Raw genomic sequence first — 57,011 nt, 5'->3', positions numbered from 1 at the left:
CGACCCAGAAGATGTTGCCGGCGTATTCGCCGGCCGTCGAGCGCGCGAAGCCGACCGGCAGGAACCCGGCGATCGTCACGACTGTTCCGGACAGCATCGGTGCCGCCGTGTGGCTCCACGCATAGGCTGCCGCCTTGATGCGGTCCATGCCCTCTTCCATTTTCACCACCATCACCTCGATGGCGATGATGGCGTCGTCCACGAGAAGACCAAGCGCCAGGATGAGGGCGCCGAGCGTGATGCGGTCGAAGAACCGGCCGGTTTCCAGCATGATGAGGAACACGACGGCAAGGGTCAGAGGGACGGCAGCCGCCACGACGATGCCGACGCGCCAGCCGAGGCTGAGCAGGCTCACCAGCAGCACCACGCCGAGCGCCATCGCAAACTTCATCATGAATTCGTCAACCGCCGAGGTGATGTTGACGGCCTGGTCGCTGACTTTAGCCAGAGTCATCCCGAGTGGCAGAATCCGAGCGATAGCTGCGGACCTCTCCTCCAGCGCCTTGCCAAGCGCGAGGCCATCCCAGCCCTCTTGCATAACCGCCGCCAGCATAATGGAGGGCTCACCCTGGTGTCGGATGAGGTAGGTGGGAGGATCCTCGTAGCCGCGGCGGACATTGGCGATGTCGGCGAGCTTCAGCGTCCGCCCCGCAGCGACGATCGGCGTGTCGGCGATCGCCTGGACGCTGTCATAAGCGCCGTCGACCCGGATGAAGACCTGCGGCCCCTTGGTGTCGATCGAGCCTGCCGGTGTGAGGGTGTTCTGCCGCTGCAAGGCGGCAACAATATCCTGTGCCGACACGCCGAGGGTTGCCAGTTTGGCATAGGAAAACTCGATGAATATCTGTTCGGGACGTTCACCGAGGATGTTGATCTTCTTGACGCCGGGCACGTGCAGGAGGTCCTGGCGAATGGTCTCGGCTTGCCTCGCAAGTTCGCGCATCGGCATGCCCTTTGCCTTGAGGGCATAAAGGGCGAAGCTCACGTCCGAATATTCGTCGTTGACGAAGGGGCCGAGCACACCAGAGGGCAGCTTGCGCGCTTCATCCCCAAGCTTCTTGCGGGCCTGGTAGAACTCCTCCTGCACGCTAGATGGCGGTGTGCTGTCCTTCAGCGTAACCGTCATGTACGCATAACCTGGCCGTGTGGTCGTCTCCACCCGGTCGTACCAGGTCAGCTCCTGAATCCGCTTCTCCAAGGGTTCGGCGACCTGGTCCTGCATCTCGCGCGCCGTCGCGCCCGGCCATACCGTCGTGACCGTCAGGGTCTTGATGGTGAAGGAGGGGTCCTCTGCCCGCCCGAGCCTTAGGAAGCCGTAGACACCTGCGAACGCCAGCAGGAGGATAAAGAACAGGGTTACGGCCCGTTCGCGGACGGCGATCGCGGAAAGATTGAAATTCATCATTGGCCAGTCCTATTCCTCGACGTTCGTCCTGACGCTCGCGCCGTCCTGCAGCAGGTGGCGCCGAGTGGACCGCGCTTGCCCGAAAAAACGCGGGCCTCCGACTGCGCTTCTGCTAGGTTACAATTGGTTCGGCGACAGCTTCTTTGAGGCCAGCTGCCGCCTGGGCAGCAAGCCCACGGGCCGCTTCCTGTGAATCTTGAAATTCCTCGAGTGCATAGACTTTACCCCACCGCAGGGTGAACACGTGGAGGCCACGGTTGACGTAGGACGCGTCGCCGTGGAGCAGCGTTGCGGTGGCGTCCCACTGGGCAAACACGGTGGTGTGCCAAGGCCACCCCTTCACCCAGATGTTGTTGACCGTGATGTGTAGAGTGGGCTGAACGCGGCCGAGACGCTCAAACCAGCGGCGCAGCGCTTCTTTGTCGTGGCGCTCACCAGCAAGCGCGTGGGCGCCGGAAACGCGGTGATGAACATGCGGCGCGACCGCTTTCGCCGCTTCATCCCAGCGATGGTTGTTGACGTGGTCGAAGGTCTTTCGGATTTCTTTCTTGACGATGTAACTGTATAGCATTTGACTTCTCCAACGGCGGTCGCGGAAATATTGAGGCTCATCTGCTTTCAGAGGCAGTCCTGACGCGAGCGCCCTCCTGCAGGAGATGAGCGCCGAGGGAAACAATCGGATCACCAGAGCTCAATCCAGAGATCACGGCAGTTTCGCTGCTCACCCGAACAAGTTTGACGGGCCGAAAGCGTACGGTCGAGGTGACGCTATCCAGGACCCAAACACCGGTCTTCCGGCCGTCATCGAGCACGGCTCCCAGCGGCACCTGGACTTCCGGCTGACTCGCTTGGCTTGCGAGCCGAATGGTTACCGTCGCGCCAAGCGGTGCTGCCGCGGCCTCACCGTCGAGCACATAACGTGCCTCATAGGTACGGGTCTGAGCATCGGCGGCATCCGACAACTGCCGCAGATGCGCCGTGTAGCGCCGCCCATCGGCCGCCCCATACACGCTGGCCTCGGCCGCGGAGCCGATGGCTGGCCGGATCGTTTCGGGAAGCGCGACCACAGCTTCGCGGGGGCCGGCCTTTGCGATCCGAACGACTGTCTGGCCGGCCGAGACGACCTGCCCGGGCTCGCCAAGCGTTTCGACTACCGTTCCGTCCGCATCCGCTACCAGGACCGAGTAGGTCGCCTCATTCTCGGCGACCCGCGCATCCGCTTCAGCGGTGGCGAGTTGCGCCTCGGCCGTATCCAACGCGGCCTTCGCTTGCTCATAGCGCTGTCGGGAAGCCCATCCGTTGCTCACCAACTTGGCGTATCGCTGTTCATCCGCTTCGGTCTGAACGAAAGATGCACGCGCGGCGGCAACGGCGTTGCGCTTTGCCGTGACCGCAAGGCGAAGGTCGGTTTCGTCGATCCGCATCAGCGGCTGACCGGCTTTGACCTGCTGACCGGCATTCACAAGCCGTTCCACGATCTTGCCGGCGACGCGAAAACCGAGGCTGCTCTGCACCCTCGCTCCTATGATGCCCGTGAAGCCGCGTTCGGATCCGGCCACCTGCGCCGCGGTCACTACTCTGACGATCGGTGGTTCCTGCCTCGGGTCGCTCACGGCGGAGGCTGCCTGCGTGCGGATAGAAAGCGCGGTGAATGCGGCCACGCCGGATACGGCGATCAGGATGCTGCCCAGCACAATAACGGGTCTCTTTTTCATGCTATCGCCTCATTCGAAATAGATTGCGTTTGAACTCTATATTTGATATAGATTACGAATGCAATCTAAAAAATGGAGGTCGACATGCGAGTGAGTCGCATTCAGGCCGCGGAAAACCGCGAAGCTGTAATCAATGTGGCAAGTCGCCTTTTTCGGGAGTGCGGCTTTGACGGCATCGGCCTTAAGGATCTGATGAAGGGTGCCGGCCTGACCCAAGGCGGCTTTTACAAGCAGTTCGCCTCGAAGGAGGATTTGGCGGCGCAGGCTTCCAGGCGGGCATTGGAGAGCGCCACCCTCCGATGGTCGGCCGCGACCGCGGCGAAGCCTGAGGATCCGCTTGGCGCGGTGATCGCGTTCTACCTCAGCACGGAACACCGCGAAGAAAAGATGGACGGCTGCCCAGTCGTGGCGCTCGGCTCTGACGCCGCCAGACAGGGCAGCGACGTGAAAGCGTCATTCGAAGCCGGCATCAAATCGTATCTCGAACTCCTCGGTCGTTTGATTGCCGAGACTAACGGCGAGGAGCCTGATGGCAAAGCCATGGTCATTCTCGCGACGATGGTCGGTGCGCTCACGCTATCGCGCGTCGTCAACGACCCCGATCTGGCTCAGGCCTTTCTGGATAGGGCAGTCGAACACATTCGCGAAACGGTCGCCGCTTGAAAGAGCGTCGACTTAACAATGGCCTTCAAGAGTTTCAAAATAGAACTAGTTTTCCTGCCATATGACCCGGGCTCGGCGACGAACCCGCGTTATTGATTGCCCCAAGGCCACTTAAAGATCGGTCTCGCGAGCATTTACTCATGTCGCCCAATGTCCCCAACGGTCGCTTGAATCCGAATAGCCATCATTCGATAGAATCGTGCCGCTGAGCGGAGAAAATGCTCACGTCACTTCCTGGCAGGATTCAGCGCATGAGCGCGCCGCGGCTCCGCAGCTACTGGCTTGAAACAGTGGCTACCGTTGAACTCGTAACTTTGCGAGTGCTTCAGCAAGCTCGCCGCTCGCTCGTCGGCGAAACGATCATCTAAGCGCTTGACTAGTTCTAAAAAAGAACTGTAGGCTGCAGGGAGAAGATGGCCGATCGCAACGGCCGCGATGGCCGGTTGCAGCGCTGAACGGATAGGCGCTGGGACCGATCGGCTCGCACGGACGAAGGGCGGGTAGGCGGCGGCACAAAAACAAGAACCACGTGCCCGCAAGGGCGCATCGCGTTTGGGAGGAGAGAATGTTGATGAAATGGAAAACCGTAGCGGCTCTGACTTTACTTTTGAGCGGGCCTGCATTCGCGGCTGAAGAGCCTGGAATTACAGCGACGGAGATCAAGATCGGCGGCGTTTTTCCCTTCAGCGGACCGGCCTCATCGATCGGTCTCGTGGGCAAGGGAGTTATGGCCTACATTCAGTCGGTCAACGATCGCGGCGGCATTAACGGTCGCAAGATCAACTACGTCGCATATGACGACGCATACAGCCCTCCGAAAGCCGTGGAGCACGTCCGCAAACTGGTTGAGAGCGACGAAGTGTCGTTCATGTTCGGCCAGCTTGGCACTCCCGGCATCTCGGCGACGGCAAAATACCTGCGCTCGAAGGGAGTGCCCAGCATCGCAATTATCAGCGGGTCATCCAAGTTCACGGACGTCGCCAATTACCCGCTCACCACGACGGGTCTTGTCAGCTACGACACCGAAGGAAAGATCTACGCCAAATATCTGACGAAGGCGCTGCCAAACGCCAAGTATGCCATCCTCTATCAGAACGACGACCTCGGCAAAGACTACGTCAACGCCTTCAAGGCGTTTCTCGGCAAAGATTTCGACCGAAGGGTCGTGACGGCTTCCTACGAGGTCACCGAACCGACGGTCGATTCACAGGTCGTCAACCTGAGGAGCTCCGGTGCGGACGCTCTCGTGATCGCCGGCACACCGAAGTTCGCCGCGCAGGCGATCCGGCAAGCATCGGTGATCGGCTGGAAGGCAACCGTGATCATCAATTTTCCATCCGGCTCGGTCGGAGGCACGCTCGCGCCCGCCGGTCTCGACAAATCCGTCGGCGTGATCGTCGGCACGACCAACAAGGATGTTCTGGATCCGGCCTGGAATAACGACCCGGGTATGCAGGCCTTCAGGGTGTTTTTTGAAAAGTATTTGCCGGGCGCCGATATCACCAACGGCAGCTATCTGACCGGCTATCAGCAAGGCATCCTGCTCGAGCAGATTCTAAAGCAGTGCGGCAATGACCTGTCTCGCAAGAATATTCTTGCGCAGGCCAAGAACCTGAAGGACTTCGTCGTTCCGACGGCGCTGCCCGGCATCAAGGTCAACACGACCGATACCGAGAACATGATCTGGACACAGATGCGATTGCAGCGATGGACAGGCACGGGTTGGCAAGCCTTCGGGGAAGTGCTGGACGCCAGGTCCGAGTGACCTTGCATCGGCGAAGCGACAGGTGCGGCGGTTGGCGGGTTGAGGGCCGACTGCCGACCGGTCTGGCCCGACAGACCAACTGACAGCGCATTATCCAGACAGGCGGCCCAGCAGCGATGGGCATAAGGCTAAGCGCGTGTAGCGTGCTCGATCGGCCCATCCCGATAATTCAGGAGATCATCTTCGATGTCGACGAAGGCACTGACGTTTGCGCCGAGGGAGCTTTCCATAGAGCGTCGAACCGACGGCACGCTCATCTTGAGCTCGCCCCTTAAGTTGGGGGAGTGCGACTGGCGCATCACTGATTTTCTTCCGACTTGGGCAAATTCCGTTCCCGATAGAATTTTTCTTGCGCAACGCGATGCCAACGGGGGATGGGACGAGATCACCTATGGCGAAGCATGGTTGCAGGTTCAGGCGGTCGGCCAAAGCCTGATCGATATGGGCGCAAAGCCGGCTGACAAGCTGGCGATACTTTCAGGAAACTCCATCGAGAACGCGGTGATCTCGTTTGCCGCGATGTCGATAGGAGTAATCCTGGCGCCGATCTCGCCTAACTACACGCTGATGCCCGGCGGCCTGGCTCGTCTCGAGGATATAGCGGAAGCGCTCCGCCCGAATTTCGTTTTCGTCCAGAGCGGGCGCGACTTTTCCGCCGGGCGCTCGATTCCCGAACTGGCAGCCGCAACCTGGATCAGTGTCGATGGGGCGCCGGACACCGTGCCTCTTGGCGTACTGACATCGCGAACGGCGAGTGAAGGATTCGCGGATGCTTCACGTGCGGTTTCTTGCGACGCTGTCGCAAAGATTCTCTTCACATCCGGTTCGACGGGTTTCCCCAAAGGCGTGCTCAATACCCACCGCATGATGGCGAGCTCCCTGCAAATGGGGAGTCTGCTGGTGTCTCCTCCGGACGCGCCGGTGCAGGTTGAGTGGCTGCCCTGGCACCATACGATGGGCAGCAACGTGATCCTTCACGGCATTCTCAAAAATGGCGGGACGCTCTACATTGATGATGGCCGGCCGCTGCCTCAGCTCTTCCACAAGACGATCGCGAATCTCACGGAGATTTCGCCCACCGCCATGTTCAACGTGCCTGCCGGCTATAATCTGTTATGTGACGCGATCGAGAACGACCTCGAACTTGGCGCCAGCGTGTTCAAGCGGATTGACAGATTGAGCTATGCCGGGGCTGCAATCTCGCAGGGAACGCTTGAAAAGCTCTATCGGCTGACATCGTCGATCACCGGCCGGCGAATTCCGGTCATGTCAGGCTACGGCACCACCGAAACCGCCCCAACAATCAGTACGACCCACTGGGCGACGGACCAGCCGGGAGAGATTGGTCTTCCCGCGCCGGGCCTGCAGCTAAAGCTGATCCCTGTTTCCGATACTTACGAGGCGAGGGTGAAGGGACCCAACGTCACGCCAGGTTATCTCGGAAGGCCGGATCTGACGGAAAAGGCCTTCGATGAGGAAGGGTTCTATCGCATCGGCGATACCGTCTCGTTTCTAAATCCTCAGAAGCCGGAGCTTGGGCTGCGTTTTACAGGCAGAATTTCCGAGAACTTCAAGCTCGCGAACGGCACATGGGTCTCGATCGGGAATATGCGCGCGGCAATCCTGGCTGCAACGCGCGGCGTATTGCTGGACATTGTCGTTGCGGGAGAAAATCGTGAATCGTGCGCGCTGCTCTGCTGGTTGAATCCGACCGAGGCAGCGCGGATTTCGAAGACTCCAGCCGCGGATTTGACCTGCGACCCTCTCGTGATTCAATTCCTGAAGGATCGTTTTCAGGAATACAACGAAGCGGTCGGAAGTAGCGAAAGAATCTGTTCGTTCTCGCTGCTGAAGGATCCGCCGTCATTGGCGGCAGGAGAAATCACCGACAAGGCCTACGTCAATCAACGTGCTGTGCTGAAACATCGCTCTGAACAAGTCGAACGTCTCTACTGCAATGGAGCAAGTCGAGAGGTGATCCAGGTCTGAGGACGAGTTCAGCCGGCCGCGACCGTCGGCGGACATCTCGTGTCCGCGATTTGGCGCTTACCGGCTTGCGCTGACGCCTGCTTAGCATTGCGGTGGCCCGCGTGAGCAGCCACCTCAAGCGGCGCTGCGGCGCGCCTTTGCCTTCGGTTTCTCCGGCGCCTTTATTGCCGGGGTGCTTCGGGCGCCTGGGCCGGGATGGGTATGAACCTCCTTGGCCGACAGCGGCTCACCGCATTCGGAGCACACCATGACCGGATCGAAGTTCTTGCCGCATTTGCGGTGCTGGTGCAGCAACGGCCGCCCGCGTTCGTCGACCATATGCGTGTCGCCCCAATGCACGATCGCCATCATGATCGGATAGAGATCGAGTCCCTTTTGGGTAAGGATGTATTCGTGCCGCTTGGGCGACTCCTGATAGGGAATCCGGCGCAGCACGCCTTGCCGGACCAGTTTCTTCAGCCGCTCCGCGAGCAAATGGCGTGTTATTCCGAGCGCGGACTGAAATCCTTCGAAGCGGCGCGTGCGCAGGAAGCATTCGCGCAGGATAAGAAGGGTCCAACGGTCGCCGATCACGCCGATCGTACGGGCCATAGAACACGGCTCTTCTTCAAGGGCATCCCATCGCATTTCCTGCTCTCCAGTCCATCAGGCACCCTGTTTTCGCTCGAATCGTCCAGGGAACCGCCGCTTCCCTACCATTCTAGATAGGTACTCAGCTCCAAACAATCCCTATGGATCGGGGCGAAACCAGCAGAAATTTGCAACGGTTTGACAGTTCGTTTTTAGAACTGTAAACGAATGGTAGCCGGATTTCGGCTATTGAGTACCAAACCTGATCATTCAATACGCTCGCGGGAGGAGCCGACATGCCCCTGAAGGTGGAATTCCAGTTCGATTTCGGCAGTCCGAACGCTTATCTGGCGGAAGTAGCCATTCCGGGGATCGAGCGGCGTACCGGCGTCAAATTCGAGTATGTCCCGGTTCTGCTTGGGGGCATCTACAAGGCGACCGGCAACATGTCGCCGTTCGACTCGCTTCGCGGAATCAAGAACAAGCCGGAATACCAGGCACTCGAGACCCAACGATTTATCCGCCGCCACAACATCACGAAATTCCGTCAGAATCCCTTCTTTCCCGTCAATACGCTGATGTTGATGCGCGGCGCCGTCGCCGCCCAATTCGAAGGCGTGTTCGAGCCCTATTTCCGTGCCGCCTACCATCATATGTGGGAAGAGCCGAAGAAGATGGATGACCCCGAAATCTTCCGGAACGCATTCATCTCCTCGGGGATCGATATCGACCGGTTGATCGCGCGCGCACAACAGGATGACGTCAAGAAGAGGCTGATCGACCTGACCAACGACGCCGTCAGCCGGGGAGCATTCGGCTCGCCGACTTTCTTCGTTGGACAAGAAATGTTCTTTGGCAAGGATCAGCTCCGCGACGTCGAGGAGTCGATCGTCGAACAGACCAGACAACCTGTTCCCAAGACGGCCTGACTGCGGCGACTGTCCGGGATGAGTGGCGAAGCCAAACTCCCGGACCTGAAGCAAAAGTTAACTCGGGAGAATGCCCATGCCTGGCCCGCTTAGCGGTGTTCGTGTTCTCGATCTGACCGGCGTTGTGTCGGGCCCGTTCGCGACCATGTTTCTGGCGGATCAGGGCGCCGACGTCCTGAAGATTGAGCCGATCGGCGGCGACATCACGCGCCGCAGCCGTGCCACCATCGACAAGGACGGAGAATTCTCCGCCCTGTTCATCTCTTCAAACCGCGGCAAGCGTTCGCTGTCGATCGACGTCAAGAGCCCGGCTGGCCGCGAGGTGCTCGCCAGGCTAGTCGCGCAGGCTGATGTGCTGGTGCAGAATTTTCGGCCCGGCACCATGGAGCGCCTCGGTCTCGGCGTCGATGAGTTGCGCCAGCGCCATCCGCGCCTGATCTACGTCTCGATCAGCGGCGTCGGCGATACCGGCCCGTACGTAAAGAAGCGCGTCTACGATCCAATCATTCAGGGCCTGTCCGGCTTCGCCGATATCCAGTCGCAGCCGGTCACGAACCGTCCGCAAATGATCCGCACCATCGTATGCGACAAGACCACCGCTGTCTTCACCGCACAGGCGGTCGCGGCGGCGCTCTATGCCCGCGAGAAAACCGGGCAGGGCGATCATATCCAGGTCGCGATGCTGGATGCGATGATTTCCTACCTGTGGCCGGAAGGCATGATGCAGTACACAGTGGTAGGCGCCGAGGCTACCGCCGCCGATCCCAATGATCGGCCGGATCTCGTGTTCAAGACCAGCGACGGCTACATCACGGCCGGGACTATCTCCGATTCCGAATGGCAGGGTTTCTGCCGGGCCTCCGGCGATCCGGAGCTTGCCAAGGATCCTCGCTTTGCGACGCCGGCGGCGCGCTCGGTCAACGCTACGGCCCGCATCAACAAGATGGCGGAATACATCGCTGAACACACCACCACCGAATGGCTGGAGCGACTCGACGCTGCCGACGTGCCGTGCGCGCCGATCCTGCGCCGAGGCGAAATCATCCACAATGAACAGGTGGTCGCGCGTGGCATCATCGCGGAATTCGATCAGCCGAAGGTCGGACGGGTGCGGCAGCCCAAGCCCGCGGCCCGCTTTGAGATCAATGAGGCCGCGATCGGCGGGCCTGCTCCCCGGGTAGGAGAGCATTCGCGCGACGTGTTGCGGGAACTGGGTTACGACGATAGCGCCATCGACAGGATGGTTGCCGAGCGCAGCGTGCGCGTGGCGGTCTGAGCCGAAGCCCTCCCGCGATCGGCGAACGGTTCTCAGACCTTCGCCGTCGCCGGCGTAATCGGTGCCACCGGAACATTCGCCGCGGCGGCTCGCTGATAGGCCGCTCGGTTTTGAATGCGTTCAAGGTAGGGGCGCGCGTTGTCGCAAATACCGACGCCGTAAGCGATGGCCCAATCCAGGCACGTCGTAAGCAGGATGTCAGCGCTGGTAAACTGGTCACCCATCAAGAACGTCCGGCCGTCTGCCAGCGCGACCTCCACATGTCGCAACTGTTGCCGGAAATATTCGCCGGCTTGTGCGACGACTTCGGGCGCAACTCCATAGATGTGTCCCAGTGCATCCGCGCGATGGCGGCGCATCACGTAAAGGCTCGTCGAATCGAGTTCGGCCACGATAAAGAAGCACCACTCGAGCCAGGCGGCGAACTCGCGCTGGGTTTCGGGAATCAGCGAACGGTCTGGTGTCGAATAGGTTCGCGACAGATAGGCAACGATTGCAGCGCTTTCTCCAATGCGGAAGTCGCCGTCCTGCAGCAACGGGATCTTCTGGCGGGGATTGAGCCTGGTGTATTCGGCCGTCTTGGTCTCGCCTGTCCGCGGCCCGATCGGCTTGATCTTGTAGGACAAGCCAAGTTCGTGCATGGCCCAATGCGCACGAATGGTGCGGCTTGTCCCAACGCCCCACAGGGTGAGTTCGGGTGTTGCGCTCATCACCATTTCTCCACGGACGGACGAAGATCGAGTTCATGGGTCCAGCCGTCTCGGCTCTGCTGATGGGCGAACCAATACGCCTCGGCGATGGAAGACGTTCGCGTCAGGCTGTCCGGAGGAATCTCGCTCGCCTCGATTCCCTTCGCCGCTTTCATGCGCTGATGAATGGCTTCGCTATCGACGCCGGCGTCGATGATGAGATGGACGACGTGGATGTTCTTCGGCCCAAGCTCGCGCGCCATCGCCTGGGCTACCGCGCGAAGGCCGAACTTCGCCGATGAAAACGCCGCAAACCCCTGGCCGCCACGCACGCTGGCGGTCGCACCGGTAAACAAGATGGTGCCGTGTCCGCGCGGCAGCATGACGCGCGCAGCCTCACGTCCGACCAGGAATCCGGCATAGCAGGCCAGTTCCCAGGCCTTGAAGAACAGCTTTTCTGTGGTCTCCACCAAGGGCTTGTTGACGTTCGAGCCCGCGTTGAAGAGGCAGACCTGGATGGGTCCGAACTCCTTCTCGATTCGCGCGAATATGCCTTGAACCTCTGCTTCCTGGCGGGCATCGACACTGAACGCGTGAATGTTATGTCCCGCGGTCCTCAGCTCGCCCACAAGCCCCTGCGACTTGGACGCATCACGCCTGCAGATGCAAACCGTATAGCCGCCCTTCGCAAAACGCCGGGCGACGGCCGCTCCGATGGCGTCGCCTGCGCCCACAAGTATCGCCACGCCGCGGCTCTCCGCCATTCCGTCTCTCCTCGACAAGTTCCTTTTTGATACTATCATCGTAGCGGCGGGCCGATACATTGTAAACGAGGCTTTCAGCAATGCGGGGGGGCAATAATAGGGCAGCGAAGTTGCCCCTTCGGACCTCATGAAACAGGATGATTGAATTAGTGATTGACGAGTTCTAAAAAAGAACGTTAGGTACGCGGTGAATGTGTCGCGTTGCAAAAGTCGGCATGTTTTGGTCGGGAGGTCAGTCGTGGCGGCGCTTTCAGAGACGATCAATCTCGACGAGATTGCCGCTGGCTTGCCTAGCCGCATACATGAAGTAACGGCAAGACAGGTCGCCGAAGCCCCCGACCGGATCGCGCTAGTCGAGAACGGGGCGTCCTGCAGCTACCGCGATCTGGAGCAGCGCGTTAGAGAGATCGCTACCGTTCTCTCCTCGCTTGGAATCAGAGCGGGCGACCGGATGATCATTGTCAGCGAAAACTGCATTGCGCTGGCCGCCTTGCTGCTGGCGGCGAGCCGGCTCGACGCCTGGGCGATCGTCGCCAACCCGCGACTGTCGGCGCGCGAACTGGACCAGATCCGCGATCATAGCGGTGCCCGCCGGATGTTTTTCACGTCAGGTGTTTCGAAAGAGGCTGCGGCGCACGCATCACGCTATGGCGCGGAGAACCGGCAAATAGGCACGCTGCGGGAGATTGGCATTGGCACGCTGAACGAAAGCGCGACTGTCGAGCCGGTGGAGGTCGATCCGGCAGAACAAGTCGCGGTGCTGATCTATACTTCGGGAGCGACGGGGACACCGAAGGGTGTGATGCTCTCCCATGAAAACCTGCTGATCAGCGCCAGGACCACGGCGCATCTCCGCAAGATGGATCGGGACGACAAGATCTATCTCGTGTTACCGATTTCGCATGTCGTCGGCATCTCGCTCCTGATCATGACGCTGATGGTCGGCGGCACGGTGCGGATGGTGAGCAAATACGATCCGGCGGCTACCGCCAAGGCGATCGCGGAGGAGGGCGTTACCATCCTCAACGGCGTGCCCGCCACCTATCAAGGCCTGATGGAGTACAAGAGTGTATCGGGTCTGAAGCGGCTAGACCGGGGCTCGTTGCGCTTGATTGCCGTTGCCGGCGCGCCGCTCGACCTGAATCTGAAGATGCGCGTCGAGAAAGTGTTTGGTTTGCCGATGCTCAACGACTATGGCATCACCGAATGCTCGCCGGGAATATCAGGCGTGCGCTTCGATATGCCGCGTTCCGATCACGCGGTTGGCACGTTGCTGCCGGGAGTAGAGGGACGCATCAGAACAATCGACGGCATACCACTGTCAAAGGAAGAAGTCGGAGAACTCCACGTGCGCGGGCGCAACGTGATGCGCGGCTATTACCGCGCTCCCGAACTGACAGCCAAAGTGATCGACAGCGAAGGCTGGTTCAATACCGGCGATCTTGCCCGCTTTGACGGCGATTGCCTGTACATTGTCGGCCGCACCAAGGAAGTGATTAGCGCCTTCCCAGCCAGGATCGAGGCAATTCTCAATTCACACAAGGATGTGCAATCCGCCGTCGTCGGCCGTGCCCTCAACGGTGATGGGGAGCTGGTCGCATTCGTGCAGCTGCTCCCGGGAGCGCGCGTCAAGCCCACCGATCTGATGGATTCCATCAAACCTCGGCTCCCCTCCTACATTCGGCCACCGAAAATCATTATCGTTGATGTCTTACCGGGAAGCTCAACCGGAAAGATCCGCAAGCATGAACTCGCGGACCGTTTGCATGTCGACCGAGCTGCTGCCACGCAGGTGGCGAAATTCCAACGACGAACTCACTTAAGTTGACCGGGAGAACACCCTTGCAAAAGAGAAACGCAACTGTGGCCGTTATCGGTGCCGGTGACTATATCGGCGGCGAGATCGCAAAGAAGTTCGCCGCTGAAGGCTTCACGGTGTTTGCCGGGCGCCGTAACGGCGCCAAGCTCGAACCACTCGTGAAGGAGATCGAGAAGGCCGGCGGCGAAATTCACGCGCGCTCGCTCGACGCACGCAAGGAGGAGGAGATCATCTCTTTCCTTGGCGACGCCGACAAGCACGCGCCGCTCGAGGTTTGCATCTTCAACATCGGCGCCAACGTCAACTTTCCGATTCTGGAAACCACCGAGCGCGTGTTCCGCAAGGTCTGGGAAATGGCCTGCTATTCCGGCTTCCTCGCCGGGCGCGAAGCGGCGCGGCTGATGCTGCCGCGCGGCAAAGGCAATATCTTCTTCACTGGGGCGACGGCGAGTCTCCGCGGTGGAGCGGGTTATGCGGCCTTCGCCAGCGCCAAGTTCGGCCTGCGGGCCGTTGCACAGGCGGCGGCGCGTGAGCTGGGTCCCAGGAATATTCACGTGGCGCATCTCATCATCGATTCCGGCGTCGACACCGAATGGGTGCGCCAGCGGCGGATCGAGGCCCTTGGACCGACAGCGCTGGACAACCCCGATGCATTGATGCCGCCGTCCTCGGTCGCGGAATCCTATTGGTTGCTTTATCAGCAGCCGAAAAGCGCCTGGACCTTCGAGCTGGAAATCCGTCCGTTCGGCGAGAAATGGTAACGGGAGCCTCGCGCGATGGAGCTCAACCTTTCCAGCGAGGACGCTGCGTTTCGTGACGAGGTGCGCGCCTTTATTGCGGAGAACTATCCGCAGGAAATGCGCGTTCCAAACCCCGAGACCGATTTGACCAAGGAGCAGTCGCTGCTCTGGCACAGGATCCTCTACAAGAAGGGTTGGATTGCTCCGCTCTGGCCCAAGGAATATGGCGGCCCGGGCTGGTCGGTCACACAGCGCTTCATCTTTGAACAGGAGACCTCGCGCGCCGGGACGCTGCCGCCGCTCGCGTTCAGCGTCACCATGGTCGGTCCGGTCATCTACACATTTGGCGATGACGCGCAGAAAAGGAAGTTTTTGCCGCGGATTCTCTCCGGCGACGATTGGTGGTGCCAGGGTTATTCGGAGCCGGGCTCCGGCTCCGATCTTGCTTCCGTCCGGACCAAGGCGGTGCGCGACGGCGACCACTACATCGTCAACGGCCACAAGACCTGGACAACCCTGGCCCAACATGCCGACTGGATCTTCTGCCTGGTGCGGACTGACCCGTCGGCAAAGCCTCAGGCCGGAATCTCCTTTCTGTTGATCGACATGAAGTCGCCCGGTGTCACCGTGCGGCCGATCATCACCATCGACGGATCGCACGAGGTGAACGATGTGTTCCTCGAGGACGTGCGGGTCCCCGTGGAGAACCTGATCGGCGAGGAAAACAAGGGCTGGACCTACGCGAAATTCCTGCTCGGCAACGAGCGCACCAGCATGGCCGGGATCGGACGCTCGACACGTTACCTCGGGCGTCTCAAGCAGATCGTAAGAGCTGAGGTCGACGAAGACGATCCGGGGTTCGGAGAGTTCATCAGGGAGATCGCGCGCGTCGAGCTCGATGTGCTCGCGCTGGAGGCGACTGAACTGCGCATCGTTGCGCAGATGTCGCGCGGCATCGACCCGGGACCGGCCGCGTCGCTGTTCAAGATCAGGGGCACCGAGATATTCCAGCGCATCACCGATCTGACGCACCAGGCGATCGGCAATTACGGTTTGGCCATCCGTGAGCACCCGGTGAGCGCCAACCGCTTCATGCCGGGGCCGGACTATGGGCACACGGCGACTGAAAAATATCTGAACTCCCGAAAGCTCAGCATTTACGGGGGATCGAATGAAATTCAGCGCAACATTATCGCGAAAGCGGTTTTGGGTCTCTGACTACATCACGAGGCATCCGATGGATATTCAGTTGACGGAAGAACAGGAATTGCTCCGTTCCAGCATTCAACGATTCCTGCGCGAGCAGTACGATTTCGACGAGCGCCGCAAGATCGTTGCGACCGATGAAGGCTGGAGCCGCAGGCATTGGAAATCGTTCGCCGAACTCGGTCTCTGCGCCGCGCCGTTCCATGAAAGCTCCGGCGGCCTTGGTGGCGGCTCGCTTGCGACGATGATCGTGATGCAGGAATTCGGCCGCAACCTCGTCGTCGAGCCGTACTTTGAGACGGTAGTCCTCGCCGGTGGCCTGATCGAAGCCGTCGGCTCGCCCGAGCAGCGTCAGGCATTCCTGCCGAAGATCATGGAGGGCGAGGCGATATGGGCGCTGGCCTGGGCGGAAGGACGGTCGCGTTATGATTTCAACAACGTGACCACCACTGCACGCCGCCAAGGAGACAATTTTGTCCTGAGCGGGACCAAGGCCGCGGTGATTGGCGCGCCGTGGGCCGACAAGCTGATCGTCTCGGCGCGCACGTCGGGCGGGCCACGCGATCGCGAGGGCGTGAGTCTGTTTGTTGTAGATCGCCATGCAGCCAATCTTCACCTGCAGAGCTTCAAGACCATGGATGGCCGGCGCGCCGCTGAACTCACGCTGATGAACATCGAGGTGCCTGCCGGCCAGATGCTGGGCAGCGAAGGCGAGGGTGTGGCTACCCTGGAGGTGACCCGCGATCGCGCTATCGCAGCCCTTTGCGCAGAAGCTGTCGGCGCCATGGCGGAGCTGAACTCGGCGACGCTTGAATACAGCAAGACGCGCAAGCAGTTCGGGGTTGCGCTGGGAACGTTTCAGGTGCTGCAACACCGCATGGTTGACATGTTCATCGCGCTTGAGGAGTCCATCTCGCTCACTCAGCATCTGAACCTAAGCCTGGCATCGAAGGAACCGAACGGATCGAAACTGGCGTCCGGCGCCAAGACGAAAGTGGGCTATGCCGCGCGTTTCGTCGCAGAGCAGGCCGTGCAACTGCATGGCGGCATGGGCATGAGCGACGAGTTGAACGTCGGCCACTACTTCAAGCGCATAAGCTCCATCAACGTTCAGTTCGGCGATCCTGCCTATCATCTGATGCGGTACGCACAGCAGAGCTGAATCTCCTTCTAGCAAATCGACTGCCGCCCCCCGACCAGAGGTAAACAATGACCGAAGCCGTAATCGTCTCGACTGCTCGTACTCCGATTGGCAAGGCTTACAAGGGCGCCCTCAATAATACCGAAGGTGCAACGTTGCTGGGTCATGCCATTTCCGCTGCGTTGTCACGCGCTAACGTGGAGGGGGCCGAAGTCGAGGACGTTGTGATGGGCTGCGCCATGCAACAGGGCACCACGGGCACCAACATCGCACGCAAGGCGCTGCTGCGCGCCGGGCTTCCGGTGAGTGTGGCCGGAACGACCATCGATCGCCAATGTGCGTCCGGGCTCCAGGCAATTGCGCTGGCAGCGCGCTCGGTCATTTTCGATGGCGTGGAGGTTGCCATCGGCGGCGGCGGCGAATCCATCAGCCTGGTTCAGAACAACCAGTTCAACAGCTTTCATGCCGTCGATCCCGAATTGCTCGCGATGAAAGGGGACGCCTACATCGCGATGCTGGATACTGCCGAAGTCGTTGCGAAGCGCTACGACATCTCGCGCGAACGTCAGGACGAATACAGCCTCGAGAGCCAGCGCCGGACGGCGGCCGCTCAGCAGGGGGGCCGCTTTAACGACGAACTCGCACCGATCAAGACCACGATGGCAGTCACCGACAAGGCGAGCGGCGCCGTCTCGTACCAGCAGGTGACGCTGTCGGCTGACGAGGGGCCGCGTCCCGATACCACGGCCGAAGGTCTTGCTGGCGTCAAGCCGGCAAAGGGGCCAGGTTTCACGATCACCGGCGGCAATGCCAGTCAGCTTTCGGATGGCGCCAGTGCAGCTGTCATCATGAGCGACAAGCTCGCGGCGCAAAACGGTCTGAAGCCGCTGGGCATCTTCCGTGGCTTCGTCGCCGCAGGCTGCGAACCGGACGAGATGGGCGTCGGTCCGGTCTATGCCGTGCCCCGGCTGCTCAAGCGACACGGACTGAAGATCGACGATATCGATCTCTGGGAATTGAACGAGGCATTCGCGGTGCAGGTGATCTATTGCCGCGATAAGCTCGGGATCGACCCGGAAAAGCTCAACGTCAATGGCGGATCGATCGCAGTCGGCCATCCCTACGGCATGACCGGCGCGCGGCTGACTGGCCACGCCTTGATCGAGGGCCGCCGGCGCAAGGCGAAATACGCCGTTGTTACGATGTGCGTCGGCGGCGGCATGGGCGCCGCAGGCCTTCTCGAAATTGTCCACTGACGAACAACAACCTGGCTACGCTAGAAATCTGGAAAACCACATCGGAGGCACGCGTGAAGACTGCAATTACCGAGATGTTCGGCATCGAACATCCGATCATCCAGGGCGGAATGCACTATGTCGGGTTTGCCGAGCTGGCGGCCGCCGTGTCGAACGCCGGCGGACTGGGGATCATCACCGGCCTGACGCAACGGACGCCGGAACTATTGGCCAAAGAGATCGCGCGCTGTCGTGACATGACGGACAAGCCCTTTGGTGTGAACCTTACTTTCCTGCCGAGCTTCACCGCGCCGCCATATCCGGAGTATATCGCTGCTATCAAGGAAGGCGGTGTCAAGGCGGTGGAGACCGCCGGCCGCAGCCCCGAGCAGTATATGCCGGCGCTGAAAGCCGCTGGCATCAAGGTGATCCACAAATGCACCTCGGTGCGGCACTCGCTCAAGGCCGAGAAGATCGGCTGCGACGCTGTCAGCGTTGATGGCTTCGAATGCGGCGGCCATCCCGGCGAGGACGACATCCCGAACATGATCCTGCTGCCCCGTGCGGCGGACGAGCTGAAGATTCCGTTTGTAGCGTCGGGCGGCATGGCCGACGCGCGGAGCCTTGTCGCGGCGCTGTCGATGGGGGCCGCCGGCATGAACATGGGTACCCGCTTCATCGCCACGAAGGAAGCGCCAGTCCACGACAATGTAAAGCAGGCATTGGTCAAGGCGACCGAACTCGACACCGTGCTGGTCATGCGCGCGCTGCGCAATACCGAGCGCGTCTTGAAGAACAAGGGCGTCGACCAGTTGCTGGAGGTTGAGCGCGAGAAGGGCGCAAGCCTGAAGATTGGCGACATCCACGAGCAGGTCGCTGGAGTCTATCCCAAGGTGATGATCGACGGCGACATGGACGCCGGCGCATGGAGCTGCGGGATGGTCGCGGGTCTCATTCACGATATCCCGACCGTGAAGGAACTGATCGACCGCATCATGGCGGATGCCGAGCGGCTTATCAGGGGACGGCTTACGGGATTCCTGGACGCCGATAGCGAGGAAGCCTTGAAGGTCGCGTGAAAGCGCGACGGGAACAGTGCTCATGGCAGAAGATCGGATCGAGGTCGACACCGGCACAGGTGAGTTGCTGTGCGAAATTCGGGATCGCGTGGCGCTGATTACGCTGAACCGGCCCGAGGCTCGCAACGCCTTGTCCGATCAACTGACCCCAGCGCTGCGGCACATGATCAGGCAGTGCGGCGATGATTCCAGCGTCGGCGCATTGCTCATCACGGGTGCCGGGGCCGCCTTTTGTGCCGGCGGCGACGTCAAGGGTATGGGGAGCAATGCGGCCAAAGCCGAAACGCCCATCGATGAGCGGATCGCCGATTTGCGCATCAAGCAGCGCACCCTCACGGGTGCGCTGGTGGGATTACGAAAGCCGACGCTGGCGGCGCTTCCCGGGCCTGCGGCGGGCGCAGGGCTTGCGCTTGCGCTCGCCTGCGACATTCGAATCGCCGCTGAATCGGCCGTGATGACCACGGGATATGCCCGCATCGCCTTGACGGGAGACTATGGCATCGCCTGGCTGCTGACGCGGCTGGTGGGAACGTCCCGGGCACGCGAGATGATGTTTCTGTCGGAGCGGATCGACGCACGCCGCTGCGAGACCCTGGGGCTCGTCAACCGGGTGGTGGCCGACGCCGAGCTTCGCGATGTTGCATTTGCGCTTGCAAGGTCCTTGGCCGAGGGCCCCTCGCAAGCTTTCGCCGGCATGAAAGACAACCTTGACCATGCCTTGGCCACGGACCTTCTGGATTCGATGGACCAGGAAGCGGCATACATGGTCCGCTCCGCGCGGACGACGGATCACAAGGAAGCGGTGCGCGCCTTTGTCGAAAAGCGCAACCCCGTATTCGTCGGGCACTAGCGCGCGGTCAATCTGGAGGTCTGCGTCGCTGACCGGCTTTTCCTGACGCGAATCAAGAAGCCTTTGCGGAATTTGGTCGTTATATGATAATGATCATCTAATGTGGCTCTGTTTCTTAGGTCATCCCGGAGCAGGCGATGCGTTACCCGAAAGGCCATGGGCAGCAGACCCGCAGGCGGATCGTCGAAAACGCTTCCTATGGCCTGCGTCAGAACGGTGCCGATGGCTTGAGTGTGGTCGACCTGATGAAGCTCGCTGACCTGACGCATGGCAGCTTCTATGCCTACTTCAAGTCACGGGACGCCTTGATTGTTGAAGCGCTCGCTTTGGCCATGGATCGAACCGTCGTCCATTGGCTCGATCTCACGCAGGGATTGCCTGCCGAGATAGGATTCGACGCGGTCGTCGAATCCTATCTGAGTCCCCGCCATCGCAACAATCCGGCCCGCGGGTGTGCGCTTCCGGCTTTAGCCGCGGATATCGGACGTTCGGCCCCGGAGGCCCGGCGTACCCTTGCAGGCGGGCTCGAGAAAATGATCGATATCATCGCCGGGTTGATCCCGAAGAGATCGCCATCAGATGCGCGACAGGCCGCAGCCGGCGCAATTGCAACCATGGTCGGTTCGATCTTGCTGGCGCGGGCATCCGGCGACAAGCAACTGTCTGACGCTATTCTGGAGGCCGGTCGGCAGGCCTTGCGCAATCAGACCGCGAGCACCAGCGCGGAGCGTCTCCAGTGTACAGAATCCGAGTTCGAGAGGAGAAAATCGTGACCGAACACGTGAAAGCCGAAGTGGCCGCGGGTATCATGGTATTTCGGTGCGCCTACTTTCATTCCGAACGGCGACATGTTCTTCGGCAATGATCGCGGGAATCGCCGAAGAACTGGACGCAGGTAACGGCGGAAACATTGCTGACCACCAAACGCATCCGAGCAAACAACATGAATCAATCCAAACACGATACCGCCCGGGACGTTGCCCTCATTGTCGGCGGCGGCCCGGGCATTAGCTCAAGTTGCGCCAGGCTGTTCGCGGAAAGCGGCATGCGAGTCTGCGTCGCAGCCAGAAATCCCGAGAAAGCCGTCCTTGAGACTCTCGAGAAGATGCATGGCGTGCGCCGATATGCCTGCGATGCAAGCGAACCGGTGGCCGTGGAGAAGCTGTTCGAGAATGTCGTTCAGGACGTTGGGACGCCGAGGCTTGTCGTGCATAACATCGATGGCCGTGTTCCCGGCATTTTCCGCAAGAGCGTTATCGAAGCCGACCCGGTCATGGCGCTCGAAACACTTCGGAATGCGGCGTTCAGCGCGTTCCTGGTAGGCCAACAGGCGGCTCGACTCATGCTCGGAAACAAACTCGACACCAATGGTGCGAAAGGAACGATCATCTTCACGAACGCCAGCGCGGCGCTCAAAGGCTTTCCATCGAGCGGTGCCTTTGCAATGGCATGTCATGCCAAGTCCGGACTTGCGCAGAGCATGGCAAGAGAACTGATGCCGCAGGGCATCCACGTCGCGAATGTGCCGATCGACGCCGCGATCGGCTGGACTCAGGAGGACGGGACCCGCGCGCACCGGCTGGCAGGAACAACTGTCGACGACAACATGGCCGATCCCGACCATATCGCCGAAACGTATCTGCAACTGCATCGCCAACATCGGTCGACCTGGGCGTTCGAAGTCGTGCTCCGACCGTGGGTTGAGAAATGGTGACTAGCATTCACGTCGGTGCGGATCTAGGTGGCGCGCGAGCAGTGCCTCCGGGATAGCTCCTGGTGCCGAAGCTGATCGTGATCCTCCGCCACCTAAGGTCGTCTGCAGGTTGCGAGATGCGCCGATATGTCGAACGCAAGTCCATCGGCAGTGAGATAGCGAGCGAGGGTTGTTTCCGCCTCTGCCAGGATGCGATCGATCTGCGGCTCCGGCAGCACAACTCCCATGACGGGTAGCCATCCCCTGAGTTCCGCTTCTACAAACTCGCGCATGTTCTCGCCGTCGACGGCGACCATCGCTTCGTCACCTTCTCGATCAGCTGCTGCTTCTGGGCGGGTGTGAAGACGTCACGGATGACGTGAATATCGACGAGTGATCTATTCCTCCTGTTCCGGGTCAAGTTCGATCGCCGCGAACCTCTCGGCACGGCTCATTCAGCGGATGCATTGGCTGCCGGTCCGCGGAATCTCGCGTCCACCGCGACGTCGCTGCGCAAGGTCTGAAGAACGACACAGCACCGCTCGGCGCGAACAATTGGCTTCATTCCGTCTTTGGTGACCTTCCCGGTCACCGGAATAAGTGGACGAGCCCGATGCTTAGGCCCAGCAGGAGGAGCAGCGACAGCGTGACGGCGGCGGTGACCCGTCCGCCCACGGTGGAGAGCACGCGCACGTCGACGCCAAGGCCAAGCGCAGCCATCGAGAGGACGGTCAGGATAGCCGCCGTCTTCGTCACCGGTGCGACCACAAGATCCGGCACGAGCTGGAAGGAGCGCAGGGCTGCGAGCATCAGAAAGCCGATGATAAACCAGGGCACCAGCTTGAATGGGCTGATGGCGGCGACCTTCGTTTGATCGGCATGGAGCTTGCGGCGGCGCGCCGCGACCAGCGAGAGGGCGACCACGATCGGCCCCAGCATCAGCACGCGCACAAGCTTGACCAGCGTGCCAATTTGCGTGCTGACGATGCCCGCGGGCACGGTCGCCGCCAAAACCTGCGGAACGGCATAGACGGTGAGGCCCGCCAGAATGCCGTATTGTGTCGCCGACAGGTCCAGCAAGGGGATCAGGAGCGGCAGGCCCAGCACCATCAACACGCCGAGGATGGCGGTGAAGGAGATCGACGAGGCGACATCATCGCTATTGGCTCCGATCACCGGCGCGACGGCGGCGATTGCCGAGTTGCCGCAGATCGAATTTCCGCAGGCGATCAGGATCGACATTTTCGTAGGAAGCCCGAGCATGCGGCTGAGGCCGTAGCTCACCGCGAGCATCACTGCGACGGTGGCGACGATTGCGCTGATCAAGAGATAGCCGGAGGCCGCGATCGCGCCAAAGCTGACGGACGCACCGAGCAGCATGACGGCCACCTCGAGTAGTTGCTTGGCGCTAAAGGCTATGCCGGAACGCCAGCGTTGGGATGGTTGCCAGACGGTACGAATCGCCATTCCGAGCAGGATCGCGATGACCAGCGCCTCGACGTAAGGATGGATGAAGACGTGCTCTTCGAGGCGTTGCGCGGCCAGCGAAACGGCGGTGATGATGCCGCAGAGTGCGACCCCTGGAATGAGGGCCATGCCGCGGCCGAGCATGCCCGGTCGCGGCCGTGCGTCGTCAGAACTGCTTTGGGGTGGCGGCACTTATCCTCCTTGGAGAATAATTTATGCGCCGGACCACGCGGGCTCGCTAGTACATTTTCGGATTGTGCCCATACAGAGAGGTTATATCCCTCAACCTGGATTTGCAGGCGTCGGCATGGCCATCGTCCCGGTTGGCGGCCAACGAGGATCAGATCGACTTGGGCGGTTCAAGGTAGCCCTGCCGCGGTCGCGTTCGAACGGATCATTGGATAGGAACGTCCGGGCAGCTCAGCCCGCACGGCACATGCCGGCAAGATATTAAAGCGAGGCGAGCAAGTCCTGCGCCCACGCGACGGCGCGCTCGAAGCTGAGATCGCTCGGCTCGAAATAGACCGCGCGCGCCAGCACGATGACGCCGACAAGCCCCCAGAACAGGCCTATGCCGGCCGGCTTCAGCCACTTGGACGCGCCGACCGACGCAGTCGAAGGATCGACCGCCGGGACTGGTTCTCCAAAGGGATCGAATGCGGGCTGGCTCATGGTAGCTTCCGTTTCGCTAAGGCTAATGTCGCCAATAGCTGCGCGGAAGCAAGGGTAGAGCAATGCCTTTTGCGGCAGCGGCGTGGAAGCGCGTTTTCCGCTGCCGCCTCGGGATAGGGTTTTCTTCTCTCGACCCGAATATCAGCGCAGCTCAAGACTGCTCGAGCTTGTTACGCTCGGTTGTCACTATCCCAGGAATGACCTACGCCGGTAACTTCGCGGCCCACTTCTTCGCCCAAACACCAAGTGGGACAAGAAGGGCATAAAGTTCATGTCCGGTCGGTGTAGCGCGATAACCCTCGTGCGAATGCTCGATCAAGCCTGCTTCACGCAATTCTTTCAGGCGCGAATTAAGAACCGTAGGCGAGATCGATTCGCAACGTTCTTGCAGTTCGCGGAATGTGCAGGGGCCGCCTTTGCCGAGGTTCCACAAAATGCCCATTGTCCAGCGTCGCCCCAACAGGTCCAGGAGCGCCATGACAGGGACACCTGTCCGCGAGCCTCGGACCGGTCTCCCAGGTTTTGGTGTTTGGCTCACAGGCATTTTCGCTACTAAATAGGTAGCATCCCCTCTGTCAAGCGTTAGGGATGTCGCTACTCCATCGCGAGTACACAGTATGCCCATCATTGTGCTCGCCGCAGCACTCTGCGTTTCCTTGTGTTCGCAGTCGGTGCCGTGACGGCTCATCTCCCTAGCCTCTACTCCTGCAACGACGAGACACTTGCGGCAATGTTGTCCGCCAGGGCTTTCACGAGCGGGACGTAGCGCCCGACGACGTCTGCTCGGTTAAGCGCCGACGTGAAATAGGTCATGCCGACGGTGGCGAGTACGCGCTGATTGACGATGACGGGGAGTGCGATCGTGTTCGAGGAGCGCGGTTCGATCATCGGGTCGCGTTCTGCAAAACCTTGCTTGCGGATCGTGGCCAGCAAAGCCAATGCCCGTTTTCGTTCGGTGGCGAGTTTGTCTTCGGCCTCCTGCGACCGGGCGAGCATGTCGAGCAGCATCGATCGCTCGCTGACCGGACAGAACGCCAGATAAGCGCGCCCCAGCGCCCGCCCGAGCAGGCTGAGTTGCATATTGAGGGTACCGTGAAAGGGCGAAACCGGGCTGTCAGGAATGGTGCTGAAGCGGACCACGACTGAATTCCGGTCGAGGACGGCGATGGCGATCGGCCAGTGATATTGTCGCGTGAAGGCGAGCGCCCACGGGCGCGCGGCTTCCACCACCAGCGGATCGCCGTGAAAGCCGTTGCTCAGCGATTTGACCCGCGAGGCGACCGCGTAGCCGCCCTGCCGCCGGTCGTTCGCGGCATAGCCCAGCGCGCATAGCGACTTCATCAACCGCACCACCGTCGATTTCGGCAACCCCGTCGCCTTGTGCAGGCGATCGATCGAGGTGACGCGGTGGCGGTTGAGCTCCTCCAGCAGCAGGAGCGTGCGCGAGGCGGCTTCGACGGTGTCAGACTTGAGCGGCATCCTGAAATTCCACCTAGTGGAACACGGTGGAATAGCTATGGCCGACCGGCGTCGTCCCTGCAATGGTTTTCGCCAAGCGCCACACCGGGCCTGTCTTCCGAGGGCAGCCTATGCAGATGGCCGGGGAGGAGCAACAGTGTCCGGAGACGTCGTCAGGCCGCATTTTTCGTCATTCCGCCGCCGCTTCTCCGCGCGGCAGCACGTGGTTGGCACGTTCATCAAGACGCCGACCACGCATGCGACCGAAATATTCGGCGCGCTCGGCTATGATTTCGTCGTAATCGACGAGGAGCACGCGCCGATCGATCGCGCGATGACCGACGTCATGCTGCTGGCCGCGCGGGCCAGCAATCTCGCGGGAATCGTGCGCGTGTCGTCGGACGATCCGGCGAAAATATTGTCCTGCCTGGATTGCGGCGCAGCCGGTGTGCTGGTGCCCCACGTCGCGACGGTCGAGAAGGCGCGCGCGATTGCGGCTGCCGCGCGCTATCGCGGCGGACGGCGCGGCTATTCCGGTTCGGCCCGCGCCGGCGCCTATGGCAGCACGCCGATGTGGACTCTCGTCGATGAACAGGATGCATCGGTCTGCGCGATTGCGATGATCGAGGACCCGGAAGCGCTGGATCACATTGACGCCATCGCCGCGGTCGACGGAATCCACGGGTTCTTCATCGGCCGCGGCGATCTCACCGTCGCCCTCGGCGCCAAATCGCCGGCCGACGCCTCTGTCAAGGACGCGGTTATCAGGATCATTGCGGCGGCGAACAAAGTCACCAAGCCGGTCTGCGTGATGGTCGCGAGTGCTGCGGAAGCCAAGGATTTCGCCGAGCTCGGCGCCAGCGCCTTCATCATCTCGTCGGATCAGGGCCAGATGCGCCGGGCTGCCGCGCAAACGCTCACCGATTTCAAAACGCTCGTTCGAACCACGGATGGCTCACATGTATCACAGCACTGATCCGCGCGCTGCGCTCGCCGCCACGCCCGTCGGCACAAAACCCGCCGCCACCCGCTTTGCCGGCGCCGAATATGCGAAATTCTACGAAACGCCGCCGGCTGAAAATCAGAACGGCGCGCGCACCTGGTATGCCCGCGGCCAGAACTTCATCATCGCTTATAGCGAGGCCGAAAAGGGCGCGGTGCTGAGCCGGACCAACCAGCCCGACGAATATGTCGTGCTGCTTCCCGATCCGGGGGCAGGCGCCGAGATCGTCTGGGAGAACGAGCGCAAGGCCGTCAACGGTCACTCCATCAGTTTCGTGCCGGCGGGCGCTAGCTCCGTCACGTTGCTGGGTGCCGCCAAGGTGGTGCGCATGGTGACGACGCGATCGGAAGATCTCGCGAAACTGTGCGCCAATGCCGCATCCTACGCGACACCGCATCCCAATTTGCCGCCGTTCGAGCCGTGGCCGGAGGCAGCTACGGGCGCGAAGATCCGGACCTACAGTCTCGACGTCGCGGCCACGCCGGGACGGTTCGGGCGCATCTTCCGCTGCTCGACCTTCATGGTGAATTTCTTGGAGCCCCGAAGCGGCCCGCGCGACCCGAGCAAGATGTCGCCGCATCACCATGACGATTTCGAGCAATGCTCGCTGGCGCTGGCCGGCACTTTTGTTCACCACCTACGCTGGCCCTGGACGACCGACATGGCCCAGTGGCGCGACGACGATCACGAACGCTGCGGATCGCCCTCCATTGCCGTGATTCCACCGCCGGCCATTCACACATCGCAAGCCGTCGATCCCAAGCTCAACGTTCTCGTCGACATCTTCTGTCCGCCGCGCCTGGATTTCTCGGCCAAGCTGGGCTGGGTATTGAACGAGGACGATTATCCGATGCCCGCACAAACCGCCGCCGGGCAATCTGCGGCCTGACACATCTCCAGCTCAAAGGGCCTTGACCATGGCCGACAAGCAAGTGTCCTACCCAAACACCGTGCCGCTGCCGCCGCTATCCCGGGCGGCAGAAGTCGCCGAGCTCCTGGTCGGCGCGATCGATCTGCACTGCCATAGCGGCCCGGCAGCCATGCCGCGCATCCTCGATCATCACGAGGAGCTACTCGATGCGGCGGAAGCGAAGTTCCGCGCCGTGCTCTACAAGGATCACTTCTATGCCGGGATGGCGCACGCGATACTGCTGGAGAAGCTGTTTCCCGAAACCAATGTGAAGCTGTTCTCCGGCATCGTGCTGAACAATGCCTCGGGCGGCATCAACCCGCATGCGGTCGACCATACGATCAAGCTCGGCGGCAAGATCGTCTGGATGCCGACGCTGTCGGCCGCGAACCACATCAAAGCCATGGCCGCAGGAAACTCGACGTTTCCGAAGACCTCGCAAAAAATGCTCGATCCGATCCCGCTTTCCGCGCTCGATGCCAACGGCAAGCTCACCGACGACACCAGGAAGGTCATCGATCTCATTGCCGAGGCGGACATTATCCTGGCCGGCGGTCACCTGCCGGCCAGCGAACTGCACATCCTGTTCGATGAGGCGGCGCGGCGCGGCGTCAAGAAGATGATGGTCAACCATCCGACCTACATCGTCGGCTGCAATGACACCGACATCCGCCAGCTCGTCGCGCGCGGCGTCAAGATGGAGCATTCGATCTGTATGTTCATTGAAGGCAAATCCTTGAAGTACAGCCCGGATGATCTCGCGCACTTGATCGAAGTGGCCGGCGTCGACAACACGATTCTGTCGTCCGATCTCGGACTGCAGGGGTCGCAGCGTCCGGTCGACGGCTTCCGCAGCGTCACCCAGATCCTGCTCGATCTCCAGATGCCGCGGCCCGCGATCAGGAAGCTCATCGGCGACAACGCGGCGCGGTTTTTGAACCTTCCGGTGATGCAGTCGACCGCGCAAGACGCCGCTTAGCGGACAAGCGCAAAGACCGCAAAAAAGCGGCTGGGCCCAGGGGAGGAAGTCAGCATGGAACGGGTAGATCGCGACGGTGACGCGCTGATGGACCTCAGCATATCGCGAGCCATGCCATTGGTGGTGGCATTGCTGTTCATAGGAGCAAACCACACCGCAGTCGCGGAAGAGCAGCGCAAGCCGCCGAAGCCGCCGATCATCCTGGAATCGACGGGCGCGTATGAAGTGGGCGGCAAGGTCGTCGCCAAGCCCGGCGATCCCAGCCAGACGCTTTCCTGCGACCATGGTTACGTCGAATACTTCATCCCCGCGAAAAGGCGCAGCGTCGGCCTGATCATGTGGCACAGCTCCAGCACCAAGGTGTGGGAGAACCGCTGGGACAGCGGCGAAGGCTACAAGAGCATCTTCCTGCGCAAGGGCTATCCTGTTTACTTGTGGGACGGCCCGCGCGTCGGCCGCGCGAACTGGAGTTGCGAGCCGATCACCTACACGCCGGATTATTTCGATCAGCGCAATTTTGCCGCCTGGCGTTTCGGTCTGACCTATCTCAATTGGCATCCGGGCCTGCAGTTTCCGACGGCCGACAAGGAAGCCTGGAATCAGGCGACGCGCGCCCGTTACGACGAGTTCGATACGCTCGAGAACGCAGTGTTGCAGGCGGAGGCCGGCGGCCAGGCGATCGACAAGATCGGTCCCGTCGTTGCCGTCACCAATTCCGCGGGCGGCTGGCGCGCGCTGTTGTCGGCGCTGAAGGCAAAGAGCGACAACATGAAGGGCATTGTCGCCTATGAAACACCAGGCTTCGTCTTCCCGGTGGGCGAGGGGCCCGAGCCGAAGCCGGATGCGCCGTACGGCCCCAATTCCGTGCTCCTCGTCGAGTTCAAGAAGCTGACCAAGTTCCCGATCCAGATGGTGTTCGGCGATTACACCGACACGCGTCCGATCTGGGCCACCTCGGTCAAGGTGGCCCGGACCTTCTGCGACATCGTCAATCGTCACGGCGGAGATTGCGAGGTCTTGCTGCTGCCCGATGCGGGGCTGCATGGCAACACGCACATCGCCTTTGCCGATCTCAACAACGAAGCCGTTGCGGACGAACTATCCAAATGGCTGGTCCGCAAGGGCCTGGACAAGTTTGCCGGAGAATAAGCGCTGGTGCCACGCGGGACCTGCGCACAGCTGGGGAGGAAACATGCGCCTGCTCTCTTTCGGCCTCATAGGCCTTGCACTTGCCATTGCGCCATGTCACCGCGCCGCAGCCCAGGAGTGGCCGAACCGACCGGTCACCATGATCGTGCCGTTCCCGGCCGGCGCTGCCGTTGACACGCTGGCGCGCGCCGTGGCCCACGCGTTGAGCGAAGATTTCGGCAAGCAGTTCATCGTCGAAAACCGTGCGGGGGCGGGCGGTAATCTCGGTGGGGCGGCGGTCGCCAAAGCGGCGGCAGACGGCCATACATGGCTGTTCGGGACGCCGGCGCCGATCGCGCTCAATAAGTTCATGTACAAGGGCCTGGCTTACGATTCCGAGCGAGACTTCACGCCGGTCATACTCGTCGCCAAGTCTCCAATGATCATTACGGCGACGCGAGACTTTCCAGCGAAGACGCTTCCCGACCTGATCGCCTATGCCAAACAGAACCCGGGCAAGATCAATGTCGGTCATCCCGGCAACGGAACGCTCGGGCACATTACCTCGGCGCTGATCCAGCAGTTTGCCGGCGTGGAGATGACGAACGTGCCCTATCGCGGCTCGGCGCCGCTGATCACGGACCTCTTGGGCGGACAAGTTAACGTCGCGATGGATTTCATGCCGACCTATCTGCCGCTGGTGGCTGATCGAAAGATCCGTGCGCTTGCCGTGACGACAAGTCAGCGCGTCGCGCAACTGCCCGATGTACCGACGGTGCAGGAAGCGGGATTCAAGGGGTTCGAGGCGACCGCATGGTACGCGATCGTGGCTCCGACCGGTACACCGCCTGAGATCGTGATGAAGGTAAACAAGGCGGTAAACGCCTTTCTGAAGAGCGACAAGGGCAAGACCATTCTCGAACAAAATTCGCTGCAAGGCGTCGGAGGCATACCGGAAGACCTCAAGGCGTTTATCGATGGCGAACGCGACAAATGGCGCCCCGTGATCGAGGCGGCAAAGATTGCGATGCAGTAAGCGTCACAGGCGGCAACAGAGGCATCGGCAAGGCGATGAGCATCGTCAACCTGATCAGTTCGACGGGAATTGTGGTGCCGGTGGACGAGGGCAGGCACCTCTGACGGAGCAACTACGCCGCTGTGCGGACATCGTGAAAAGAGAACAATGGAAAAACTGAAATTCTATATCGACGGCGCCTGGGTCGATCCGGCCGCGCCGTCAACGCTTGGAATCGTCAATCCTGCAACCGAGGAGATCTTTGCACGCTTCAGCTTGGGTTCAGGGGCCGATGTGGATCGGGCCGCCAAGGCAGCGCGCCGCGCCTTCGCGACCTATTCCGAGACGGGTATCGAAGAACGCCTGTCCTGGCTACAGAAGATCATCGAGGGTTTCAGAACGCGCCTGCCGGAACTGGCGCGGATGATGACGCTCGAAATGGGCGCACCGATCACGTTTGCGACGGAGCGTCAGGCGACCGTCGCACTGTTTCATTTCGAGGAAGCCGCGCGCGTGCTTGCGCAATACAAGTTTGAGCAGCGGATGGGAAACGGGATCATCCGCCGTGAACCGATCGGTGTCTGCGGACTGATCACGCCGTGGAACTGGCCGCTGAACCAGGTTGCCTCCAAAGTCGCGCCGGCGCTCGCAACCGGCTGCACGGTCGTCCTGAAACCCAGCGAGATCGCGCCGCTCAGCGCGATGCTGTTCGCCGAGATCGTCGACGGCGCCGGCGTGCCGGCGGGCGTCTTCAATCTCGTCAACGGCGACGGTCCCACAGTGGGCGAGGCGATCGCCGCCCATCCCGAGATCGACATGGTGTCGTTCACGGGATCGACGACGGCTGGTGTCAGAGTGGCCAAGCTTGCGGCGGATACGGTCAAGCGCGTCGCGCAGGAATTGGGCGGCAAATCCGCCAACATCATCCTTGCCGATGCCGATCTGAAAGCGGCTGTGATCCAGGGCGTTCACGCCTGTTACACCAACGCCGGCCAGAACTGCCAATCTCCCACGCGCATGCTGATTCCGCGCGCGCAGCGGGACGCGGCATTCGAGGCGGCGCGTGAGGCGGTCGACAGTATTCGCCTGGGAGATCCGCTCGACCCCGTATCCACCATGGGGCCGCTGGTGAGCCAGGCGCAATTTCAGAAAGTTCAGGATCTTATTCAGTCCGGCATTGATGAGGGAGCAACGCTGGTGGCCGGCGGAACGGGTCGGCCTGCCGAAATCAACCGCGGGTATTATGTCCGTCCGACCGTCTTCGGCGACGTAACGCCGCTGATGAAGATTGCGCGTGAGGAGATCTTCGGCCCCGTGCTGTCAATCATGAGCTATGATACCGAGGATGAGGCAATCGAAATCGCCAATGACACGCCGTTCGGCTTGGCGGGCTTCGTGCAGTCCGGCGATCCCGACCGCGCTCGCACAGTCGCCAACCGTATCCGCGCAGGGCGCGTCTACCTCAACGGGGCTCCGTTCGACCGCAGCCTGCCGTTTGGCGGCTACAAGCAGTCCGGCAATGGGCGCGAATTCGGAATCTTCGGGTTTGAAGAATATCTCGAGGTGAAGGCCATCCTGGGCTACTGAGGCTGGCGGCATCGCGGGCGAGGGAGACGCTCAGGCGACCGGCCGAAAATGCCCCGGCGGATGTTTTGTGTCGCGCCGGATCAGCCGGCGAAGCGTGGAAGGCTCGGCATATCCGACCCTCCGCGCGATCTCGTCGACCGACAGGCGCGTGGTCTCAAGCAGCAATCGCGCGGTCTCCAGCCTGATCCGTTGCACGAACTGAATTGGTGAAACGCCGCATGTCGCCGAGACGCGCCGGGCCGGCCAGCCGACAATCGCAGCCCGCGACGAGATACGGCGTTCTTCAGGCACAGGCTCGCGTCTCCGCAAGGCGATCGCAACTCATAGCCCTTCAAGCGCGACGCGCGACGGCGCGATCGGCAGCCAATCAGGGATGCGGCGCTTGGCGAGCCAATACGGCCGCCAAAGAGACAGCCACATGGCGCGATCGAGCGGTGCCGTGTCCCATTTGCGCCGCTTCATGTCGATCTGCGACAACTCATGCAAGTGCAGCCACTGGCGCGCCGCCCACCACAGCTCGCGCGTGACGTCTGCGTTTCCGGCGGCCTTGAGTTCGACGACGTTCGGCAGCGGATCACGATAGCGGCAGGCAACGTTCAGCGTAGCCAATCGTTCGCCGTTCTGCCGCACGCTCCAGACCCGCGAGCGATTGTGTGCCAAGTTGTAGCCATAGGTCTTGAGGCAATTCTTCATGGCTTCCGCCTCTTCGGCGATGGCGGCGATCGAGGTCAAAGGCAGGAAATCGTACCCAGCCACCTGCGCGGGCTGGAGCCCCATGTCGGTGATTGGCTGATGGCCAAGGTTCACATGCAACGCGATCATTGTTCGCCAGTCGTCCGCGGCCTCAAGGGCCTGGCCCATGCGTATTTCCGGCGTCCACGGGCGGCCGATCAACTCGTGCCCGAATGTTGCTCGTTGGCCGGAAAACCATGCCCAGAGACTGATGAGCCGCAATCGAGCAGGATTCACGCGCCGAGGCTCGCGCACAAGCTCGCGTGCGATCCACACCGCTGCCGACTCATGCGCGAGCTCGGCAACATCAGCCAGGGTTTGTAGCCAGCTCGGCGCAAGCTTGGGAGAGCGCGGCAGGTGGTTTGCGATCTGTCGACGAAACAGTTCGCTGTCGGGCAGCCGCGGGATCGGACGCGCGAGTGCCTCTGGCGGCAGTTTTCGCAGCCACAGCGGCAGTTCGGCGGCCGCTGCCGCTTCCGCGAGGGCGACACCGCCGAGCACGCGCGCGAGTGCGAGCGCAGGATCGAGCCCAGGCCGCGGAACGGCGAGCGCGAAGAGCAGCGCGGGAAAGCTCGCGGCGAGGTCCGCAATGCGCGAGTGCCGCATTGCCAGGGCGCGCACCGCTCCCAGAAAGCGGGGATGATATCGCCGAAGCCGACGTTCCAGCAGATCGGAACGCCCGGCCCCCTGGCGAGGGGCCAGCACGAGATTCGAGGTCATGACACAATTCCGCAAGCGCGGACCAGGAGGCCCGCGCAGATTCGATTCAGTAGAGGGTTTTATGATTTCGTCCGGGATTGAATCCCGGAGCGCGCTAAATATCGCGCGTCGAACCCGGGAAGCGCGCAGTCGTAAACATGGTCGCCTCCGTTACTGCAGTTGCGGTGCGCTCCAAGAGCCGGGTTTCTATTAAGATGCAACCCGAGACTGCATGCTGCTTGCGCGCCACCGTTAACGTTTGCAAAAGGCTGGCTTGAACGCACTCATTTCACGCCTGGACCAGTGGTCCTTGCGATCGTGCCGCCCGGCAACCGCATCAAGCGTGCTTGTCGAGGCGGCGCTTGAGCAGGGTCAGATGTTGCAGCAGGTCCGATTGCGCGACGGGTGACAGCTCGCCGATCAGGGCGATCACCCATTCCTCGTGCCGGCGTGCCATCCGGCCGAACTCCTTTGCGCCTTCCTGCGAGAGGCGCAGGCGGAAGGTGCGGCGGTCTTCGGAATCGACTTCTCGATGGATAAAGCCGTCGGCTTCCAGCTTCTGCACGAGCGCGGTGATAGCGCCGTTCGAGACCATCAAGAGCTCGGAGACCTCGGACATGGTCGCGCCTGCCGGCTTGCGGGCGAGCTGTGCCAAAAGGTCGAAGCGAGCCAGCGTGGTGTTGAACTCCTTGCGCAGTCGTGCGTTCAGCGCCTTCTCGATCCGGGTGGAGCAGGAAAGCAGCCGTAGCCAGATGCGCAATTCGAGATGCGCGCCGTCGGATTCGTGCCCTGGCTCGACCGGCTGCAGCGGCTGCATGCGCGCGCCCTTGGGGGATCGAGCCTTTCGTTTGACCGTGGCGTCCATCGCTGGCATCTCACCCCGAGCTAGATGGAAATCGACCCGATGCTGGCTCCGCCGCAGACGTAAAGCGTCTGTCCGGTGATGAAGTCGGCATCCGGTGAACTGAAGAAACTGACCGCGCGGGCGACGTCGGTGGATTTGCCGAGCCGGCCGAGCGGAATTGATTGCGCCAATTTTTTCGCGCGTTCGGATTCCGGAGACATCACGCTCTCGAACATCTCGGTATCGCCGATCGGGCCCGGCGCGACGACGTTGACGGTGATCCCGAACGGAGCGAGCTCGAGTGCCCAGGTCCGCGCCATGCCGATGATGCCGGCCTTGGTGGCCGAATAGACCGTGCGGGTGGCGGCGCCGAGCGCGGCGCGGGAGGACAGTAGCACGATGCGGCCAAAACGGGCTTGCTTCATGTTCGGCAGTGCCGCCTGCACCAGCGCGATTCCCGCGCCGAAATGGAGCTGTGCCAAAGCGCCGACGTCCTCGTCATCGACCTCTTCCAGCGGCTTTGCGCGAATCGCGCCGGCATTGTGCACGACATGAGTGATAGCAACCTTGACGGCGATTTCTGCCGCCGCCTGGCGTGTCGCAGCCGCATCGAGCAGGTCGACCTCGCGAGAGGAGAGTTTTGGATGGCTCCAGTCCGGCTTGCGCCGCGACAGCGAGATCACGTCATATCCTTCCGCAAGAAGGCCGCGCGCGATCGCAGCGCCAATGCCGGTGTTACCGCCGCTCACGATCGCCGTGTGATGGACCACGTTCATCCTCCCTCACATGAAGAGCTGGATGTTGCCGAAGGCAGCATCGCAATTGATCAGGTCGACGCGCTTGAGCTTGATTTTCAGCCTGCCGTCCTCGACGCTGAGATGATGCGTGGCCCAGGCCGCAAAGAGTGTCTGCTCGTCCATCCGGGTCTCGATGTAATGCATCGGGGTCCAGGTGATATAGCTGTTGGTGGCGGGATCGCGCGAATCGACCTGCGGCATCTGCAGCACATGATGGCAGCGGCTCTTCGGCTTCTGGCTGAACGTCCGCGCGCCCTTGAGCCGTTCGACCCGGATCGAGAGCAAGAGCTTGTCCTCATACATCAGCGAGCAGGTCAGCCGCGGATCGGTTTGATTCCATTCCAGCGGCATCCAGTAGAAAGCGTCGTCGGCGTAGAGATCGAGCCATTCGTCGAAATGCTGCTGATCGATCAGCCGCGCCTCGCGGACGACGAAGTCGATCAATTCCTGATCGGTGGGAATCGCATTCTTGAGGGGAGCCTCGGCGAGCATGCTCATGTCACATCCTCATCGTCATGAACTTGGTCCACGCCCGGAACTGGTGGCGCATCGGCCACTCGCTGGTGCCGTTGACCGCCACGTTGGTCTGCCCGGCTTCGTCGGGGCTGTAGAGGCGCTGGAGGTTCACCCACTCGTTACCGTTCGAGTGCAGGCCCTCCTGCGCGCGTTCATACATTTCGAGGTCGTCATGGCCGACGATCGAGGTTGGCGCATTGATGAGCCGGTTGTACATCAGCGTGCGCTCGAGCAGCATGTCGGGCGCATCGACGAGCTGGAACGTCCAGGATTCGACCAGCGTCTTGTTGGCCGCGATCGGCTTGAAGTGCCGCAACAACTGGATCGGACCCTTGATCATGATGTTGGGGAAGTAGACCGTGTTGTGCCGGTTTTCGCCGAGGATCGCCTTGGCGCGGTCCTCGCCATAGGCGGCCGTCATCTTCTCGAAATAGCCTGGCACCGCCGAATAATCAGAATGGATCGAATGGTGCACGCCGGTGTGGCCATGCCCATTATCCCAGATCCGGATGCCCATGTTCTCGAAGAACTCGTAGGGGCTCATGAAAGGGGCGATGATCTCGACCGCCATCGGTTTCTTGGTGCCGGGCGGCGCCTTCTTCCAGACCTCGACCACGGTCCCCGCGGAGGACTCGTGCGCTACCATCGGATGGCAGGTGTCGGTCTGGTTTTCCACCAGCATCTTCCAATTGCAATTGTGCATGTAACGCAGCACGCCGCCGGCAACCTTGAGCTGACCGACCGGTGAGCGGTCGATCATGTTGTCGAAGCTCGATAGGCTCTCGCCGAAGAACTCCTCGAAATCGAGGCCGCCGTCATTGATCTTGGCGAACACGAAGCCGCGATAGTTGCGGACATGGCGCACCGGCGCCATGCCGCTCGCCGCATGGCTCTGTTCGAAACCGGTGTTCTCGTAGCCCTTCTTCAAGGGAATCGCGAGCAGCGAGCCGTCGGTCCTGAAGCTCCAGGCATGATAGGGGCAGCGGAAGAACTTTCCGGCATTGCCGCAGGTCTCGGACGTGATGCGCGTGCCCTTATGCGGGCAGCGATTGTGCAGCACCTTTACCGTCCCGTCGGTGTGGCGGACCAGCAAGACCGGCTGCGTGCCGATCGTGGTGCCGAAATAGTCGCCGGGATTGGGGACCTGGCTATCGTGGCCGACATAGACCCAGCTATTCGGGAACATGTGCTCCATCTCGAGCTGGAACACTTCCTCGCTGACATAGACGTCGCGGTGAACCTCCTGGTCGCGGACCAGGGCGCGAATTGCCGCGAGGTTGCCGGCATATCGGGTCATGCGTTCCTCCATCACAGATCGAGCACGAGTCGCTTGGTTTTTGCGCGCGAAATGCAGATCTGCATCACCTTGTTCGAGGCCTTCTCGCTTTCGCTCAAGATGTAGTCGCGATGATCGGGAATGCCCGCGATCACCGTGGTTTGGCAGATGCCGCAATCGCCGCGCTTGCAGTCATGCATTGGGTCTTCGCCGGCCTCGAGCAGCACGTCGAGGATGGTCTTACCGGCGGGAATTTCGTAAATGCGCCCGCTGCTCTTGAGTTCGACCTCGAAGGCGGAGTCCCCGGACTTCTCTTCGGGCGCCGTGAAAATTTCGAAGTGCAGCCGCCCTTGCGGCCAGTTCAGCCGCTTCGCCAGCGCGATGGCGGCCTCGATCATCGGCAGCGGGCCGCAGAGATAGAGCGGCACGTCAGGCGCGAGCCGGCGCATCAAGCCCTCAAGGTCGAAGAAGCGGCCGGCTTCGTCGTCGGCGTGGATGGTCGCGCTGGCGCTGGCCAGCCGCTCGATCTCGCTGAGAAAGGCGAGTTCGCTGCGGCTGCGGCCGGCGTAATAGAACGAGAACGGCCGCTTCGCCGTGTTCAATTCGCAGGCCATCGTAAGCAGCGGCGTCACGCCGATGCCGCCCGCGACAAGTGCGACTTCGCCGGCGCCGGCTCGAAGCGGAAAATTGTTCGCCGGCGGCGAAATCGTCAGGCGATCGCCGGTCTTGAGGCCGTGCATAAAGCTGGAGCCGCCGTGGCTCTTGCTTTCCTGCAGCACAGCGATGCGATAGGCGGTCGGATGTTCGGCCGCGCGCGGCGACGCCGTCTCGATCAGCGAATAGGAGCGACGGCCGACATCGGGCAAATGGACGTCGATATGGGCGCCGGCGGACCAGCCCGGCATCGGCGCACCGTTGGCGCGCGTCAGCACGAATTCGCGAATGCGCGACGTAAGCGCCTCGGCCTTCGACACCACGACTTCGAATTGATCCATCCTCAGGCGTCCTCGAACAGTGTCTCGACGGTGCGCAACGCGCCGTCCAGTTCGGCACCGTCGGCGTCCTTCAGCGCCACCTTGGTGAGCCGCTGCACCCATTCGGCGGCGTCGCGGCGGCCGGCCAGACGCTCGGACGCAAGCATGACCTTGTCGAACTTCGATTCACCGCGCGAATGCGTGTCCGAGTAGCCGCCGACGAGACGGCGGGCCTCGCACACGGCGGTCGCGAGCGCGATGTCGTGTGCCGCGAACTTCCTGATACGTTGCGTCCATTCATCGAGATGACGCATCTCGCGGGCGTGCCGCAGCATGCGGCGGCGGAAGCGGCGCAGTCCGGCCACGCAATACAGCAGCAGGAATGACGATGGCGCGGTCGTACGGAGTTTGCGTCCGCGGTCGACAAGCCGGGCGAGCCAGTCGCTGCGCTCGATCTTTTCACCGAGAAGCGGCGGCAAGAGACCTGCCAGTTCCTCGATCCGCGGATGGAAGAACTCGGTAATCGCGAGGACCTGCTCGTCGCCGGCGCGCACCTCGCGGCGCACCCGGTCGAATCGCCCCGCTCGCGTCTTCAGATCGGCCACGCGGATGACGTCATCATAGGCCATAGCAACGGCGAGGTATTTTGCAAAAGCCTGCAGCAGACCGGTCGCCTCGCGCGGCATTGCTTCCAGCCGGTCGAGATATTCGCTGCCATATGCGAGGTCTTGATAATCGACTACGCGCTGCAGGCCGGCCGCGACGATGCCGTGCACCTCCGGTGGCAACTGCCGTGCCCGCGCGACCAGCGCGTCGTAGCCGGGCTGGCCGATCGGTTCGAGACGTGGAAAGCGTTTTGCGAGTGGCGGCTTCGCCACAGGCTTGATCTTGGGATCCTGCTTGAGCATGGCGGCGGCGCGCTCGCGACCGGCGGCGAAGGCGCGCAGGCTGGCATCGACGCCGACTCCTGCCGCGCGTATCGTTTCCTCAAAATCTTCGACAGTGAAGGGCAGGGCGCCGGAGCCGGCGAGTGCGCCAAACAGCACGGAAGAGACCACGCTGCCGGTAGCGTCGGCGATCTCGGCCATGTCGAACGCGATGAAGCGGTTGGCAGCAACGTTTGCCGCCTCATAGACCTGCGCCGCGTCGGCGGTGCCGTCGCCGGGCGCGGTCTTCTCGATCACTGCCAGCGAGCGGTGGGAGGAACCGATCAACAGCGTGCGATCAGGCGAGACCAACCCGCGCAGGATGGCGCGGCCAGCTTCCATCAATTCGGCGCCGATCACGATGTCGACCTTGCCGGGCGCGGGCATCAGCGACAGCACGGGGTGGCGACCGGGATTGCTGGTGTCGGGCGCGATCATCTCGATGTAGTAGATCGTGGCGCCGGTGCGCTGGGCGACGCCGGGCACCGAGGTCGATTGCGCGAACCAGCCGCGCCGCTCCGCCAGCGCCACGATCCAGTCGACCAGCACGCCGCCGCCCTGGCCGCCCATCGCGAGCACCGCAACGGTGATCGGGCGGGCCTGACTAAGCGCGGCGGTGGAGGGCGCGACCGAGACGTTCATGCCGCCTCCTGCTCGAATGTGACGCGCCGTCCCGCCCGCCAGCGCTGCAATGCGCCGATCATTCGTTGCCAGAGGCGGTCGAGCCGCGTTTCGAACGGGGTCGGATTAGAAACGATGTCGGCGCGATAGAAGGAGGGACACAGGACAGCGGCGTCCGCGACCTCGCCGCAATGGCCACACCCGACGCAACTATTGTCGACGGCGGCGACCGGATTGTCCTTGAGAGGATCGCTGGTCGGCTTCACCGATAGCGAAGGGCAGCCGGACAGGCGAATACACGCGTGGTCGCCAGAACAGACGTCTTCATCCACGCCGAAGCGCTCGCGCACGATGCGCTCACCGCGCTTGGCGGCTGCCGCCATCAGCGGCTTTACACGTCGCTGCTTGTTCAGCATGCATTCCGACGAGGCGACAATGATCTTCGGACCCTTCTCCTCCGTCGTCAGCGCCTCGCGCAGCGTGTCGCGCATGCGCGTGACGTCATAGGTGCGGTCGATCTGGCGCACCCATTTGGCGCCGACGCCCTTCACGGCCTCGACGATCGGGTGCTTGGTCGAACGCGAACGGTTGTCGGCGCGCGAGGAGGGGATGTCCTGGCCGCCCGTCGCGGCGGAATAATAATTGTCGACCACGACGATCACACCGTCGTGCTGGTTGAAGACGGCGTTGCCGACGCCGCTAGTGAGCCCGTTGTGCCAGAAGCCGCCGTCGCCCATCATCGAGATCGGCCGCTTGCCCGCGGGAACGTTGAAGGCGGAGGCCGACGCCGGGCCGAGCCCATAGCCCATCGTGGTGGCGCCGATATTGAACGGCGGCAGGATCGAAAACAAATGGCAGCCGATATCGGCGGCTATATGATGCGGGCCGAGTTCCTTTTCCACGAGTTTCATCGCGGAAAAAATCGGCCGCTCCGGACAGCCGGTGCAAAAACCCGGCGGTCGCGGCGGTACCACGTCGGCCAACGCGCGGATCTTGTCGTCAACTTCGATACGGTCGATGTTGGGTGCGCGTGCGGCATCCGGCAGCGCATCCGGGCGCCAGCGGCGGATGAAAGCGCCGATCGCTTCGCCCATGACCTGAGCGGTGTATTCGCCGGCCATCGGGAACAGGTCCTTGCCGTGCAGCTTGGCCGGAATGTCCGCGTTGCGCAGGATCTTGTGGAGCGCCTGCTCGATGAATTCGGGCTGGCCTTCCTCGACCATCAGCACCGCCTTCTTAGCCCGGCAGAAGTCGATCACCTCGCGGTCGACGATCGGATAGGTGACGTTCATCACGTAGAGCGGCACGCGTGTCTCGCCCCAGATATCGGCAAGCCCGGCCTCGCGCAGCGCGGTGATGACACCGTTATACATGCCGCCCTGCATGATGATGCCGATGTCGTCGATGTCGCCGTCGAAGGTCTCGTTCATGCCGCGGGCGTGGATGAATTCAACCGCCGCGGGCCAGCGATGCTCGACCTTCTCCTTTTCGTGCAGGAAAGAAGCCGGCGGCAGCACAATGCGGTTGGTGTCGCGCGACGGCTGGTCCAGCGCACGGGCCAGCGGAAAGGTGGGACGGACATTGTCGCGGGTCGCGAAGCGGCCATGCACATGGCAGGCGCGTATCCGCACCTCCAGCATGACAGGCGTATTCGACGCCTCTGATAGCTCGAAGTAATCGTGCACGGCCTTGACGATGGAGGACACGTTCGGCCGCGGATCGACCAGCCAGAGCTGCGACTTCATTGCGAACGCATGCGAACGCTCCTGCATGATGGAGGAGCCTTCGCCGTAATCCTCGCCGATGATGATCAGCGCGCCGCCGGTCACGCCGCCCGAGGAAAGGTTGGCGAGTGCGTCGGACGCGACGTTGATGCCGACCGGCGCCTTGAAGGTGACCGCGCCACGCACCGGATACATCACCGAGGCGGCCAGCGTCGCCGCGGCGGTGGCCTCGCTGGCGCTGGATTCGAAGTGCACGCCGAGGTCGGAGAGAATATCCTGCGCGTCCGACAGCACGTCCATCAGATGCGAGATCGGCGCGCCCTGGTAGCCGGCGACATAGCTGACGCCGCATTCGAGCAGTGCTTTGGTAATGGCGAGGATGCCTTCGCCGCGAAATTCCTGGCCGGCGCCGAGCTTCAGGTCTTCCACTTCGCGCGCGAAAGAGCGTTCTGCCATGCTCGCCTCCTGAGGGCTCGCCCGGAACTCCGGATGATCGAATATAATTTTAGACATCAAACAAAAATGATGTCAATCGGACCCGCAAGTTCTGAGGCCGCAAAACGCTTCACGCGCATTATGAGTGCGGTTCTAGCCTGTTTCATGGACTTCGTGCACACGCGCCGAGCTTCCGATCGGCGGCCGGTTCGCTTGACAGGATATTTTAGCCATGAAACATTATTGAGGCGCGCGTTGCATTTGGCGGCGTGCGCAAAACCGGCCTTTGCGGGAGACTGATATGACACCGGTTTCGCCATTACGCGGGCCGTCTCGCGAACACCTCGCGTGGCCGTTCTTCGATTCCCGCCACAGCGAATACGCTGCCGCACTCGACGCATTTGCAGCCGATCTTGGCGATACGCACGGCGGTGACGTCGACGAGACCTGCCGCTCGCTGGTTCGCAGACTTGGTGCGGCGGGACTGCTGGAGGCCTCGGTTGCGGGCGATCAGCCCGATGCGGTGATCGATTCCCGGCTGATTTGTCTGGCGCGGGAAACGCTGGCCTGGCACAGCGGGCTCGCCGATTTCGCTTTCGCGATGCAGGGACTTGGCACCGGCGCAGTGGCGATTGCCGGTTCTCCCAAAATGCGCGCGCTGGTGCTGCCGAAGGCGCGGCGTGGCGAATGGGTCGCTGCCTTTGCCTTGTCGGAGAAGGAAGCCGGTTCCGATGTTGCCGCCATGGCCTGCAGCGCCCGTCGTGAAGGCGATCACTACATCCTGAACGGCGAGAAGACCTGGATTTCAAACGGCGGTATTGCCGACGTCTATACGCTGTTTGCGCGAACCGGCGAGGCGCCGGGCGCGCGCGGCATTTCGGCCTTCGTGGTGCTGCCGGACGATCCCGGTTTTTCGATTGCCGATCGCATCGATGTGATGGCGCCGCACCCGCTGGCGACGCTGCGTTTCGAGGGCTGCCGGATTCCGGCGGCGCGGCTGTTGGGTTCGCCGGGTGAAGGTTTCAAGATTGCGATGCGCACCCTCGATATCTTCCGCGCATCTGTTGCCGCCGCCGCGCTGGGTTTTGCCCGCCGCGCGCTCGACGAGGCAGTGGCGCATGCACTGTCACGGCGGATGTTCGGCGGCGTGCTGGGCGACCAGCAATTGACGCAGGCAGCCCTCGGCGACATGGCCGCAGGTGTCGATGCCAGCGCGCTTCTCACCTACCGCGCGGCGTGGCGGCGCGACGTGCAGAAAGCGTCCACGACCCGAGAAGCGGCGATGGCGAAAATGGTCGCGACCGAAACCGCGCAAGCGGTGATCGACCGCGCCGTACAGATGTTCGGCGGCCGCGGCGTGCGTTCGGGCGAGGTCGTCGAGCAGCTCTACCGCGAGATACGCGCGTTGCGCATCTATGAAGGCGCGACCGAAGTCCAGAAACTCATCATCGGGCGTGACGTCCTGAAGGCGGTCTAGCGAACGGCGTTCAGTCGGGTCCTGCTACGGGGGTATGAAATGTTCGAGGTCTTGCAGCCACCCGGTTGGGCCAAGCCGAGGGGGTACGCGAACGGCATCGCGGCGCGCGGCAAGATGATCTTCGTCGCCGGCCAAATCGGCTGGAACGAACAATGCAAGTTCGAGTCCGATGATCTGGTGGAGCAGATCGGCCAGACCCTGAAGAACGTCGATGCGGTCTTGCGCGCCGGCGGCGCGGCGCCCGAGCATGTCGTGTCGATGACCTGGTTCTTGCTCGATCGCAAGGAATATTCGGCGCGCCTGAAGGAAATCGGCGTCGTCTATCGCGATGTCATGGGTCGGCACTTTCCGGCCATGACGGCGCTGCAGATATCGGGGCTGGTCGAGGACCGCGCAAAGGTCGAAATCCAGGCGATCGCAATGATGCCTGACTAGATGATTGACAATGCGACGCCGGAAGCGGCGCCAACCCACAGGAGGGTGACATGGCAACGAAAGCGCATGAAAACCACCGGGAAGATGTAGCCGGACGGGCCAATGTCGAGGATACGCCTGAGCTGCTCGCCTATTACGACGAGCTCGAAAGGCTGGAGGCGGGCGCACTCTGGACGGTCGCGAACAAGATCGAGCCGTGGCAGCCCAAATCGTCCTCCGTCCCGGTGCTGTGGCGCTATGAGGACCTACGCGCGCATGTGCTGCGTTCGGTTGAACTGGTGTCGCCCGAGAAGGCCGGGCGCCGCGTCATCTATCTGAATAATCCCGGACGCCGCGAGCACGCCGCCGCGGTCGGCTGGCTTTATTCCGGCTTGCAGGTCATGCGTCCGGGCGAAGTCGCATCCGCCCACGCCCATTCGGCGTCTGCGCTTCGCTTCATCATGGAAGGCGAGGGCGCCTACACGATCGTCGATGGTCACAAGATGACGCTCGGCGCCAACGATTTTGTGCTGACGCCGAACGGCACCTGGCACGAACACGGCGTCTCCAGCGACGGCACGCCGTGCATCTGGCAGGATGGTCTCGACATTCCCCTCGTCAACACGCTTGAAGCCAATTTCTATGTGGTTCACCCCAACCTGCAGCAGAGCGTCGGTTATCCCGTCGACGACATGACGCATACCTGGGGCAATCCCGGCCTGCGCCCGGCGGGCGCCGAATGGTCCAAGGGATATTCGCCGCTATTGAAGTATGAATGGGGACCGACCTACGAGGCGTTGCAGCGCTACGCCAAGGCCGCCGACGGCTCGCCGTATGACGGCGTTCTCATGAACTACGTCAACCCGGTGACCGGCGGTCCGGTGATGCAGACGATCGGCGCGTCGATGCAGATGCTGCGGCCGGGCGAGAGTACCCGCGCGCATCGTCACACCGGCAGCTTTATCTATCAGGTCGCAAAGGGGCGCGGTCACTCGATCATCGACGGCAAGCGCTTCGACTGGAAGGAACGCGACATCTTCTGTGTTCCGTCCTGGGCTTGGCATGAACATGTCAACGGCTCCGCCAGCGAGGACGCCTGCCTCTTCACGTTCAACGACCTGCCGGTCATGCACGCGCTCGGGCTCTATCGCGAGGAAGCCTTCGGCGATAATGGCGGCCGCCAGCCCCTTGTATCCTAGGAGAGCAACAGTGCGTCTCGTTACCTATCGCGGCACGGTCGAGGCCGCAGCCCGTCTCGGCGATGTCGTTGACGATCTCGTCGTGGATATCGAGAAGGTTGGCCAGCATGCCGGTGTTTGCCTTCCGTCGTCGATGCTCGATTTCATCGATCTCGGGCCGCCGGCCTTGGCGGCGCTCAAGAAGATACTGAACGAGAGCAGGGATAATTGGCCGGTCGGCGCTGCATTGCCGCTTGCAAACGTTAGGCTGCTGGCGCCGATCCCGCGTCCGCGCAAGAACATTTTCGGCATTGGCCTGAACTATGTCGAGCACGTCGCAGAGTCCTCGCGCGCGCTTGACACTGCCAAGGACCTGCCCAAGCAGCCGATCATCTTTTCCAAGCCGCCGACCAGCATCATCGGGCCGGACGAAGCCATTCATCACAACAAGGCGATTACCAAGCAACTCGACTGGGAAGTCGAGCTTGCCGTCGTGATGGGTCGAACGGCGCGGCGGGTGTCTGAGGCGGAAGCGCTTGGCTTCGTGTTCGGCTACAGCGTGATGATCGACGTCAGCGCCCGCGACAATCGCCGTGCCGGCCAATGGATCTACTCCAAGGGGCAGGATACCTACGCGCCGTCCGGGCCGTGCATCGTCACGGCAGACGAGATCACCGATCCGCATGCGCTCGATCTCTGGCTGACGGTGAACGGCGTCGAAAAGCAGCGCTCCAACACGCGCTACATGCTGTTCAAGGTACCGCTTCTGATCGCCGATATTTCGGCCGCGATGACGCTGGAGCCGGGCGACATCATCGCGACGGGCACGCCCGAGGGCGTCGGCGCCGGGCGCTCGCCGCAGGAATGGTTGTGGCCGGGCGATGTGGTTGAGGCCGAAGTGACGGGCATCGGCCGACTGCGCCATCCCGTGGTGGCGATCTGAGAGGCCTAACATGATCTTCGATATGGAGACGCTGGAAGCGCAGAACCGCTACAAGATATTGACGGCGACGGTGACGCCGCGGCCGATCGCCTGGATCACCACGCTCTCCGCGAGCGGCGTGATCAATGCCGCGCCGTTCAGCTTCTTCAACGTGATGGGGCACGAGCCGCCCACCGTCGCGATCGGGTTGCTGGCGGGTTCGCAGCGATTCAAGGACACGGCGGCGAATATCCTCGATTCCGGGGAATTCGTCGTGAACCTCGTTGCCGAGCGCAACGCCGAGGCAATGAACATCACCTGTATCGATGCGCCGCCCGAAGTGGACGAATTGGCGCTGGCCGGATTGACGCCGGCTGCCTCCCAGGCGGTGCGCCCGCCGCGCATTGCGGAATCGCCGGTGTCGTTCGAATGCCGGGTTCTCACTTCGCTGGTGACGGGGCCACGGCAGACCGCCGTCATCGGCCGTATCATTCGCGCCCATATCGACGATGCCGTGATCCTGGACAAGGAGCGCTGTCACATCGATACGCAGGCGCTGCGTCTGATCGCCCGCATGCACGGCAACGGTTGGTACGCGCGCTCGACCGACCTGTTCCAGATCGATCGGCCAACCTGGGCGGCTTGGCAGGAAAAGAACGTCAAGGCGGAGCCTGCGTGACGGGACTTTCCGAGGCGTGGGGCGACGAAGCGGAGGACATCTTGAAGATCGCAGTATTGGGTGGCGGAAACGGTTCGTTCGCGGCCGCCGGCGACCTCGCCTTGGCCGGCCATGAAATCCGGCTGTGGCGGCGAAATCCCGGAGATGTCGAGGCGCATCGTGCCGAGGGTGGCACGATCACGGTCATCGATCGATCGGGCCGCCGTGAAGTCCGGCTGGGTGTGGTCACGTCTTCGATCGCGGAAGCCATCGACGCGACTGATCTCATCCTGTGTCCGGCGCCCGCCTTTGCGCAGCCGGCGATTGCGAATTTGGCCGCACCGCATTTGCGCGACGGCCAGGTCGTGTTCCTGCCGCCCGGCACATTCGGCTCCTACATCTCCGCCCGTGCCGCCCGCGATGTAGGCAACCGCGCCGAGATCGCGACCGCGGAGACCGGGACCCTGCCGTGGCTGGCGCGCAAGCAGGGTCCTTATAGCGTCCGCATCTCGGGCAGGGGCGCGCGGCTGCCGACCGGCGTGTTTCCGCAGCGCCTCGCCGCGCACGCGCTCGGCGTGATCGAGCGCGCGTTTCCGAACGCCATCGAGCCATGCGGGGATGCACTCTCGGCAGCGCTGATGAATGCCGGCCCGATCATTCACCCGCCGCTGATCACCATGAACGCGGGCCCGATCGAACATTTCGAAAAGTGGGACATCCATCAGGAAGGAACGCAGCCGGCGATCCGCCGCGTGACGGACGCCCTCGACGCCGAGCGCATCGCTGTCCGCGAGGCACTTGGCTATGGAAAGCCGCATTTTCCATTGGCGGACCACTATTCGCGCGACGGCGAATCCTGGATGTATGGCCGAGACGCGCATGAGCAGCTCACCGATTCCGGCGATTGGTCCGAACGCCTCATTCTCACGGAGCACCGCTACATGCTGGAGGATCTGCGTCTCGGCCTGTCGTTCCTCGCATCGGTGGCCGGTCTTGCGGGCGTGCACACGCCGCTAGTTAAGGCATTCCTCGCGATCGGCTCCGCCATTACCGGCGAAGATTTCACGGTGACGGGCCGGAGCCTGTCCTCACTCGGCCTCGGCAATCTCAACCGCGCCGCGTTGCAAAATCTTCTGGCCGAGGGTTTCCGATGAAACCGGTGATCGGATGCCTCGGTGCCGGACGAATGGGCCGCGGCATTGCCGTTGTGTTCGCTTTCGCTGGCCATCAGGTTGTCGTCATCGATTTCAAGGAGCGGGACGCGTCGGCATTCGAGACGTTAGCGGCCGAAGCCAAGGCAGAGATCCGTTCGACGCTCGAGATTCTCTCGCGCATCGGCCTGCTCCCACCGGAACTCGTGCCCGTGATCGCCGGACGGATCACGATCATGTCCCGGGACGAGGCGGCTACAGCGTTGCCGCGCTGCGATGTCATCTTCGAGGGAATGCCGGAGATCCTCGCGTTAAAGCGGGCGGCGCTGGCCGAGGCCTCGCGCCTGGCAGGCGAGGGGCCGATTATCGCCTCCACTACCTCGACGATCCTCGTCGACGATCTCGCCGGATCGATCGAACATCCCGGCCGCTTTCTCAATGCGCACTGGCTCAATCCCGCTTACCTCGTGCCGCTGATCGAATTGTCTCCCGGGCGGCTCACCGCGCCGGAAGTTACCGCGCGGATGAAGACGCTGCTCGAAAGTATCGGCAAAGTGCCGGTAGTCTGCGCGGCACGTCCGGGCTTCATCGTTCCACGAATCCAGACGCTGGCGATGAACGAGGCCGCCCGGATGGTGGAGGAGGGTGTCGCCTCCGCGGAAGATATCGACAAGGCCGTGATCTATGGCTTCGGATTTCGTTTCGCGGTGCTGGGCTTGCTCGAATTCATCGATTGGGGCGGCGGTGATATCCTGCATCACGCCAGCCGCTATCTGGTCGAAGCGCTCGACGACAGCCGCTACGCCGCGCCGCCGATCATTACCGCCAATATGCGCGAGGGCCGCATCGGCATGAAGACCGGGCAGGGATTTATGAACTATGAGGGCGTTGATCAGGCCGCCTATCGCGAGCAGCGGCTTGCAGCGTTTGCGTCGGCGCTTCGTGCCATGGGTCTCGCCCGCGAACCCGTCGCCTGAAGCGAGGGCCATCGCTTCAGTGGCCGCCGAGATAGGCCGCGATCAGTTTGGGGTCGTGGATCAGGGTGTCCGCCGGCCCGGACTGGATGATCTCGCCGGTTTCCAGCACATAGCCGTAATCCGCAGTCTCCAGCGCTGCGCGGGCGTTCTGCTCGACCAGCAGGACCGACACGCCGAGGCTGCGCAGCGAGGCGATGGTGCGGAAGATTTCCCGGACGATCAGCGGCGCAAGGCCGAGGCTGGGTTCATCGAGCACGAGGAGCTTAGGCTTCGCCATCAGCGCGCGCCCAAGCGCCAGCATTTGCCGCTCGCCGCCCGACAGCGTGCCGGCGGCTTGCTTGCTGCGCTCCTTGAGCCGCGGAAAGCGGTCGAACACATCGTCGAGGCTCTTGCGCGTCGTCGAGCGGTCGCGCAGGCTGTAGGTGCCGAGCAACAGATTGTCGGCGACCGACATGTCGGCAAACAGCTCGCGCTTTTCGGGCACGAGGCACAGGCCGCGCTCGACGCGGCCCTCGACGTCGATCCGCGAGAGATCGGCGCCTTGAAAGACCATCCGCCCTGTGGACTTCAGTAGGCCGATGGCGGCCATCAGCAGCGTCGTCTTGCCGGCGCCGTTCGGCCCGATCACGGTCACGATCTGCCCTTGCTCGACTGAAAGCGAGACATCGCGTACCGCCTCCACCTTGCCGTAGGCGACCGATACATTCTCGATCGAGAACATCTGGGTCACGCAACACCTCCGAGATAGGCTTCCTGGACGCGGGCATCGTTGCGTATTGCCGCCGGTTCGCCTTCGCAGAGCTTGGAGCCGAAATCGAGCACGACGATACGATCGACCAGCGACATTACGAACTCCATGTCGTGCTCGACCAAAAGGATCGTCAGATGATCGGCGCGCAGCGACCGCAATAGCTCGGCAAGCTTCAGCTTTTCCTGGCGACGCAGGCCGGCCGCCGGCTCGTCGAGGACGAGCAGCGTCGGATCGGCGGCGAGCGCGCGGGCGATTTCGAGCACGCGTTGATTGCCGAGCGGCAGATTGCCGGCTAGCTCGAATGGCTTGTCGCCGAGTCCGACGCGTTCGAGCTGCTGCAGCGCCTCATAACGTGCGCTGGCCTCTTCCGCGTGGTTCAGACGCAACGCGCCGGCGAGCAGGCCGGTTCTGGTCCGCGAATAGGTGCCGAGCAGTACGTTGTCGAGCAGCGTCATGCGGGGGCGCAGCTTGACGTGCTGGAAGGTGCGGGAGATTCCGGACCGGGCGATGTGAAATTGCTGGTCGCGGGTGATCGAGCGGCCAGCAAACGCGATCTCGCCGCTGTTGGCGCGCAGGGCCCCCGTGAGCAGGTTGAACATGGTGGTCTTGCCGGCGCCGTTCGGTCCGATCAGGCCGAGGATCTCGCCGGATTTCACTTCGAAGCTGACATTGTTGACGGCGACGAGGCCGCCAAACCGCCGCTGCGCGCCGCTCACTTTAAGAAGAAGCGTGCCGGGCGCAGGTTGCTCGCGGCGCGGCAACGGAGCCGCGGCTTGCGGACGGGACTGCTTCACGTCGGGCAGAAAGCCTGCGAGGAACGGCACGATGCCTTGCCGTGCCCGTTGCAGAAACAGGATGAACAACGCCGAGAACGCAACGATCTCAAGCTGGCCGGAAGCGCCCTTCGCAATCAGCGGCAGGTAGTCCTGCACGGTGTTCTTCAGCAGCGTGACGATCGCAGCACCAACCACACCGCCCAAAATGCTACCGGCGCCGCCGACCATCGCCATCATCAGATATTCGATGCCCATCCCGGCTTCGAACGGACCAGGGCTGACGAACCGGCCGAGGTGGGCGTAGAGCCATCCAGATAATGCGCCGAGGAAAGCGGTGATGACGAATGTCACCAGCTTGATCTGAAATGCGTTGATGCCGAGGCTTTCGACCAGCGTATTGCCGCCGCGTAGCGCGCGCATTGCGCGGCCGATGCGGGAGTCGAGAAGGTTGTAGCAGAGGAGAAGCACCGCGACGACGATCGCCCAGATCAGGAAGTAGATCTGCCGGCTCTCGACCAGAGCAACGGGGCCGATCGAGATCGGCGGAATGCCCGAAATGCCGTTATGTTGGCCGAGCCCCTGGATGTTGCCGAACAGGAATGCGATCGCCAGTCCCCAGGCGACCGTGCTCAGCGACAGGAAATGCCCACCCAGGCGCAGCGTCACGAAGCCCAGGATCGCCGCGATGCTGCAGGTCAGGATGACGGCGAGCACCAGTCCGAGCCATGGCGAATAGCCGTTCAGCGCAGTGACCCACGCTGTCGAATAAGCCGCGACGCCGACAAAGGCTGCCTGGCCGAACGAGACGATGCCGCCGACGCCGGTCAATAATGCCAAGCCGATGGCCGCAAGCGAGTAGATGCCGATATAGTTCAGCAGGGTGATGCTGAACGGATTGAGCACAAAGGGAGCCGCCACGAGGCAGGCGATCGCTGCGGCAATGATGAGACGGATCTGCTGCAGTGTCATTCCTCGACTTCCTCTTCGGAATGCTGCGAGGCGAGCGAGCGCCAGAGCAGGACGGGAATCAACAGCGAGAAGACAATGACGTCCTTCAGGGTGCTGCTCTGGAACGAGGCGAAGCTTTCGAGAAGGCCGACACCGAACGCGCCGAGCGCCGCGCCTGGATAGCTGGCCATGCCGCCGACGATCGCGCCGACAAAGGCTTTCAGGCCGAGCAGGAATCCGGAGTCGTAGAAGATGGTGTTCACAGGCGCGATCAGGATGCCGGAGACGCCGGCCATTAATGATCCCAGGAGATAGGCGATGGTCCCGGCACGCGCCGGCCTGATACCCATCAGCCGGGCGCCGGTCCGGTTCAGGGCGGTTCCGCGCAGCGCCTTGCCGATCAGCGTGAAGTCGAAGAACAGAAACAGCAGGCCGCTGAACACCAGCGCGGCGGCCAGGATCAGCACCGTCTGTCCGGAGACGTGCATGCCGGCGATCTCGATTGCCATCGAGGTCAGCGGCTCGGTCCTGACGCCTTCAGGGCCGAAGAACAGCAGGCCGAGTCCGACCAGTGCGAAGTGCAGCGCGACTGAGACCGTCAGCAACAGGAGAACCGAGGCGTCTGCGATCGGGCGAAACACGATCCGGTCCAGCAGTGGCGAGATCGGCATGATCAAGAGAAGCGCCAGTACGATTCTGACCGGCATCGGCGGAGTGAACCGCATCGTTAGCCAGACGACCCCGACCACGATCAGGGGCAACACGAGATAGAAGAGGACGGCCTTCGGTACCGCGCGAAGCTCGCCGGATCGCGCCAGCGAGACGACTTCCATCGTGCAGGCCATGCACGCCAACACGACAACCAGCCCGATCGTTCCGGGAAGCTGCTTGGCGTCGAGCGCTGCCAGCGTCAACGCCGTGAAGGCTGCGATGTCGCCGAACGGAATGAAGATCACCCGCGTCACGGTGAAGATCAGCACGGTGCCGATCGCCACCAGGGCGTAGACCGCCCCGGTGGCTATTCCGTCGATGGCAAGGATCGCTGCGATGTCTGCCGTCATGCCCTCAGTCGTCCTTCCGTGTCACGCGTCGGCATCACTCAGGGCTGGTAGGTCCAGGCGCCGTTGACCAGGCGGACGATTACCAGCGCGCGCTCGTCCACGCCGTGATAGGCACCGGGTTTGAAGTTGTAGACCGCGTGCACGCCCGAGAGCTCCTTGGTGTTGAGAATCTCGTCGCGTAGGGCCTTGCGGAATTCGACGGTGCCGGGTTTCGCAGTCTTCAGCGCGCGCGCGGCGGCGGACGTGAAGATCGTCCAGCCGTCGAAGGAGTAGGCCGAGAAGCCGTCCGTGGTCGGGAGATTATTGGCCTTCTGGTAAGCGGCGCGGAATTCGAGCGCGAGCTTCTTGGCGAAATGGCTGTCGGGAAGCTGCTCGGCCACGATGACCGGGCCGGCCGAGACCTGAATGCCTTCCGCGGCCTTGCCGCCGACGCGCACGAAATCGGGATTGACCAACGCTACCGTGCCGTAGGTCTTGCCCTTGAAGCCACGCTCGCCAAGCGCAAGCAGCGGCAGCGCGCCCTGCGTGCCCGATCCGCCGATCAGCACGGCATCCGGACGCACCGCGAGAACTTTAAGGATCTGGCCGGTGACCGACGTATCGACGCGCGCATAGCGTTCGTTGGTCAGCACCTTGATGCCGTCCTCGGTTTCCACCGCCTTGGCGCCGTTATAGACAAGATCGCCCCATGCATCGGAAAAGCCGATATAGCCGATATTCTTCATGGCATCGCGCTTCATGCGATCGGCGACGACCTTGACCAGCAGCGAAGCGGGTTGCGGAACGGAAATGCCCCATTGGTCGGCCGGATTTGGCTGTCCGATCACCGGGGAGACGGCGATCATCGGCACCTTGAGTTCGGTCGCGACCGCCATCATCGCAATGGTCGATGGGGCGGTTGCGGTGCCGATCAGGAGATCGACCTTCTCTTCCTCAATCAGCTTGCGCGCGTTGCGGGTTGCGGCGGAAGGATCGGAGCCGTCATCGAGCTGGATCAGTTTGATCTTCTCGCCGTTGACCTCGCTCTTGTATTCCATCGCGGCCTGGATGCCGCGCCCATAGGGGATGCCGATCGAGGAGCCGGGCCCGCTGAGCGAGGTGACGAATCCGATCGTGATATCGGCCTGTGCGGTCGAGGCCGCGACGAGGCCGCCGATGAGGGCAGTCAAACTCAACATCTTGCGCATTGCATTCCCCTTGGTTGAAAACAGCCGCGACCTGAGCGAGATGTCAGCATGGATCGAGGTCGGACCAGCACGATCGATGCCGTGATTGTCGCCGAAACCCGGCGCGGGTCTGGTCCCCGCCTCCGGATGGGAGTTATGAAATGAGCGTCAGCAATGTCGGTTCCAATCTCGAGCGCCGCTTCGTCACGACGCATCTTGGCCGCATCCATGTCGCTATGGCCGGAACCGGGTTTCCCGTTCTCCTGCTGCATCAGACGCCACGCTCGTGGGACGAATACCGTGATGTGCTGCCGCTGCTCGGCCGCGATTTCCGCGCGATCGCAATGGATACGCTCGGCTTCGGAGATTCCGATCGGCCTGCCGCTGATCCTTCGATTGAACTGTGGGCTGAAGGGGCGTTCGCGCTGCTCGATGCGCTGGAAGAGCCGCGGGCCGCGATCGTGGGCCATCACACCGGTGCGGTAATCGCGGTCGAAATGGCGGCCTCGGCGCCTGCGCGGGTGAGCGCACTGGTGCTCTCGGCCTGTCCTTTCGTCGATGCGGCGCGCCGGGCCAAGCATGACGGCACGCGTGTGATCGACGAGGTCGAGGCGCGTACCGACGGCTCGCATCTCACCGAGCTCTGGGCGCGCCGGCAGCCGTTCTATCCTGCTGATGATATCGATTTGCTGCAGCGCTTTATGGTCGATGCGTTGCGGGCTCGTGAGATGGCGGCGGAAGGTCACCGGGTGGTGAATCGCTATCGGATGGAAGATCGTCTGGGAAGCATCCAGTGTCCCACGCTGGTCATTGCTCCGACAGCCGATCCGCACGTTCATCCCGTGGCTCCAAGAGTTGCTGGAGCTATCAAGGGTAGCATCTTGCGCGAGCTCTCAGGAGGCATGGTGCCGCTTCCCGATCAGATGCCGGAGGCCTTCGCCGCCTTGGTCCGCGACTTCGTCGACGTCGAGCCAGCCAAGGGCGGGAACAGCACCTGAAACGCCGCATCTAACCGCGGCGAATGCGAACCCGTCTGCAACACCTGCTGTTCCGAGGTCGATAATCTCAGCCACGATTGATGACCTTTATCAACGCAAATACCAATGCGACGCGTGCCCGCGCAGGCGCCGATGCCCGTCAATTGTTTAAAGCCTAAAGTATTTATCAGCCGAACGTCAATACGCCAGCTTCGTGCGTTTGCGGAAAAGTTTGCGGAGGCGCGTGCAAGCGCGAAAGCTGAATTCGCTATGCAAAAGGGTGAGGCGCTGTCTGCCTGTCCTTTCGGCAACTCGATCTTGTCGCGCGCAGCGATCGTCGGAAAGCCGTTCAATTGACGCGAAAATTATTTTGTGGTTGAAATATTTCGGTCGATGGAATGGCGATAGCTATCGTGCGCCTTCACATCGCCGGCTTGTGAATGTCGTAGTGTTCTCTCAGACTGCGGTGGATTTGAGGACCGATCGGCACGCGTCGCCTGTGAACGGGATATCCGCTGTGCGCATCTTCTGGCAGAGCTTCGTCGATCAGGCTACTAGCGGGCCCTACATGGCACGGCTTGCGGCCTATCTGAACGAGATCGCGGCGCCCGGCACCAGCGTCCACGTCGAAGGCATCACGCCCGCCGATCGCGACTTCGGCCGCTTGAGCGAATTCCGTTGTGCCATTCAGGCGGTCGACAACGGACTCGCAGCGCAGGAGAGCGGCTTCGACGCCTACGTCATGGGCCACTTCCAGGATCCGGGATTGTACGAACTGCGTTCGGCGCTGACTATCCCGGTGGTCGGCACCGGCGAAGCCACGCTGCTGGCGGCCTCGCAACTCGGCCGTCGGCTCGGCCTTGTCACGCTCGATTCAGCTTTCGAAGTTTGGCATTACGAGCAGGCCGATCGCTACGGACTTTCCGGCCGTGTGGTGCATGTCACCGGCATGGGCTGCCGTCCCGAAGATTTCAGCGCCGCGTTTGCAGGCGATGCGGCGGCGAAGGTACGCATGCTGAGCGACTTTACGGCCTGCGCCCAGTCGCTGGTCGATCGCGGCGCCGACGTCATCATTCCGGCCGGCGTGTTGCCCGGTCTACTGATTGCGAGCGAGCGTGGTTTCAAGATCGGCTATGCGCCCGTGGTGAACTGCGCGGCGGTGGCGCTGAAGAGCGCCGAGATGTGGGTGCAACTGCACCGCCTCAACGGCACCGAGCCGAGCCGGGGGGCCAGCTTCGCGTTGGCCAATGACCGTGCCCGCCAGGATTTCCGCGCGACGGTATCGCGTACGCACGGCGACAAAGCAAAGAACCGGTAAGGACAAGACATGCTGCAGCCAGACAAGATTCTGTATGAAGCCGAGGTAACGGCGACCGGCGGGCGCGACGGCAAGGCTGCGAGCGATGACGGGCTTCTGTCGGTGTCGCTGTCGTTGCCGAAATCACTGGGTGGGCCGGGCGGACCGGGGACCAATCCCGAGCAGCTTTTTGCCGCCGGCTATGCCGCGTGTTTTCTCGGCGCGGTAAAACTCGTCGCTCGCACGCGCAAGATCACGCCGTCGGCAGAACCGACCGTCACCGCCAAGGTCGGCATGGGCCCGGTCGCGGTCGGCTACGCGCTCACGGTCGAGCTCAAGGTGCAACTCCCCGGCATAGAAAAGTCCGTAGCCGAGGAAGTCGTTGCCGGCGCGCACGAACGCTGTCCTTATTCCAACGCAACGCGCGGCAATATCGACGTTAAACTGACCGTGCTCTGAACATCGCGCGATAGGAACCTGCAGTCCGATGCAAAAGTCCGTCCGAACACCTTATGATCGGGTCGTGATGGCGGTTCCGGTGACAATACCCTACGTGCGCTACTCAATCGAGAGCGCGCAATGGTGGATCGGCCGCGCGCTGAAGGCGCTGGTCGATGGCGCCGGAATCACGCCGCGCGACATCGACGGCTTCTGTGTTTCAAGTTTCACGGCGGGGCTCGACAGCGGGATCGGGCTCACCCAGCATTTCGGCCTCTGCGTGCGATGGATCGACACCATTCCGCTCGGTGGCGCGAGCGCAATTGCCGCGCTGCGCCGCGCCGCGCGGGCGGTGCAGGCGGGTGACGCACGCATCGTGGCCTGCGTGGCCGGCGACACCAACCACGTCGATTCCTTCCGCTATACGCTCGAAAACTTCTCGCGCTTCAACCAGGATGCCGTCTATCCCTATGGCGCCGGCGGCGCCAATGCGAGCTTTGCATTGATCGCGCACAACTACATGCGAACGTTCGGCGCCAAGCGCGAGGATTTTGGCAAAATCGCCGTCGCCCAGCGGAGCAATGCGCTCCGCAACCCCAACGCCCTGATGAAAGCGCCGCTGACCATCGAGCAATACATGTCGGCGCGGCCGATCGCCGATCCGATCCATCTGTTCGACTGCGTGATGCCGTGCGCCGGCGCAGAGGCATTCCTCGTGATGGGCGAGGATGTCGCCGCGTCCCTGAACCTGCCCGCCGCCAAAATTCTTAGCACGATCGAGCGCCACAATGCATTTGGCGACGACCCCGTTCAGGTGCGCGGCGGATGGGCGATGGATATCGATGAGCTCTACGCGATGGCCGGCGTCAAGCCGGACGATCTCGATTTCGTCGAGACCTATGACGATTATCCGGTGATCTCGATGATGCAGTTCGAGGACCTCGGCTTCTGCCGTAAGGGCGAAGGGGCCGATTTCGTGCGGCAGCACGATCTCACGATCGACGGCAGCTTCCCGCACAACACCTCCGGCGGCCAGTTATCGGTCGGGCAGGCCGGTGCGGGCGGCGCCTATCTCGGCGTGGTCGAGGCCCTGCGCCAGGTTCTTGGTCAAGCCGGTCCGACGCAGGTTAGGGATGCACGTATCGGGTTGGCTTCGGGTTTTGGAATGATCAACTATGATCGCGGCCTCGCTTCGGGCGCGGCGATCCTCGCGGGACCAGGCGCATGATCGAACCGATCATCAGACCGCGCCGGAAGAACCCTTTGCAGCGGACGCGGCTGCCGACGTCGCCGCCGCGCGCACGCAGCCGCGCCTCGCATGGTTTTACGCTGGCCGCCGCCGAGGGGCGCTTCATGCTGCAGCGCTGTGGTGCCTGCGGAACGTTCTGTTATCCGGCGCGCGATGCATGCCCCACGTGCCTTTCCGCCGATCTCACCGTCACGGACGCGCCGCGGCGAGGGACGCTTTTGTCCGAAACGACGCTGCATGTCCCGGCGGACGTGCACTTCCGCGAGCGCGCGCCATGGCG

The 57,011-nt window shown here is 62.2% G+C and carries 57 protein-coding genes (2 of these 57 cut by a window edge); 33 read left to right on the top strand and 24 right to left on the bottom strand.

Going from position 1 to position 57,011, the window contains the following annotated elements:
• The 3 genes from IVA95_RS33990 to IVA95_RS33980 all read right to left on the bottom strand — a co-directional run.
• Positions 1-1,402 carry the start of an efflux RND transporter permease subunit gene (locus IVA95_RS33990; RefSeq protein ID WP_247514506.1) on the bottom strand. Its footprint begins 1,709 nt before the window's first position, so 1,402 of the gene's 3,111 nt are visible here — the first part of the coding sequence; its start codon is at positions 1,400-1,402; its stop codon lies beyond the left edge, outside the window.
• A 115-nt stretch (positions 1,403-1,517) separates the two neighbouring features.
• On the bottom strand, positions 1,518-1,976 hold the full coding sequence (locus IVA95_RS33985; RefSeq protein ID WP_247514480.1) for a nuclear transport factor 2 family protein: 459 nt from the start codon (positions 1,974-1,976) through the stop codon (positions 1,518-1,520).
• A 37-nt stretch (positions 1,977-2,013) separates the two neighbouring features.
• Entirely contained in the window at positions 2,014-3,120 is a 1,107-nt protein-coding gene (locus tag IVA95_RS33980) for an efflux RND transporter periplasmic adaptor subunit (protein WP_247514479.1), read from the bottom strand.
• Between the two features lie 84 nt (positions 3,121-3,204).
• Between IVA95_RS33980 and IVA95_RS33975 the strand changes: the two genes are divergently transcribed.
• From IVA95_RS33975 to IVA95_RS33965, 3 genes are all read left to right on the top strand, one after another.
• Complete coding sequence (locus IVA95_RS33975; protein ID WP_247514505.1) at positions 3,205-3,783, top strand: TetR/AcrR family transcriptional regulator; 579 nt, start codon at positions 3,205-3,207, stop codon at positions 3,781-3,783.
• A gap of 565 nt (positions 3,784-4,348) precedes the next feature.
• A complete protein-coding gene (locus tag IVA95_RS33970) occupies positions 4,349-5,548 on the top strand; it encodes an ABC transporter substrate-binding protein (protein WP_247514478.1) in 1,200 nt (399 codons plus the stop codon).
• A 186-nt stretch (positions 5,549-5,734) separates the two neighbouring features.
• Positions 5,735-7,537, top strand: a complete 1,803-nt coding sequence (locus tag IVA95_RS33965) for an AMP-binding protein (protein WP_247514477.1) — start codon at positions 5,735-5,737, stop codon at positions 7,535-7,537.
• A gap of 114 nt (positions 7,538-7,651) precedes the next feature.
• Here IVA95_RS33965 and IVA95_RS33960 read toward each other — a convergent pair whose 3' ends face one another.
• Positions 7,652-8,164, bottom strand: a complete 513-nt coding sequence (locus IVA95_RS33960) for a helix-turn-helix domain-containing protein (protein WP_057852115.1) — start codon at positions 8,162-8,164, stop codon at positions 7,652-7,654.
• 239 nt (positions 8,165-8,403) lie between these two features.
• Between IVA95_RS33960 and IVA95_RS33955 the strand changes: the two genes are divergently transcribed.
• Both IVA95_RS33955 and IVA95_RS33950 read left to right on the top strand, forming a co-directional pair.
• On the top strand, positions 8,404-9,036 hold the full coding sequence (locus IVA95_RS33955) for a 2-hydroxychromene-2-carboxylate isomerase (protein WP_247514476.1): 633 nt from the start codon (positions 8,404-8,406) through the stop codon (positions 9,034-9,036).
• Positions 9,037-9,112: 76 nt separating this feature from the next.
• On the top strand, positions 9,113-10,312 hold the full coding sequence (locus IVA95_RS33950) for a CoA transferase (protein ID WP_247514475.1): 1,200 nt from the start codon (positions 9,113-9,115) through the stop codon (positions 10,310-10,312).
• A 32-nt stretch (positions 10,313-10,344) separates the two neighbouring features.
• On the opposite strand, the gene IVA95_RS33945 is transcribed toward IVA95_RS33950, so the two are convergent.
• Both IVA95_RS33945 and IVA95_RS33940 read right to left on the bottom strand, forming a co-directional pair.
• On the bottom strand, positions 10,345-11,022 hold the full coding sequence (locus IVA95_RS33945; protein WP_247514473.1) for a glutathione S-transferase family protein: 678 nt from the start codon (positions 11,020-11,022) through the stop codon (positions 10,345-10,347).
• A complete protein-coding gene (locus tag IVA95_RS33940; RefSeq protein WP_247514472.1) occupies positions 11,022-11,765 on the bottom strand; it encodes an SDR family NAD(P)-dependent oxidoreductase in 744 nt (247 codons plus the stop codon). The genes IVA95_RS33945 and IVA95_RS33940 overlap by 1 nt, the downstream gene beginning before the upstream one ends.
• A gap of 187 nt (positions 11,766-11,952) precedes the next feature.
• Here IVA95_RS33940 and IVA95_RS33935 point away from each other — a divergent pair, with 187 nt between their 5' ends.
• The 9 genes from IVA95_RS33935 to IVA95_RS33895 all read left to right on the top strand — a co-directional run bounded on the left by IVA95_RS33935 (position 11,953) and on the right by IVA95_RS33895 (position 21,549).
• Positions 11,953-13,593: an AMP-binding protein gene (locus IVA95_RS33935; RefSeq protein WP_346658091.1), complete on the top strand. Its 1,641-nt coding sequence runs from the start codon at positions 11,953-11,955 to the stop codon at positions 13,591-13,593.
• A gap of 14 nt (positions 13,594-13,607) precedes the next feature.
• On the top strand, positions 13,608-14,345 hold the full coding sequence (locus tag IVA95_RS33930; protein ID WP_247514470.1) for an SDR family oxidoreductase: 738 nt from the start codon (positions 13,608-13,610) through the stop codon (positions 14,343-14,345).
• Positions 14,346-14,360: 15 nt separating this feature from the next.
• Positions 14,361-15,542: an acyl-CoA dehydrogenase family protein gene (locus IVA95_RS33925; protein WP_247514468.1), complete on the top strand. Its 1,182-nt coding sequence runs from the start codon at positions 14,361-14,363 to the stop codon at positions 15,540-15,542.
• Positions 15,543-15,561: 19 nt separating this feature from the next.
• Positions 15,562-16,692 (top strand): acyl-CoA dehydrogenase family protein, encoded by a 1,131-nt coding sequence (locus IVA95_RS33920; protein ID WP_247514467.1) that lies wholly within the window; start codon positions 15,562-15,564, stop codon positions 16,690-16,692.
• A 47-nt stretch (positions 16,693-16,739) separates the two neighbouring features.
• Positions 16,740-17,927: an acetyl-CoA C-acyltransferase gene (locus IVA95_RS33915; RefSeq protein WP_247514466.1), complete on the top strand. Its 1,188-nt coding sequence runs from the start codon at positions 16,740-16,742 to the stop codon at positions 17,925-17,927.
• Between the two features lie 53 nt (positions 17,928-17,980).
• Positions 17,981-18,985, top strand: a complete 1,005-nt coding sequence (locus IVA95_RS33910; protein ID WP_247514464.1) for a nitronate monooxygenase family protein — start codon at positions 17,981-17,983, stop codon at positions 18,983-18,985.
• Positions 18,986-19,007: 22 nt separating this feature from the next.
• Positions 19,008-19,835: an enoyl-CoA hydratase-related protein gene (locus IVA95_RS33905; protein WP_247514463.1), complete on the top strand. Its 828-nt coding sequence runs from the start codon at positions 19,008-19,010 to the stop codon at positions 19,833-19,835.
• 137 nt (positions 19,836-19,972) lie between these two features.
• The gene (locus tag IVA95_RS33900) at positions 19,973-20,608 is read left to right on the top strand and encodes a TetR/AcrR family transcriptional regulator (protein ID WP_256470355.1); all 636 of its coding nucleotides are present in this window, start codon (positions 19,973-19,975) and stop codon (positions 20,606-20,608) included.
• 137 nt (positions 20,609-20,745) lie between these two features.
• Positions 20,746-21,549 carry an SDR family oxidoreductase gene (locus tag IVA95_RS33895; RefSeq protein WP_247514461.1) on the top strand — a complete coding sequence of 268 codons (804 nt, stop codon included), beginning with the start codon at positions 20,746-20,748 and terminating at the stop codon, positions 21,547-21,549.
• 92 nt (positions 21,550-21,641) lie between these two features.
• On the opposite strand, the gene IVA95_RS33890 is transcribed toward IVA95_RS33895, so the two are convergent.
• The 5 genes from IVA95_RS33890 to IVA95_RS33870 all read right to left on the bottom strand — a co-directional run bounded on the left by IVA95_RS33890 (position 21,642) and on the right by IVA95_RS33870 (position 25,146).
• The gene (locus tag IVA95_RS33890; protein ID WP_247514460.1) at positions 21,642-21,845 is read right to left on the bottom strand and encodes a hypothetical protein; all 204 of its coding nucleotides are present in this window, start codon (positions 21,843-21,845) and stop codon (positions 21,642-21,644) included.
• A 271-nt stretch (positions 21,846-22,116) separates the two neighbouring features.
• Complete coding sequence (locus IVA95_RS33885; RefSeq protein WP_247514459.1) at positions 22,117-23,187, bottom strand: putative sulfate exporter family transporter; 1,071 nt, start codon at positions 23,185-23,187, stop codon at positions 22,117-22,119.
• A 258-nt stretch (positions 23,188-23,445) separates the two neighbouring features.
• Entirely contained in the window at positions 23,446-23,667 is a 222-nt protein-coding gene (locus IVA95_RS33880) for a hypothetical protein (protein WP_247514458.1), read from the bottom strand.
• Between the two features lie 202 nt (positions 23,668-23,869).
• The gene (locus tag IVA95_RS33875; RefSeq protein ID WP_312018018.1) at positions 23,870-24,145 is read right to left on the bottom strand and encodes a helix-turn-helix domain-containing protein; all 276 of its coding nucleotides are present in this window, start codon (positions 24,143-24,145) and stop codon (positions 23,870-23,872) included.
• A gap of 221 nt (positions 24,146-24,366) precedes the next feature.
• Positions 24,367-25,146, bottom strand: a complete 780-nt coding sequence (locus IVA95_RS33870; RefSeq protein WP_247514457.1) for a DNA-binding transcriptional regulator — start codon at positions 25,144-25,146, stop codon at positions 24,367-24,369.
• Positions 25,147-25,282: 136 nt separating this feature from the next.
• Here IVA95_RS33870 and IVA95_RS33865 point away from each other — a divergent pair, with 136 nt between their 5' ends.
• The 6 genes from IVA95_RS33865 (at position 25,283) to IVA95_RS33840 (ending at position 31,747) form a co-directional block, all read left to right on the top strand.
• Entirely contained in the window at positions 25,283-26,101 is an 819-nt protein-coding gene (locus tag IVA95_RS33865) for an aldolase/citrate lyase family protein (RefSeq protein ID WP_247514456.1), read from the top strand.
• The gene (locus tag IVA95_RS33860) at positions 26,085-27,017 is read left to right on the top strand and encodes a hypothetical protein (protein ID WP_247514455.1); all 933 of its coding nucleotides are present in this window, start codon (positions 26,085-26,087) and stop codon (positions 27,015-27,017) included. Before IVA95_RS33865 ends, IVA95_RS33860 begins: the two co-directional genes overlap by 17 nt.
• A gap of 28 nt (positions 27,018-27,045) precedes the next feature.
• On the top strand, positions 27,046-28,017 hold the full coding sequence (locus tag IVA95_RS33855; RefSeq protein ID WP_247514454.1) for a DUF6282 family protein: 972 nt from the start codon (positions 27,046-27,048) through the stop codon (positions 28,015-28,017).
• 54 nt (positions 28,018-28,071) lie between these two features.
• Positions 28,072-29,166 carry an alpha/beta fold hydrolase gene (locus IVA95_RS33850; protein ID WP_247514453.1) on the top strand — a complete coding sequence of 365 codons (1,095 nt, stop codon included), beginning with the start codon at positions 28,072-28,074 and terminating at the stop codon, positions 29,164-29,166.
• A 43-nt stretch (positions 29,167-29,209) separates the two neighbouring features.
• On the top strand, positions 29,210-30,181 hold the full coding sequence (locus IVA95_RS33845) for a tripartite tricarboxylate transporter substrate binding protein (RefSeq protein WP_247514452.1): 972 nt from the start codon (positions 29,210-29,212) through the stop codon (positions 30,179-30,181).
• A 147-nt stretch (positions 30,182-30,328) separates the two neighbouring features.
• Entirely contained in the window at positions 30,329-31,747 is a 1,419-nt protein-coding gene (locus IVA95_RS33840; RefSeq protein WP_247514451.1) for an aldehyde dehydrogenase family protein, read from the top strand.
• 30 nt (positions 31,748-31,777) lie between these two features.
• Here the strand turns inward: IVA95_RS33840 and IVA95_RS33835 are convergent, their stop codons facing one another.
• The 9 genes from IVA95_RS33835 to IVA95_RS33795 form a co-directional block, all read right to left on the bottom strand.
• Positions 31,778-32,038 carry a helix-turn-helix domain-containing protein gene (locus IVA95_RS33835; RefSeq protein WP_247514450.1) on the bottom strand — a complete coding sequence of 87 codons (261 nt, stop codon included), beginning with the start codon at positions 32,036-32,038 and terminating at the stop codon, positions 31,778-31,780.
• Positions 32,039-32,068: 30 nt separating this feature from the next.
• The gene (locus IVA95_RS33830; protein WP_247514449.1) at positions 32,069-32,980 is read right to left on the bottom strand and encodes a hypothetical protein; all 912 of its coding nucleotides are present in this window, start codon (positions 32,978-32,980) and stop codon (positions 32,069-32,071) included.
• Positions 32,981-33,515: 535 nt separating this feature from the next.
• Entirely contained in the window at positions 33,516-34,043 is a 528-nt protein-coding gene (locus IVA95_RS33825; RefSeq protein ID WP_247514448.1) for a MarR family transcriptional regulator, read from the bottom strand.
• Positions 34,044-34,063: 20 nt separating this feature from the next.
• A complete protein-coding gene (locus IVA95_RS33820) occupies positions 34,064-34,798 on the bottom strand; it encodes an SDR family oxidoreductase (protein ID WP_247514447.1) in 735 nt (244 codons plus the stop codon).
• A gap of 6 nt (positions 34,799-34,804) precedes the next feature.
• Positions 34,805-35,317, bottom strand: a complete 513-nt coding sequence (locus IVA95_RS33815) for an aromatic-ring-hydroxylating dioxygenase subunit beta (RefSeq protein ID WP_247514446.1) — start codon at positions 35,315-35,317, stop codon at positions 34,805-34,807.
• Between the two features lies 1 nt (position 35,318).
• Positions 35,319-36,632, bottom strand: a complete 1,314-nt coding sequence (locus IVA95_RS33810) for an aromatic ring-hydroxylating dioxygenase subunit alpha (RefSeq protein ID WP_247514445.1) — start codon at positions 36,630-36,632, stop codon at positions 35,319-35,321.
• An 11-nt stretch (positions 36,633-36,643) separates the two neighbouring features.
• Positions 36,644-37,606, bottom strand: coding sequence for a PDR/VanB family oxidoreductase (locus IVA95_RS33805; protein ID WP_247514444.1), 963 nt, complete (start codon positions 37,604-37,606; stop codon positions 36,644-36,646).
• A gap of 2 nt (positions 37,607-37,608) precedes the next feature.
• Entirely contained in the window at positions 37,609-39,153 is a 1,545-nt protein-coding gene (locus IVA95_RS33800) for an indolepyruvate oxidoreductase subunit beta family protein (RefSeq protein WP_247514443.1), read from the bottom strand.
• Positions 39,150-41,312, bottom strand: a complete 2,163-nt coding sequence (locus IVA95_RS33795) for an indolepyruvate ferredoxin oxidoreductase subunit alpha (RefSeq protein ID WP_247514442.1) — start codon at positions 41,310-41,312, stop codon at positions 39,150-39,152. Before IVA95_RS33795 ends, IVA95_RS33800 begins: the two co-directional genes overlap by 4 nt.
• 280 nt (positions 41,313-41,592) lie before the next feature.
• On the opposite strand from IVA95_RS33795, the gene IVA95_RS33790 reads away from it, so the two are divergent.
• The 7 genes from IVA95_RS33790 to IVA95_RS33760 are packed head-to-tail and all read left to right on the top strand — an operon-like array spanning position 41,593 to position 48,068.
• Positions 41,593-42,768 (top strand): acyl-CoA dehydrogenase family protein, encoded by a 1,176-nt coding sequence (locus IVA95_RS33790; protein ID WP_247514441.1) that lies wholly within the window; start codon positions 41,593-41,595, stop codon positions 42,766-42,768.
• Positions 42,769-42,807: 39 nt separating this feature from the next.
• Positions 42,808-43,203 (top strand): RidA family protein, encoded by a 396-nt coding sequence (locus IVA95_RS33785; RefSeq protein ID WP_247514440.1) that lies wholly within the window; start codon positions 42,808-42,810, stop codon positions 43,201-43,203.
• Positions 43,204-43,253: 50 nt separating this feature from the next.
• On the top strand, positions 43,254-44,381 hold the full coding sequence (locus IVA95_RS33780) for a cupin domain-containing protein (protein WP_247514439.1): 1,128 nt from the start codon (positions 43,254-43,256) through the stop codon (positions 44,379-44,381).
• 10 nt (positions 44,382-44,391) lie between these two features.
• The gene (locus IVA95_RS33775) at positions 44,392-45,303 is read left to right on the top strand and encodes a fumarylacetoacetate hydrolase family protein (protein ID WP_247514438.1); all 912 of its coding nucleotides are present in this window, start codon (positions 44,392-44,394) and stop codon (positions 45,301-45,303) included.
• A 10-nt stretch (positions 45,304-45,313) separates the two neighbouring features.
• Complete coding sequence (locus IVA95_RS33770) at positions 45,314-45,961, top strand: flavin reductase family protein (RefSeq protein WP_247514437.1); 648 nt, start codon at positions 45,314-45,316, stop codon at positions 45,959-45,961.
• Between the two features lie 41 nt (positions 45,962-46,002).
• Positions 46,003-47,094 (top strand): NAD/NADP-dependent octopine/nopaline dehydrogenase family protein, encoded by a 1,092-nt coding sequence (locus tag IVA95_RS33765; RefSeq protein WP_247514503.1) that lies wholly within the window; start codon positions 46,003-46,005, stop codon positions 47,092-47,094.
• Positions 47,091-48,068 carry a 3-hydroxybutyryl-CoA dehydrogenase gene (locus tag IVA95_RS33760; RefSeq protein WP_256470354.1) on the top strand — a complete coding sequence of 326 codons (978 nt, stop codon included), beginning with the start codon at positions 47,091-47,093 and terminating at the stop codon, positions 48,066-48,068. The genes IVA95_RS33765 and IVA95_RS33760 overlap by 4 nt, the downstream gene beginning before the upstream one ends.
• A gap of 16 nt (positions 48,069-48,084) precedes the next feature.
• Here IVA95_RS33760 and IVA95_RS33755 read toward each other — a convergent pair whose 3' ends face one another.
• From IVA95_RS33755 to IVA95_RS33740, 4 genes are read right to left on the bottom strand one after another with little or no spacing between them, the layout of a single operon-like run.
• Positions 48,085-48,798: an ABC transporter ATP-binding protein gene (locus IVA95_RS33755; protein WP_247514436.1), complete on the bottom strand. Its 714-nt coding sequence runs from the start codon at positions 48,796-48,798 to the stop codon at positions 48,085-48,087.
• On the bottom strand, positions 48,795-50,564 hold the full coding sequence (locus tag IVA95_RS33750; RefSeq protein ID WP_247514435.1) for a branched-chain amino acid ABC transporter ATP-binding protein/permease: 1,770 nt from the start codon (positions 50,562-50,564) through the stop codon (positions 48,795-48,797). The genes IVA95_RS33755 and IVA95_RS33750 overlap by 4 nt, the downstream gene beginning before the upstream one ends.
• Positions 50,561-51,604, bottom strand: a complete 1,044-nt coding sequence (locus tag IVA95_RS33745) for a branched-chain amino acid ABC transporter permease (RefSeq protein ID WP_247514434.1) — start codon at positions 51,602-51,604, stop codon at positions 50,561-50,563. Before IVA95_RS33745 ends, IVA95_RS33750 begins: the two co-directional genes overlap by 4 nt.
• A 38-nt stretch (positions 51,605-51,642) precedes the next feature.
• Positions 51,643-52,791, bottom strand: coding sequence for an ABC transporter substrate-binding protein (locus tag IVA95_RS33740; RefSeq protein ID WP_247514433.1), 1,149 nt, complete (start codon positions 52,789-52,791; stop codon positions 51,643-51,645).
• A gap of 140 nt (positions 52,792-52,931) precedes the next feature.
• Here IVA95_RS33740 and IVA95_RS33735 point away from each other — a divergent pair, with 140 nt between their 5' ends.
• The 6 genes from IVA95_RS33735 to IVA95_RS33710 form a co-directional block, all read left to right on the top strand.
• Positions 52,932-53,768: an alpha/beta hydrolase gene (locus tag IVA95_RS33735; protein ID WP_247514432.1), complete on the top strand. Its 837-nt coding sequence runs from the start codon at positions 52,932-52,934 to the stop codon at positions 53,766-53,768.
• A 105-nt stretch (positions 53,769-53,873) separates the two neighbouring features.
• Positions 53,874-54,104: a hypothetical protein gene (locus tag IVA95_RS33730; protein WP_247514431.1), complete on the top strand. Its 231-nt coding sequence runs from the start codon at positions 53,874-53,876 to the stop codon at positions 54,102-54,104.
• 160 nt (positions 54,105-54,264) lie between these two features.
• Positions 54,265-55,065, top strand: a complete 801-nt coding sequence (locus tag IVA95_RS33725) for an aspartate/glutamate racemase family protein (protein ID WP_247514430.1) — start codon at positions 54,265-54,267, stop codon at positions 55,063-55,065.
• Between the two features lie 9 nt (positions 55,066-55,074).
• Positions 55,075-55,503, top strand: coding sequence for an organic hydroperoxide resistance protein (locus tag IVA95_RS33720; protein WP_276577754.1), 429 nt, complete (start codon positions 55,075-55,077; stop codon positions 55,501-55,503).
• 28 nt (positions 55,504-55,531) lie between these two features.
• On the top strand, positions 55,532-56,710 hold the full coding sequence (locus tag IVA95_RS33715; protein ID WP_247514429.1) for a thiolase family protein: 1,179 nt from the start codon (positions 55,532-55,534) through the stop codon (positions 56,708-56,710).
• Positions 56,707-57,011, top strand: the beginning of a protein-coding gene (locus IVA95_RS33710) for an SDR family NAD(P)-dependent oxidoreductase (RefSeq protein WP_247514428.1). The gene runs 937 nt beyond the window's last position; the window shows 305 of its 1,242 coding nt (coding positions 1-305); the start codon lies at positions 56,707-56,709; the stop codon falls past the right edge of the window. Before IVA95_RS33715 ends, IVA95_RS33710 begins: the two co-directional genes overlap by 4 nt.

The sequence above is a fragment of the Bradyrhizobium sp. 157 genome (genome assembly GCF_023073815.1).
In the GTDB taxonomy this organism is placed as follows: Bacteria; Pseudomonadota; Alphaproteobacteria; order Rhizobiales; family Xanthobacteraceae; genus Bradyrhizobium.
The sequence above is the reverse complement of the archived record's forward strand: the minus strand, read 5'-3'. Positions and strand labels throughout refer to the sequence as shown.

Coding starts and splice junctions, on each gene's coding strand:
- IVA95_RS33985 (WP_247514480.1), bottom strand. CDS start 1,976: ATGCTATACAGTTACATCGTCAAGAAAGAAATCCGAAAGACCTTCGAC.
- IVA95_RS33980 (WP_247514479.1), bottom strand. CDS start 3,120: ATGAAAAAGAGACCCGTTATTGTGCTGGGCAGCATCCTGATCGCCGTA.
- IVA95_RS33975 (WP_247514505.1), top strand. CDS start 3,205: ATGCGAGTGAGTCGCATTCAGGCCGCGGAAAACCGCGAAGCTGTAATC.
- IVA95_RS33970 (WP_247514478.1), top strand. CDS start 4,349: ATGTTGATGAAATGGAAAACCGTAGCGGCTCTGACTTTACTTTTGAGC.
- IVA95_RS33965 (WP_247514477.1), top strand. CDS start 5,735: ATGTCGACGAAGGCACTGACGTTTGCGCCGAGGGAGCTTTCCATAGAG.
- IVA95_RS33960 (WP_057852115.1), bottom strand. CDS start 8,164: ATGCGATGGGATGCCCTTGAAGAAGAGCCGTGTTCTATGGCCCGTACG.
- IVA95_RS33955 (WP_247514476.1), top strand. CDS start 8,404: ATGCCCCTGAAGGTGGAATTCCAGTTCGATTTCGGCAGTCCGAACGCT.
- IVA95_RS33950 (WP_247514475.1), top strand. CDS start 9,113: ATGCCTGGCCCGCTTAGCGGTGTTCGTGTTCTCGATCTGACCGGCGTT.
- IVA95_RS33945 (WP_247514473.1), bottom strand. CDS start 11,022: ATGAGCGCAACACCCGAACTCACCCTGTGGGGCGTTGGGACAAGCCGC.
- IVA95_RS33940 (WP_247514472.1), bottom strand. CDS start 11,765: ATGGCGGAGAGCCGCGGCGTGGCGATACTTGTGGGCGCAGGCGACGCC.
- IVA95_RS33925 (WP_247514468.1), top strand. CDS start 14,361: ATGGAGCTCAACCTTTCCAGCGAGGACGCTGCGTTTCGTGACGAGGTG.
- IVA95_RS33920 (WP_247514467.1), top strand. CDS start 15,562: ATGGATATTCAGTTGACGGAAGAACAGGAATTGCTCCGTTCCAGCATT.
- IVA95_RS33915 (WP_247514466.1), top strand. CDS start 16,740: ATGACCGAAGCCGTAATCGTCTCGACTGCTCGTACTCCGATTGGCAAG.
- IVA95_RS33905 (WP_247514463.1), top strand. CDS start 19,008: ATGGCAGAAGATCGGATCGAGGTCGACACCGGCACAGGTGAGTTGCTG.
- IVA95_RS33900 (WP_256470355.1), top strand. CDS start 19,973: ATGCGTTACCCGAAAGGCCATGGGCAGCAGACCCGCAGGCGGATCGTC.
- IVA95_RS33890 (WP_247514460.1), bottom strand. CDS start 21,845: ATGGTCGCCGTCGACGGCGAGAACATGCGCGAGTTTGTAGAAGCGGAA.
- IVA95_RS33880 (WP_247514458.1), bottom strand. CDS start 23,667: ATGAGCCAGCCCGCATTCGATCCCTTTGGAGAACCAGTCCCGGCGGTC.
- IVA95_RS33875 (WP_312018018.1), bottom strand. CDS start 24,145: ATGGCGCTCCTGGACCTGTTGGGGCGACGCTGGACAATGGGCATTTTG.
- IVA95_RS33870 (WP_247514457.1), bottom strand. CDS start 25,146: ATGCCGCTCAAGTCTGACACCGTCGAAGCCGCCTCGCGCACGCTCCTG.
- IVA95_RS33860 (WP_247514455.1), top strand. CDS start 26,085: ATGTATCACAGCACTGATCCGCGCGCTGCGCTCGCCGCCACGCCCGTC.
- IVA95_RS33855 (WP_247514454.1), top strand. CDS start 27,046: ATGGCCGACAAGCAAGTGTCCTACCCAAACACCGTGCCGCTGCCGCCG.
- IVA95_RS33850 (WP_247514453.1), top strand. CDS start 28,072: ATGGAACGGGTAGATCGCGACGGTGACGCGCTGATGGACCTCAGCATA.
- IVA95_RS33845 (WP_247514452.1), top strand. CDS start 29,210: ATGCGCCTGCTCTCTTTCGGCCTCATAGGCCTTGCACTTGCCATTGCG.
- IVA95_RS33840 (WP_247514451.1), top strand. CDS start 30,329: ATGGAAAAACTGAAATTCTATATCGACGGCGCCTGGGTCGATCCGGCC.
- IVA95_RS33825 (WP_247514448.1), bottom strand. CDS start 34,043: ATGGACGCCACGGTCAAACGAAAGGCTCGATCCCCCAAGGGCGCGCGC.
- IVA95_RS33820 (WP_247514447.1), bottom strand. CDS start 34,798: ATGAACGTGGTCCATCACACGGCGATCGTGAGCGGCGGTAACACCGGC.
- IVA95_RS33815 (WP_247514446.1), bottom strand. CDS start 35,317: ATGAGCATGCTCGCCGAGGCTCCCCTCAAGAATGCGATTCCCACCGAT.
- IVA95_RS33810 (WP_247514445.1), bottom strand. CDS start 36,632: ATGACCCGATATGCCGGCAACCTCGCGGCAATTCGCGCCCTGGTCCGC.
- IVA95_RS33805 (WP_247514444.1), bottom strand. CDS start 37,606: ATGGATCAATTCGAAGTCGTGGTGTCGAAGGCCGAGGCGCTTACGTCG.
- IVA95_RS33800 (WP_247514443.1), bottom strand. CDS start 39,153: ATGAACGTCTCGGTCGCGCCCTCCACCGCCGCGCTTAGTCAGGCCCGC.
- IVA95_RS33795 (WP_247514442.1), bottom strand. CDS start 41,312: ATGGCAGAACGCTCTTTCGCGCGCGAAGTGGAAGACCTGAAGCTCGGC.
- IVA95_RS33790 (WP_247514441.1), top strand. CDS start 41,593: ATGACACCGGTTTCGCCATTACGCGGGCCGTCTCGCGAACACCTCGCG.
- IVA95_RS33785 (WP_247514440.1), top strand. CDS start 42,808: ATGTTCGAGGTCTTGCAGCCACCCGGTTGGGCCAAGCCGAGGGGGTAC.
- IVA95_RS33780 (WP_247514439.1), top strand. CDS start 43,254: ATGGCAACGAAAGCGCATGAAAACCACCGGGAAGATGTAGCCGGACGG.
- IVA95_RS33770 (WP_247514437.1), top strand. CDS start 45,314: ATGATCTTCGATATGGAGACGCTGGAAGCGCAGAACCGCTACAAGATA.
- IVA95_RS33760 (WP_256470354.1), top strand. CDS start 47,091: ATGAAACCGGTGATCGGATGCCTCGGTGCCGGACGAATGGGCCGCGGC.
- IVA95_RS33750 (WP_247514435.1), bottom strand. CDS start 50,564: ATGACACTGCAGCAGATCCGTCTCATCATTGCCGCAGCGATCGCCTGC.
- IVA95_RS33745 (WP_247514434.1), bottom strand. CDS start 51,604: ATGACGGCAGACATCGCAGCGATCCTTGCCATCGACGGAATAGCCACC.
- IVA95_RS33740 (WP_247514433.1), bottom strand. CDS start 52,791: ATGCGCAAGATGTTGAGTTTGACTGCCCTCATCGGCGGCCTCGTCGCG.
- IVA95_RS33735 (WP_247514432.1), top strand. CDS start 52,932: ATGAGCGTCAGCAATGTCGGTTCCAATCTCGAGCGCCGCTTCGTCACG.
- IVA95_RS33730 (WP_247514431.1), top strand. CDS start 53,874: ATGCGACGCGTGCCCGCGCAGGCGCCGATGCCCGTCAATTGTTTAAAG.
- IVA95_RS33720 (WP_276577754.1), top strand. CDS start 55,075: ATGCTGCAGCCAGACAAGATTCTGTATGAAGCCGAGGTAACGGCGACC.
- IVA95_RS33715 (WP_247514429.1), top strand. CDS start 55,532: ATGCAAAAGTCCGTCCGAACACCTTATGATCGGGTCGTGATGGCGGTT.